The following is a 57,671-nucleotide window of genomic DNA, read 5'->3' on the forward strand; positions in this document are numbered from 1 at the left end:
GTCGACATGGTTTCAACAATCAGCTGTCACCGATAGAGTTTGAAAAGCGTCACGCAATGAGCTTGCAAGGTGTCTAGAGAACCCGGGGCGATTCACACCGCTTCGCCAGACGCTACTCCGCATCACAAAAAAGCGGCCAGAGAATACTCTAACTCTCCTATCATGACGTCCGTCTTAATCATCAGATTTAGTCGATTTTGAAGCCCTTGAGTTCAATTGTGATCGCTCCTGAGCATTGAAGCCTCAATCGATTTTCTCGTAAGGAAGCCCAACGTAGTTCTCTGCCATACTTTTTTTGCCGACCTCCGATGAAACGAAGTAGTCCAACTCTGTCTGCTGTATCCGCTGGCTAAAATCGTCCGTTCCCGGAAAATTATGGAGCATCGACGTCATCCACCAAGAAAAACGCTCTGCCTTCCAGACGCGCTTCAGGCAGATTTGAGAGTATCGCTCGACAAACTCTGTGCGCCCTTCCTTATAAACTTTTAGAAGAATTCGATAGAGCGTACTAACATCGCTAGCCGCCAGGTTTAACCCTTTCGCGCCAGTTGGGGGGACGATATGTGCAGCATCGCCTAACAGAAATAACCGACCATACTGCATAGGCTCTACGACAAAGCTTCGCAGGGGAGCAATACTTTTTTCAATCGAAGGGCCAGTTTGCAAACGTGCTGCCACCTCTTCTGGCAGACGGCTTTTAAGCTCTGTCCAGAATCTCTCATCCGACCAATCCTCAACCTTTTCTTCCGCATCCACCTGAACGTAATAACGTGTCCGGGTGGGCGAGCGCATACTGCATAGAGCGAATCCACGTTCGTGTCGTGCATAGATGAGCTCATCATCAACCGGCGGGGTATCCGCAAGTACACCTAGCCAGCCAAATGGATAAACGCGCTCATAAATTTTTAAATTTTCTGCCGGAATTGACTGTCGAGATATACCGTGGAATCCATCACAACCAGCGATATAGTCACAATCAATTCTTACGACCTCTCCGTTCTTTATACAAGTAACATAGGGGCTGTCGGTTTTCATGTCATGCGGCGTTACTTCATCCGCGTCGTAAATTGTTATTCCACCGGCTTGACTACGAGCATCGATAAGGTCACGCGTGACTTCAGTTTGTCCATAGACCATTACGGTTTTCCCGCCGGTCAGTGACTTGAGATTGATGTGCTCACTACGACCATCGAACGCGATTTTAAAACCATCGTGGACTAACCCCTCCTTCTCCATGCGATCGCTCACTCCCGCCTCGTGCAGTAAATCCACGGTGCCTTGTTCCAACACCCCAGCGCGTATGCGGGACAGGATATATTCGGGGTTCTTGCGTTCGATAATGATGTTATCAATGCCGGCACGCTGGAGCAGCTGACCGAGAAGAAGGCCGGATGGCCCAGAGCCGATAATTGCGACTTGAGTTTTCATCGTGGTTTTCCGTCGTAAGCTCCCTGAAACCGCGGAGGCCTGGGAGTGTGATTATTTTTGTCTCCTGTATTTTTAGTGACAAAGGAGTGGATAAGAAGGCAATATTCGTTTCATTTTTTGGATTTTTGAATGATCCACCGAGGCGATCCTGATGGTAAAGACACCTGATGTTGGGATACCAGCTTTCAAGCTTTACGGTGAGACAGCCTCCTGGCCCACCCCGGATTTGATGCATTGTGAATCCATACCAGAGCGGAGCAAACTTCATGATTGGGAAATCAAGGCTCATCGACATGTCGATTTGATGCAGTTGCTATATGTACAGCGAGGTAATGCAGTACTCAAGGTTGAGGATGCTGTCGTCCACGTAGATCGTCCTACGCTCCAGGTAGTCCCTGCGATGAGCATTCACTCCTTTAAGTTCTCCCAAGACATACAGGGGCATATCCTGACATTTGCACAACCGTTGTTGCAGGGATTGTCCTCGGCGCTTGAGGGAGCTGACATATATAAAAACGTGTGCCATGAAGTGGGTGAGGATGCTGCGCACCTCGACATGCTGTTCAACGCAATCAGTACCGAATACCGGCAAAAACGCCGGGGCCGGCAACTTGCATTGCATTCATTGATCAATTTGCTGATGGTTTGGATTCTCCGTAAAAACTCCGAAGAAGCTGAGAGCCACCTGCATACGACTGAACGAGGCCTAGAACATCTCCAAAGTTTTGTATCAATGCTTGAGCATCGGTACCGGGAGCATTGGCCAATCTCACGATATGCCTCGGCATTGGGAATTAGCGCTAACCACTTAAACTCCTTGTGTCGGCGCTTGGGCGGGCAATCGGCCTTACAGATGATCAACGAAAGGCTTTCGCTCGAAGCAAAACGATGCCTCATATACACCGAAATGACTATAAATCAAGTTTCTGACAGTCTTGGCTTTTCCGAGCCCGCCTATTTCTCTAGATTCTTCAAACGCTCTTGCGGTGTTTCACCCAAAGAATTTCGCTCCGCGCGATGAAATCATTCGTTGATATTTATGACACAGAAAGCAGACGTGATTGCGTCCGCTCGTGAACTGAATGCCTAGCGGGCGATTGGTTCATGTTAGGAAGAAGGAAGGTTTTCCGTTCGTACAATAAACATTGCCATGGCTTGTTTGGCAATGCTGTTTTTCAATCGAGCACTGAGTGTTGGCTTTCCACAAAATACAGCCGGCGCAACCATTGGCAAAGAAATCGCCGATATCAACATACCAAAAAATAGTTCGTCGTTATGCGCGATGATTATTCCTGCTTCTCGCGCTTTTGAAATCAGAGGACGGCTTGCTGCTTTAAACGGCTCGATAAGCTCTTCATTCAATTTTTTAAGTCTTGGCCCAGGGTTGCTTGCCTCCAGCAGAAGAAAAGCAGGAAACTCTGGCATGTGGAAAGAAATATCAGCGAAGAGCTGAATAAATCGTTGCATGGCTTTTTCGGGATTTTTCTCCGCTTCGTCATCAAGATTGCGTATCTGCGCCAAATGATCAACTTGTCGCACTGCAAAACTATCGACAATATAGTCCCAGAGATCGGCCTTCGATCCGAAGATCCTGGCAACCAGTGCCATATCGACACCAGCGTCCGCGGCGATCGATCGCAGAGAAACACCTTCATAGCCGAACTTCGAAAATGCTTGTAAAGCTGACTCAAGCAGAACCTCTCGACCGCTTACCTCTCCACTACGTCTGCGACCACGTTGAGCCTTTTGAGGAGGGACGGGGCTTTCAGATTTCAAGCAAAATACCTCTGTATGCGAGATTGCTATGCCCCTGCTGCGGTTACCGGCCTTGGCTTACAGCCAAGGCCGGTACTGATGAGTCAGAGGGTAATCACTGGGATTAACAAGTGGCTATCATACCTACCGCCGAGGTGGAACACATGAGTTCCCTTGTTACGGCTTGTGGGAGTTGGAACCTTCTGGTCGCGGATGGCGCTCGGTGATGTGTTAGCACCGCCCCCCATGCTCTTCAATGCCCCAGGATTGCTCCTGTCATGTGTGAAATCCTGCTCGGATATTTCGATTTTAGCTGCGCCAAAACCCATGTCGAAGTCGGTGCTCATCGGGTGGTGAGCTGCAATCGTCAGGTAAAGTTCTTCTCCTGCCTTATAGCGCATTGCCATAGGCCAAATACCAATCTCCACTGGCACAATTTCCCCGGGCTTCAGCAGCTCTTCTCGTTCATGCTTCAGATAAGGCTCGAAATCGGTTGAGAGCTGTTCATTCAATTCGCGCTGGGATACGCGCAGCATCCCGGTCGAGGCCACCGGCCCGACCATGCCCTCACCCAACTCGCGATTGTAGGGATTTCCCGCAGCATCGCGTTTTTCGACGCTTACGGCTAGTTCCATATCGTTCGAGCCTTTCGCTTCTACCCAGAGGCGAAGCTTCATGTAACCGATCAGTTCAACGTCCTTATCGAATTTGTAGGTCAGCGAGATCTTACCGTTTGGCCCGACTTCGTAAGATATCTTGGCCTCTTTAGGCGGTGCTGCAGTATCTAGGTTGCCCTTGTCCGCCAAGAACAATTTCGTCGATTTTACTCGAGCTGGTGGCCACTGTTTTTCAACTCGATCAACCTCGTCGGTGCCGCTCGGATCAAGCACACAAATCCTCACCTGAGGCGTTTCCTGCCAACCGTTCTTCTCCCCCTTGAGGTAGTGGTTGAAGAATTTCAACAACTCCTGCTCATACTGCGGGGTGTAGAAGTCGAGCCATTCGTTCGTGTTGTTCACTCGCAACCACTTCTCTTTCGAAGCAATTTTTCGGAAACCATCAAACGTGCCATGGGTATGCGCAGCGTTGGTGTAGCTCGCGACGACATAGGCGGGAACCTGGATGCGTTCCAACCGGGCTTTCTTGTCAGCCCAATAGGGACTCATCACCTGCTGTTTAACAATCATGCGAGGCTGATCTTCGATGTACCCTTTGCCTGCAAAGGTCTGGATGATTGCCTCGGGGAATGCCGGAGCTGGAATGCCGCCGCGGTTACCGGTGTCACGGAAATGGTCGCTGAAGCCTTCCCAGGGGGCGATCGCGGCTAGGTGTGGGGGTTGTTCCGCCGCTATGAACCATTGCGACACTGCTAGCCATGAGTTACCAGCCATCCCAATCTTGCCAGAGCTCCAAGGCTGCTCAGCCGCCCACTCGATGAAGTCGTAGCCGTCTTCGGCTAACTGACGGCCCCAATAGCTGATATTGCCCTCTGAGTTATATGCGCCTCGAGGGTCAGGATTCAGCACCACATAGCCTTGTTCGACCCAAAATGCTGGATCCGGCCCTTCGAATTTCTGCAGCTCGGACACCCACTCTAAGGGCACACCAGCGCGACCATGTATGTCATCCAGCCATTGCCCCCCAATCTCCTTGCCGTAGGGACTCCATGCGACCAGCGAAGGAAATTTACCGCTCTTGGCCGGACGGAAAACATCAACATAGATGGTGACCCCATCGCGCATCTTAACCGCAACATCTCGCTCGAGAATTATGTCAACAGGAAGGGGTTTCGCACCCGCACGGCGAATAGAACCTTTCGGCAAGGTTACCTGCTCGGGCTTAAATCCTGTGTAACGTGCTCGAGGAGCCTCAGGTGGCAGAGCTTTGCGGTAAGGAATTTCTGCCGCATCGTCACCATAGATACGGGTCGGAAAATCTCGGGTCATCACGTCATCTCCTAGAGTGGTGGCGCGCGCCACGCCACCGAAGGTAGACATCAGAGCAGCGCCTACCGCACCCGCAAGCACAGTTCGACGCGACATTACGAGCAGGCCGGGCATTTCTTTACGATCCAATTTAGACCTCAGAAAATCATCAAATGATGATTTATCATGGATGCAATGCTCTGTCCTGTCAAAGAAGAAATGCTTCGTTTAAACCGAATATTGGCGCTGAGGCTCAAGCACGGGCTTCTTGCTCGCATAGCTTTTAGAAGGGTGCAAATGGTGAGGTATAGCTACCGGGATAGGCTTCAACACGAAGACGAACGTTCCTGGATTACCTGCGTCGCGAGGTCGAACAGAATTCGCGAGATCTCTTCCAGTCCGAAGCCGGAACCTAGCAGGCAGCCAGGTACGGAATTCAACAATCGAACGATGTCACCAGCTTTTTTAGTCGCGCAGCTCTTGAATTGTCCGTCTATGAGGGGATCAATCAACGTCAGGGTATACGCCTCATACTTGTCCGCGTGCGCTCTCAGCGCATCACCATAGACGTCTGTTAAATTTACCTTTTCCCTTTGGAGTAACTGGAATTGCAAAGGCATCGAGCTATAGATTTGTACATGATATTCAATGAATTTCTGCAAGCGCTCTACAGGGCTGAGCGCATAGGATGTTTGAAAACCTGGGACATTTAAAAAGTCATAAATTTCTTCTATAAATTCGAAAAGTAGCTGTTCTTTACTCTCTATGTAGTAGTAAATCGATCCAGGTTTCAAGCCGATATGCAGAGCCAAATCTCGCATGCTTATCTGGCGAAACCCATGTTGCGCAAAGAGTTTGAGCGCAGTGTGCCGGTGCCCATCAAAGGCGCCACGGTCGTTTCCCTCCCTGGAGGTAGTCACCCTCAATGAGTTATTCATAACAGCAAAACCCAATTTATTAATGCGGTTAAAGCATTTTGGAGAGCAGAAGGTGCAAATGGGCCTTCTCGTCATCACTAAGAGCTGAACAAACTACGTCGTCACTTCGTAAAGCGACGACCTTTAGCTTCTTAACCAGCTCTTGACCTTCTTCGCTCAAATGGAGGAAGTTTGCTCGCCTGTCCTGAAGTCCTCGCTGTCGGATTACAAGTGCTCGTCTCTCGAGCTTCGTAATCAGCTGGACAACCTGAGAAGGCTCCATGGCTAAGCTCCGAGCCAAATCCACTTGGGTGATTCCAGGAAACTGCTCCAATATGAGCATCGCGGAAAACTGTCCCGGTCTGAGTCTGAAGTCGGAAAACTGCTCAGTAAGATGCTGGCTCATTCGAATTTGTATTCGACGGAACGTATAGCCAAGCAGATCATCGAGACGTACATCGACATCTTGATCGGCACCTGGCGGAGCATTCACCATATTCATACGGCCTCCGAACTCAGCCCTAGTACCCGCATCGCGTTTTCTTTGAGGATGAGAGAGTGCACCTCCTCCTTAAATCCAGCTTCCTTAAAGTCCTTCATCCAGCGATCGGGCGTGATCAATGGAAAATCTGAACCGAAGAGCATTTTCTCTTTAAGCAAAGTATTCGCGTATTGAACGAGTTGCGGGGGAAAGTACTTTGGCGACCACCCTGAAAGGTCTATGTAAACGTTGGGTTTGTGAAGGCAGACGGACAACGCCTCATCCTGCCAAGGCCATGATGGGTGCGCGACGATGATTTTCATATCAGGAAAATCCGCGGCAACGTCGTCCAGGTGAATGGGATTAGAGTACTTTAGACGTAATCCGCCGCCGCCCGGCATGCCTGAGCCTACACCGGAATGACCACTATGGAAGATTGCTGGCAGGCCATGCTCAGCAATAACCTCGTACAGCTGATAAGCCATGCGGTCGTTCGGGAAGAACCCTTGGCAGGTAGGGTGAAACTTGAACCCCTTGATACCAAAATCGTCAATCAGCCGACGCATTTCACGGACACCCATCTTCCCTTTATGAGGATCGATGCTTGCAAACGCCATCATCATGTCCGCGTTGTCTTGCGCCGCAAGCGCTACCTCTTCATTGGGGATGCGGCGCCGGCCGATCTCAAATTCCCAATCGACTGTAAACATCACCAGACCGATTTTTCTTTCTCTGTAGTAAGCGATGGTTTCCGCAATGGATGGCGGGGCTCCAGATTTGAAATACTTGCGCTTAGCCTCTTCAAACTCAATCCTGTAGTCATCGTCCGGCGCATGACAGGAGACTTCTGCATGAGTATGAATATCGATAGCAATCAGGTCGGCAGCTTTCATATCAACCTCTCCGCTTGAACGGCAGCGCGGCTGCCTTTCGGATAATTTTGATCCTTAGATCGGCTTCTGGCAGGACGTAGTCAAAGTAAAACTGAGCCGTTTCAACTTTCACTTGGTAGAAGGGCTCGGCTCGCTCGAATGAGATTCGCCACGTTCGCGCCCACGCGTAGCCAAGCAGGACTAGGCCCATCAAGCGCAAAAAATCGGTAGCTATTCGATAGGGTTGCTCGGGATCTTTACTATCGTGCAGCGAACTCACCACTTCTCGTAACTCAGCGCAGAGAACCTCGAGCACGGCGCCATAACCAGAGACGTTGTGAGCGTCCTGTTGAGCCTCATTCAGAATTAGCTCTACCAGATTGCCAAACGCATTATGTTTGTCGCCAAGCACTTTTCGTAGAAGCAGATCGTTAGCCTGAATTTCATTGGTGCCCTCGTAGAGCATGACTACCCTGCTGTCCCTTAGTGTCTGCTCGATGCTGTAATCCTGTACATAACCGTATCCACCATGTACCTGCAAAGCTTCGCTAGCCAGCCGGAAACCTTGCTCGCTGAAGAAGGCTTTGATTATTGGTGTCAATAAACTCGCTTGCTGCTCTAGGCGGTGCCGTTCAGACCCTGAAGCGTCCTCTGCCATATCAAGCAGATGAGCAGCCCAATAACCAATAGCACGCATGCCCTCTGTATATGCTCGAAGCTCAAGAAGCTTGCGTCGCATCGCCGGGTGATACTCAATAGGATCAACAGGTGCAGCAGGCACGCCTTGTGGTCGACGTGGAGCGCGCATCTGAGTGCGCTCTGCGGCATAGCCTGTTGCTTCCTGCAATGCCATCTGTGCGTGCCCGAGGCCCTGCAAACCGACATGGAGACGCGCTGAATTCATCATGACGAACATGGCGTTCAGTCCGGCATCTTCCTGACCGACCAGCCACCCCTTAGCACCCTCGAATGCAATACTGCATGTCGGGCTGCCATGGATCCCCATCTTGTGTTCGATTCCAACGCAGCGAATACCGTTCTGCTCATCGCCCTGGGCGCCGCTGTAGTATTTAGGAACCAGAAAAAGCGAAATACCTCGGTTTCCAGCCGGAGCTCCCGGTACACGAGCCAAGACCAAGTGCAGAATGTTCTGAGTGAAATCGTGTTCTGCACCAGAAATGAAAATCTTGTTGCCAGTCAGCGTGTAGGAACCGTCGCTTTGCCGATCAGCCCTGGTACGCACTAATCCGACATCGCTGCCTGCTTGGGGCTCGGTCAGGCACATGGTTGGAAGGCATTCACCGGAGACGATTTGTTCAAGATATCTCGCACGCAGCTCCTCAGATCCGTGCGCGCGTAGGCATTCGTAAGCACCGTGCGCAATGCCTGTGTACATCGCCCACGCGTGATTAGCGCTGAAGAGCATTTCATGTAGCGCTGCGTTCAATAATTGAGGCAGTCCTTGGCCCCCATCTTCAGCTGCACATGCCAACGCTGGCCAGCCACCTTCAACATATTGTGCGTACGCCGCGGCAAACCCAGTCGGTGTGCGAACCTCCCCGTCGATCCACCTGCACCCTTCACGATCACCTATCGCATTGAGAGGAGCCAATTCGCCAGTTGCAAATTTCGCGGCCTCTTCGAGCACCTGTGAGGCAAGCTCAATGTCTAGGTCAGTGAACAACTGAGACTGTTGCCAAGCATTGGGAGCCTGGAGCCATTCTTCAATCACGAAGTTCATATCGCGTAGGGGTGCAGAGTATTCAGACATCTCGAGCTCCAGATGTGAGAGCACACGATGGGAGCATCGACCGTCGACAATCCCATCCGTACTTTTTTATTTAGTCTTGACTGGCCAGTAACCGGCTAGGATCGGTACCGTCATAGAGACTTTCGATTTTCTCCGCCCGATGCGTCAGCACAGCGCGTTGATTTACCGATCCCTTGTCAGTGATCTCGCCTTTATCTAGCGCTGGGGGTTCTGTAAGCCAGGCGGCCCAATCGATGCGAGTGGCAACGCCTGTAGCTTTTTCATTCAGTCGATTGATTAGAGCTAACAACCACTCACGTGCTACTGGACTATCCAAAATATCCTGGGCGCGCGCTGTAGCGTCTGCGCCAACGAGGCTTCGCATCTCTTCAATGTGAGGGAACACCAGTAGTCCAATACTCTGGCGATTCGGCGCGGCTACGACCACATCCATGATGTACGGGCCACCAGTTGCAATCACTTGCGCGCGCAGGGGGCCAACGCTGACAAATCCGCCTGAAGACAACTTGAAGTCCTCTGCAATTCGGCCGTCGAACATCAACCCCAACTCTGGGCATGCCGGGTCAGCAAAACGCACGGCGTCCCCTGAGCAATAAAAACCTTCTTCGTCGAAAGCGCTTGCGGTTTGCTCCGGAGACCGCCAGTAGCCAGGCATGACGTTTGGCCCACGGAAGCGAGCTTCGTACTTACCATCGACTGGCATCATCTTCACTTCGCAGCCTGGCGCTGGCAGACCCACGTAGCCGGACACGGACAGAGGCCCGGTTGTAAAAGTACAGCTGGGAGCAGTCTCGGTCATGCCAAGCCCGGCCATGATCTGGATGCGCTCACCACAATGTTCAGTAGAGATTTTCTCCAGACGATCCCATACCGATTGTGAAAGGCCTGCACCGGCGAAGAAGAAGAGTTTCATACGCGAGAAAAATCTTTCCCTGAGAACTGCATCCTTCTCCAGCGCGCAGACTAGCTCCTCCCAACCCTTTGGTACTGTTAGGTATGCGGTAGGGGAGATTTCGATGAGATTACGCAGCGTCTCCGCGAAATGCTGAGGCGTCGGTTTTCCATCATCGATATACAGCGTCCCGCCGTTATACAAAACGATACCGACGTTATGGCTGCCGCCGAAGGTATGGTTCCAGGGCAACCAGTCCACCAAGACGGGTGGCTCCTCGATAAACTCCGGGAACGTCTGGCGCAGCATCTGCTGATTCGCGCACAACATCTGCTGCGTGGTAACCACCGCTTTGGGCAACTTGGTGGAACCGGACGTGAACAGGAATTTGGCTATGGTGGAGGGCTGAACCTGCTCGAACGCCGCAAGAGCGTCGCGCGTATCGATGGGCTGGCATAGATCTTCAAACGAAATATGACGTCGTTTCTGAAGCTCTCCGCAAGTCAACACCACAGGCGTATCAATCGACACTACTGAATCTATCGCGCGCTCGTACATTGCCCCATTGGCCGCGAAAATTAGGCCAGGGTTTAGCGTGTCGATAATGTGTTTGAGCTTGCCGAAATCCTGCGCGACCGTTGAGTAGGCCGTAGAGACCGGACAGTAAGGTATGCCGACATAAAGGGCCGCAGTGGCTAACTGCAAATGCTCCAAATCGTTGCCCGACAAGATGACCAGTGGGCGCTCTTCACTTAAATTGAACGACAGCAGATACTGACCAATGATCTGAGCTCGCTGCAGAATTTGCGAATAGCTAATTCGCACCCACTCCCCATCCGAATCTCGGCGTGCAACAAACGTATGGTCAGGTTTAGCTTGCGCCCAGTGCACGAGACGATCCATCAAGCGTTTTGGATAGGCTTCCAAATACTCGTTCGATCGAAGGTAGATAGCCCCACCACGCTGCTCGATCGTCACTCCAGGCCTACCAATGACAACCGGGCGTATGGGAGGCAGTGCATGCCCCCCTACCTCGGGCGACTCTTTCCACGTAGTTTCGCTATTCACGTATTGAACCTCTGCAGATTGCAACGCAAGGCGATCTCTAAGAGATCAAGCCTTCAGCGTGTTGAAGCACTGAAGAGTCAGCGCCTCGTGTTGTTTTTATTCGAAGCAGTAGAGAACCAATAAAGCGTGGGTACGCAGTTAAATTGGGTAGGCTCGATTACCATGCTGGATGGTCACCCATCGCAACTGGGTGAACTGGTCGATGGAAGCTTTGCCTCCAAAGCTACCGTAACCGCTGGCCTTGACGCCGCCGAAAGGCATCTGTGGTTCGTCGTGGACGGTTGGGCCATTGATGTGGCAAATACCCGACTCAATTTGTTGAGCCAACGCCAGGGCGCGCGAAGTGTCTCGACTGAAAATGGCTGCGGAAAGTCCGAACGCTGAATCATTTGCCAGACGAATCAACTCCTCGTCCCCGCTTCCGCGGATGACTACCGCGACAGGCCCGAACGACTCTTCGCGATATAGCTGCATGGCCGAAGTGACGCCATCGAGTAGCACAGGCTGCATGATGCTGCCCTCCACTTTGCCGCCACAAATGAGGTTTGCCCCCAACTCGATTGCCTGACCTACCATCCCTTGAATTCGTCGTGCGGCAGCACTATCCACGAGAGATCCCAATACAGAATTTTCATCTTCCGGATCACCTGCATGGAGCGTCTGAACTTTAACGGTCAGCATCTCAACAAAGCGGTCGGCGACGCTCTCGTCCACGATTAGCTTCTCGGTGGACATGCATATCTGGCCTTGATTGAAGTAAGCGCCAAATGCAGCGGCTTCTACTGCGGCTTCGAGGTCAGCATCGGCTAACACGACCAGAGGAGCCTTACCGCCTAGCTCAAGCAAGGCTGGCTTCAGATGACGCGCTGACAGCTCTCCGATAATCCGCCCGACATGTGTTGACCCTGTGAAGTTAACGCGTCGTACCGCAGGATTTGCGATCAATCGTTCAACAATCTTAGAGGCATCTTCCGGGGCATTACTGATGACGTTGACCACGCCATCCCCAAGACCTGAATCCTGGAGCACCTGTCCGATAAGATGATGAACGGCAGGACTAATTTCTGAAGATTTTAATACCACCGTGTTGCCACACGCTAACGGCATAGCGATCGCTCGAGTCGCGAGAATGACCGGCGCATTCCACGGTGCGATGCCCAGAATCACTCCGCAAGGTTGACGTATTGCCATGGCAAAAGAACCTGGTACGTCCGATGGAATCACGTCCCCCTGAATCTGGGTAACCATCGATGCAGCCTCACGCAATACGTTCGCCGCCAAGAACACGTTGTGGGCGTACCAGTTCGCCATGGCGCCGGTCTCACCCTTAGTAGCGACGAACTCCGCAGCTCTTTCAGTCATGAGCTCAGCCGCCCGCAGCAGTCGCGCACGACGCTCACTTGGCGGTAAAGCAGCCCATGCAGGGAATGCATCCTTTGCTGCCGCGACAGCTGCATCTGCATCTTCCACAGTGGCAGCTGCTACCTGAGAAACGACAACACCGCTCACAGGATTGCATCGCTCGAAGGTTTTCCCATTTGAGGCGGGCCTGGCTTGACCGCCTATCAACAGAGGAACGTTGAACATTGATCTCTCCTAGTTACGCAAAGGCTGATTGACGATCGGGCGTGACGTAGCGACGCGAATCTGCAGCGCTACGTGGTTGACGACCTCAGCGCTTGTAGGCCTGCAAACCCGGCTTGATAGATTTATCATCCAAGAATTGCTTCATGCCCTGCTCACGGCCGCCCTCGGTGTCGAGCAGGCGTGACTGATCAAGCTTGGCGTACAGGTAATCTTCGTTCTGCTCCCAGGTGAGTTCACGGCAGCGCTTGAAACCAATTTTCGCTGCCCGCAGCACGACAGGGTTCTTGTCCAAGAGATCTTGAGCCAGCAATACAACTTCATCGCGAAGCTGGGCCAGCGGGACACTTTTGTTGACCAGACCCATTTCGGCAGCTTTCTGCCCATCGAAAGTCTTGCCAGTCATGATGTAGTAAAGCGATTGACGATGCCCGACGGTATCGGCCATTGCCTTGCTTACCAGGTTGCCTGGCGGAATACCCCAGTTGATCTCCGAGAGGCCGAAGGTGGCTTCATCTGCCGCGATTGCCAGATCACAAGCAACCAGAGGACTGAAACCGCCACCGAAGCACCACCCGTTCACCATCGCGATCGTTGGCTTGGTGTACATCCGCAGCAGTTTCCACTGCCACTCAGAAGCATCACGACGGATACGCTCTTGAAGAATTTCCGGGCCTGCATCGACTTCTCGGAAGTATTCCTTCAAATCCATGCCGGCAGTCCAGGCTGAACCAGCGCCAGTCAATACCAGCACGCGAGCTTCGGCGTCCTGCTCAAGGACTTCCAGCACATCGCGCATTTCGCGATTCAGGGTAGGACTCATCGCATTGCGTTTCTCGGGGCGATTCAGGATCACCCAAGCGATGCCCTCCTCCAGTTCGACTTTTACGGTGCTCCAACGGTTTTCGTACTTGCTCATATCTCACCCCGGGTTTGGCTCGATGGCCGTTCATGGTGAAACGACAATAATCCTCAGAATATAGTTATGTCAATTAATCATTTTGTTCGTGATCAAATTTAGGTAGACGTTGCCTGGCGCATTCCGCAGCCCTACAAAAGCTTAGGCGGCTAGCCGTTGGAGCCTTTGAATACGGTGCTTATACGATAATATTCGTTACAGTTACCGATTTCCGCTCCAAAAGGAATAAATCATCGTTCGTTGACTATCCTTGAAATTTGCATCTATGATCGCGAAAACTCGTTAATAAACCTAACGAATCACAATAACAATACCAACGAGAGCGCAATCATGGCCTTTGAATCATGCAAGCCACTCCACCATCGGGCGAAACCACCTGTCGTCCGCATCGATCTCACCACCACAGAATCAAGGTATTTCGGGGGTGACTTATGAAGCCTGCTCGTAACCACGGCGTAATCACCGTGGCGTTGTGTTTCATCGTCGCACTGCTCGAAGGCGTGGATATTCAATCGGCGGGAATCGCAGGGCCAGGAATTGCCGCTCACTTCCAACTGGATAAGGCGGAGATGGGCTGGGTATTCAGTTCGAGTATTTTGGGCCTGCTGCCTGGCGCATTTATTGGTGGGCTACTAGCTGACAGGATCGGACGAAAGACAGTGCTCATTGGCTCCGTCCTGCTGTTTGGTGCCTTTTCTATCGTCACCAGCATGGCTTGGGATTTGCCAAGTTTGCTGTCGGCAAGGTTCATGACTGGGCTGGGGCTTGGAGCTGCCCTACCCAACTTGATCGCGCTGTCATCCGAATCGGCTCGAGAGACTGGGCGCGCAACTGCAGTAAGCCTGATGTATTGCGGAGTACCTTTAGGAGGAGCGACCGCTTCGTTGGTAGCGATGCTTGGTGGGGCTGAGCAATGGCAGTTGGTTTTCCATGTCGGTGGGTGGGCTCCAATAATCGTCGCGCCGGTGCTCTACTTTTTCTTGCCTGAATCTTCTTCGTACCAAGCAACGACCAGATCACAGAACGCTCAACCCCGTACTGGTATTGCAGATGGTTTGTTTGGAAGGGGCCAGGCAATGCCGACCCTGCTTTTGTGGATCAGTTGTTTCTTCACTCTGACCGTTGTCTACATGTTGCTGAACTGGCTTCCCACATTGCTGGCGGGCCAAGGGTTCAGTCGATCAGAAGTTGGGACAGTTCAAACGCTACTGAATCTGGGAATGGCTTCCGGCTCCATTCTCGCCGGCGTACTCCTCGATCGCTGGAACGCCATCAAGCTCGTTGCCTTGATCTATGGCGGCATGCTGCTGGCACTGCTCGGCTTAGGAATATCAGCCAGCTTCGTAAATATGTTGATGGCCGGATTTATCGCTGGCTTTTTCGTACTCGCCGCGCAGTTGATCCTGTATGCCTTGGCTCCACAGTTCTATCCCTCCGCGATTCGGGCGACAGGAGTCGGCTCGGCAGTAGCAATAGGTCGTTTTGGCTCCATGAGCGGCCCTTTGATTGCCGGTCAAATGCTTGCGTCAGGTACCGGAGTGGCAGGACTGATGCTGGCGGCATCTCCAGGAATTTTGGCCGCGGCTGCAAGCGTCATTGTTCTACTTCGTAGAGAAGAACGGAAAATGGCGCTGAGAATTGCGTAACGCTTGAACGCTTCATAGGCGACTGAGTAGTCGCCATGCTCTTTCGACTCATTTAAAAATAATAATAGAGAATTCAATCATGAAAGCGGCTCAGTACGTAACTGCGCTGCTGCTTTCGCACGCGACCTGCTCTATAGCGAGCGGCTTCGTCGAGGACAGCAGCGCCACACTCGCTCTTCGAAATTTCTACATGGATCGTGACTTTCGCGACGGTAGCGGACAATCGCAAGCTCAGGAATGGGCTCAAGGCTTCCAATTTAATTTCAGCTCGGGATTTACCCCAGGGACGCTTGGTTTCGGGGTAAATACTTTAGCTATGGCAGGGTTCAAGCTTGACTCTAGTCCTGACCGCACAGGCACAGGCTTACTCCCTTATGACACCAGCGACCGAGAGCCACGCCCCAATTACAGCAAGGCAGGCGTAGCAGGGAAGGCACGAATCTCGAAGACCGAACTTCAAATAGGGAGCGTCACGACCCTGGTGCCGGTCGCATTCCCTGTGACTGCTAGATTGTTTGCCCCTTACTATGAGGGCGCAACCCTCCAGTCAAAAGAGATCGACAATCTGACAATCAATGCAGCCTCATTTGATCGGCAGATTTATCGCGACTCAACCAACGGTGACAAGCTAAGGGTAAGTAGTCCTAATAACCGGTTTATCGGCAGTGCTGAGTCCGATTCGTTTTACTATGGTGGGGCCGAGTACCGGTGGAATCCTTCTTTGAAGACTAGCTACTACTTCGCGCAGCTTCAGGACATCTATACGCAGCATTTTGTAGGCGCTACCCACAAAGCGGCCATCGGCAGCGATTCGCTCATTACAGAAGCTTATTTGTTTCGGAGCTTGGGCGATGGTGCAGAACGTGCAGGCAACGTCGACAATTACAACTTCAACATTAACCTAAGCTATCGCCATAAGGCTCACACCTTCAGCTTGGGTCATATGCGCCTCTCGGGCGAAAGCGCGATGCCTTATCTTGCTGGCACCGATCCGTACCTTATCGTTGGTGGGAGCCTCGTTTCAGAGTACATAAATCCGGACGAGCGCGTTTGGCAAGCCAAGTATCAATACGACTTTGCTGCGATGGCGATTCCTGGATTAACCGGCATGATCCGAGTTGTTCGAGGTGATAACGTTCACCTCCCACAATATGACTGGTCAGGCTCCGAATGGGAACGAGACATCGAACTTGCCTACGTTATTCAGCAAGGCACTTTCTCAGGCGTCGCCTTCCGTGTTCGACAAGGCCACTACCAGAGCGATTTTGCTCGTAACGTTGACGAGACAAGGCTCAACATTGATTACACGTTTAAGCTATGGTGAGCTAGCAATGAACTGTCGACCCTAAGCAGCCATCCCTGCAGGCTGCTTAGGATTTCCAATGTTACCAGGGCGTTCCAACAGACAGCTTGTCGCGGTTCTCACCAACGTACAACGAAGGGAGGAAGCGAGATAAAAACGTGAACTCGTTGTAACAATGCATAAGCAGCGCCTGACCAAATTCTTCGGGCACCATTTCGGTAATAGTTTCCGCTCCCAGTCCCTGGGACACCAGGTCTTGCCCTAGGTAAAAATGGCTTCTGAGCACAAGTCCCCAGCTTGTGTCCCTTCCTATGTGTAACAACCGCCCCCCTAGTAGGCGACCCTCGTTGTCTCGTTTGGAAAGCCCTTCCTCAGGCGAAATACGAGCGCAGATCGCCGCGGAAACCCGCTTATCACGCTTCGCTCGTTCGTATCCGTCCGGTTCAAAAAACTCATGAGGATGGCGAAATTGAATCGCCAGCTTCTGAGAAGGCAGGCCTGAGAAATATTCTTCAGCTAAATGGATTGAGCCAATATGGGTATCAGCCGTGCCCTCAATCCAATGACTCGCAACATGATCGACAGGGTGCCACCAAATGTAGCGTTGAGTATCGGGTCTCGACCGGAACCACCATTCAAACATTTCACCTGAGCAACCGTGCATGTCAGTCCGGCAAGCGACATGCAGCACTCCGCTTTCCAGGCGCTCGAATCCTGTTTCGAGTTTCATTGGAATACTTTCAAGCAACGCGGAAACCTGGTTCAGCTCCATGAGCCGCTCCTTAAAATTATTTAAAGTCAGACACGTGCAGCATTCAGGGTTTCTTGAATCGCAGACTTACATTTATCCAACGCGAGGGTCAGCTCTTTAAAGTCGCGAGAGAAACGTGACGCCGGGACGGTGATGCTCAATGCATACTGAAGACCCGCCGAATCGTCGACCATGGTGCCTACTGCACTGACGTCCTCGGAGTGCTCTTCAAAATCGTATCCGTAGCCAGTAGCCCTCACCTCTTCCAACTGCCGGATCAGCTGATCGATATCGGTGATGGTATTAGCGGTATGCCGACGCATCTTGCCGAAAAGCAGATTTTTTACCTGTTCATCAGGCAACTGAGCGAGGTAAGCCTTGCCGTGGGCTGTGCAATACAGAGGGAACATCGCCCCTACTGATGACACGATCCGAAGCTTCCGATCTGACACAACTTGATCAATGAACAGAAATTGATCTTCAACGAGCATCGATAGATCGACGGTTTCGTTGACCTCCCTGGCCAGCGCCTGGAGATGAGGACGAGCAACGTTTTTCACGTCCATTCGGGCCAAGCTTCCTAAGCGTGCAATGGTAGGCCCAAGCTTCACACCCTGTTGAGTTGCAGACACCAAGCCCTCGCCCTCTAACGCATAAACTATGCGCTGTACCGTGGAGCGTGGAAGATTCACTCGCGCCGCGATCTGCCCCAGGCTCAAGCCATCGAGCTCCGCCCCTAAAGCATTGAGCACCGCAGCAGCACGAGCGATAACCTGAATCCCATTTTCTCGAGAAACTTTGCTACCAAGTGGGGTAGGTTCATCTCCATAAATCGTGCTGGAGGCATGCACCAGATTTTTCAGGCTCTCGGTCATGCTATTGCTTCTCCGATATATAGCGATTTCAATCTGGGGTCGTGCTTCACGCTCCGCGCGTCCCCGGTCAACGCGATTTTTCCATGCTCAAGCACGTGAACCTCGTCCGCCAATTCCAGCGCCCTAGCGACATCCTGCTCTACGATCACCAAGGTGAGTCCGCTTTTCTTAAGCTCCATTAAGGCCATGTACAACCTATCCATCATTACCGGTGCGAGCCCGAGACTAATTTCGTCAAATACAATCAGTCGCGGACGTGCCATGAGGGCCCGACCAATTGCCAACATCTGCTGTTGACCACCGGACATCGCAGTCCCCCCATCATGACGTCGCTTATGGAGATCAGGGAACAAAGTGTAGATACCATCGAGGCGATCCAGGCGCTGATTCCTAGTGAGACCACGGGTACTGATTAGCAGATTTTCCTCCACTGTTAGGTTAGGAAAAATCTTCCGCCCTTCTTGGCATTGTGCGATGCCCAAGCGAGACCGTTCATAGGGCAGACTCAAGCCCGCATCTTTTCCATCGATTCTGAACTGTCCAGCGGTTGGTCTCAGTACACCGCTGATGACGTTGGCCAGGGTACTTTTGCCCGCACCATTGGTGCCCAATATGGCTACAGTGCTGCCCGGGAAGACTTTAAGACTCACCCCTTGCAGTACCTTCGCCTGACCGTAACCAGCGTGAACCTGGAGGAGCTCCAGCAAAGGCTCACTAGGCTTCAGACATTCTGCATCGTCCAAGACGGCTTGTGGCAGCACGCCGACAGGGGACGTAGTTTTCTGTTCCTGGGGGCTTTCAGTATCTGATTGAGAATGTCGATTGGCGGCATTCCCCAGGTAAATTTCGACGACCTCCTTACTCGCTAGCACATCGCTGGTTGGGCCCTCGGCAATCTTTTTGCCAAAGTTTATAACCAGCGTCCGATTGCAACACTCTCGAACCACTCTTAGCACGTGCTCGATGATGATGATCGAATCGACCTTGTCTTTTAGAGAAAGAATTAGCTCAATTAGCTCACTGACTTCACTGTCGATCAGGCCTGCCCCCACTTCATCCAGAAGTAGGAGTCGCGGTCGGATAGCCAGCGCTCTGGCAATTTCCAATCGCTTGCGCCGTAGCAGCGGAAGGTCTTTTGCCAGCCAATCTTTTTGTTCAAGCAAACCGGTACGCTCGAGAATCTCCTCACAGAACGCTTTAGCCTCTCCAGCGCCAATAAGGGGGTGAAGAGCGAATTGGGCCGTTAGCAGATTCTCCATAACCGACATATTTAAGAAAGGCCGAGGTACCTGATAGGTACGGCCAATACCAAGACTAGCCCGGTAAGGCGCCTGTAGCCGGGTTACATCATTGCCTTCGAAGTAGATCCGCCCGCCGCTCGGCGACAATGCTCCTCCCAGCAACCCGATGAACGTAGATTTGCCCGCTCCATTCGGGCCGATAACACCGCAGACATCCCCCTTGTGAAGCTCGAAGGAAATGCCTTGGATGGCATGTACGCCACCATATGATTTCTTAAGGTCTTCGGTACGAAGCAAAGAAGTAGATGCTGGGACGGTAGTATCCACCTCGCATTGATGTTTGATCACTTCACACCTCCCTGCGCCCGACGGTTGAAAGTTCGCTCAAGTAAACCGGCAAGCCCTTGGGGAGCGAAGCGGATGATCACAATCAAAGCGAAGCCCATCAGTAGAAGATGCACTGCGGGATAGTCGGCAAGCGCCTCGCTGAGTGCAACAACCAGTACGGCGCCAACGAGCGAGCCAAATCGCTTACCTTGACCACCAATGATCACGACCGTCAGCACATTTACCGTCCACTGAAGACCAAACATTCCATAGGGTTCGATGACACCCAGTTTTAGTGCCTGTAACCCTCCCGCAAGCCCTATCAGAAAGCTAGAGAGAGCAAAGACACCCAGTTTCACGCGAAACGCCCGGACACCTGCCTGTGCAGCAGCATCTTCATCATCTCGCACAGCACGAAGCAGCACTGAAAAGCGTCCCTGGGTACCAATCTGCATCAGCATCGTAGTTAAGACCAAGACGCCGAATGCCATCCAAAACAGTGCTTTAAGAGATGGCGAATCCTTGGCAAGAAAAATCCCAGTTGCGCCGCCAAAGTAGTCGGAATTCACCATGAACATCCTGAGCGCCTCGGCTAGAGCCAACGTGCCTACGGTGAAATAAAGCCCTCGCATCCGGAAGACTGCTCTGGAAACCAAAAGAGCTAACACCATTGCCGCAATACCTGCGGCAAATACCGCTACTGACAGCGACGCGTCAAATCGATTCATCAAACCGACAAGTGTGTAGCCGCCAATTCCTACAAAGGATGCAGTACCCAGCGATACCAGTCCCGTATAGCCAGCCATTAGATTCCAGGCCTCGGCCATGATGAGCAGAAGCAAGAACTGGAACCCGACTTCTAACACATAATTCCCAGCGGAAAGGCCAGACGCACCAATGACGATAAGCGCCATCAGCATCAAACCGCCGCTTTGGATTTTCAGCGTCTCAACCGACGGAACTTTCGTGGTTTTTGCGATGATCTGCCCCATTACGCAGCTCCTCGATTGAACATGCCAGCAGGACGAAAAGTCAGAACGACCAAGAAGAGAGTCAGGCCTACCAGGTCGCGATAACCGTCTCCCAGCGCCAAAGCACCAAAGCTCTGGAGAACTCCAAGGACAACCCCGCCAATCAACGTGCCGGGTATGCTCCCTAAACCACCTAAAACAACAATCGTGAAAGCAGTCAGGAGATATCCCGCACCAGTGGTTGGAGTGAACGCGAAGGCCGTACCGACCAACACTCCTCCCATTGCTGCGCAGCCAGCACCCAGGGCGAAAGCTAGCGAGTGAACCCGTTTCACGTTCACCCCATTGATAGAAGCGGCTATGGGGTCACTGGCGCTCGCCCGCAGCTCACGACCAAAGTGAGTTCGGGACGTTAGCCAGTACACGGCACCGATTGCGACAATCGACACAGCAAATCCTATTAAATAACTGGTCGAGATGGTCAAACCGCCAACATGTATTGCTGTAGATGCGTAAGGAAGGTCAATAGCACGCGTGTCTGCACTGAACACGAGCAAATACAGGTTTTGCAGGATGATGGAGACGGCAAACATGGTCATCATCGATGCTTCCATGCCCTTCCCCGCCAATGGCGTTATTAATATTCGCTGCAAAGGGTAGGAAAGACACCCTATGGCACCTCCAATCAAAGGCAATGCCCATAGGGGATCAATTCCGAACCGGGTGAGGAGGAAGTATCCCAAGTACGCTCCGCCGACCAACAGTTCGCCATGAGCGAGATTTACTAACCTCATCACACCGAGCGCGATAGAGAGCCCGAGAGCGGTCAGTGCGAGGGTTCCACCCAGCAAAACACCTGAGGTAATGCTGTTTGCAATAACTTCAAAGGTTGGCATGTCAGCCTCCTACTGCGTGACAGCGAAAATTACGCCGGTGGTTCGCTCTTGGGGCCACACGACGATTGGTTTACCCGCTTGCCACTGCACGATCGCAGTCGAAATCTTGGAAGTATGATCAGCTGCGAACTTTACAGGCCCCACTACATAGCTTTTATCGGTGGCGGCTATCGCGGTGTTGATCGCATCCCGATCAACACTGCCGGCGGCCTCAATGGCGTCCAACAGCACCTGTGCCGCAGCATATGAATCTGCAATATGCTGGCTGAAGCTGGAGCCTGACTCGCGTTCAAAACGATCGCCCAGCGCTTTCGATCCTGGATACGGAAAGCTCGGATCCCAATAGCTACCGACCATCACCCCATCTGCTAATTTGCCGAGGGCTGTTGCGAATTGCTCTGGCTCTGCGCCTTTTTCCATGAAGAGCACTGTTGGACGCAACCCTGCGGTTTCCATCTGCTTGCGAATGGCAACTGCCTGCGGCGTAATTGCGTTGACCAATACGATGTCGGCTCCAGAGTCTTTCGCCTTCATGAGCATTGAGCCGAATTGGGTGTTGTCGATCGGGAAAGATTCCTTCACCACAATCTCGTAACCTGCTTCGGCCGCAGCTTTTGGCCAGTACTCACCGCCAACAGCAGTGCCATCGGGCCCGTTGTCATGAAGAATTGCGATCTTCCGATTAGTCGGTATCGCGAGTTCTTGCAGCATCTTAAAAGGAGCTTGAGCGACGTCTGGTTCATCGAAGAAAATCGACCAAACATATTTCCATTGCCGAACGGAGCGAAAGCTCGCAAGCGGACTACAACCCGTGACCATTGGTATTTGACTGCGTTCGGCCATTAGACCTCCGGCATTAACCAGCGCGGGTGTACACGAACCTAGTAATGCCACCGCGTTATCTCGATTGATAAGCGTCTGAACATTTCGGGATGTGGTGACCGGATCGGTTTTGTCGTCCCGAACAACCAATTGCACCAGGCGCTTCTCACCCTTGATCGACACCCCGCCTTTCTCGTTGACGTCCGCAACAGCAGCTTCATAACCCCAACGCTGATAACCCCCAAAACCTGCGAGCGGCCCGGACAATGGTAACGATGCGCCAATCACGATTTTGTCCGACGCAAAAGCAGCGTGATGACACACCAGAACCAACGCCATCACTAAAAAAAGCTTGAAACGAAAGCTGTCAATCGAGTTAATTTCACGAGCCATTTCGATCACCTAACCTGTGTGGTAGTCAATGCAGTGCGATTGAGGGGGTTAGAAGTAAATCAACGCGTCTATCGAGAAAGTGGTTTGGTGTTCAGCGCGGCCGGCACCGTAAGCGCGCACACCATCGTTGTCTGACTGCCAGTCATATCGAACTTCCGGACGCACCACTAAATGGGGATGGAGATTCAGGTTGGCGCCAACGGTCACGGCGTTATATGACCCCGCGACTGTTGTCGTAGGCAGCAGTGCAAATCCGTCTGGATCTTCGAATCGTTCGACTCGTACGCCGTACTCAACCAACTTGCTGCTTTTGTATCGCAGCGTGGCATTTGCGCCGCGGTAATGTGCACCCGAGAAGGGCTGGCCAGTGATCAAGTCGATCGAATGATCGGCGTTACCTCGCTGCTTGCCACTAAGGCCCTCCACCGCCAACATCCAACGCTCATCGAAGTGGTGACGAACCAGCAACGAATGGTGATCTCGCCGCAGCCCTGTGTCAGATAGGATCCTTGAGACCGGCATTTGAATGTCGTGATCCAAATCGTTTTGTTCGTCCCCGCTCATGAAGCTGTAATCAACCCAGGTTCGCATGTCAGGACTTCTCCAGCGGAGAGCTCCCAAAGCGCTTTTCTGAGCATTGTTGTCTTGCCAGTTCTGACGTCCATTCACGACGCCCAACTCTGCTGCGAGCAAACCGTAGTTGTTACGGAACACATTCGTGGAGACCAGTACGCCAGCAACTTGATCGGGCTGCGACACAAGCGCGTAAGTGTGGGTGTAAAAGAAGTTAGGACTAGGACGCGTTGCCGGAGGAATCTCGTACCCAACCCCAGAGCCGAATCGGCCGACAGTCACTGCAAGCCCATCCAATACAGGCATATAAAACTGCAGATATGCCTGAGGCGCCGCCAGATAGTTCTGATGGCTAGTAGCAGCCTTTACTGAGTCCTCATTGCCAGGTCGGTTGATCGCCCATTGCTGATCAAAACCATACATTCCCGCCATCAAGCCATTGCGGCCGTAAATTAATTCGGCTGTGAAACCCCAAGAGAACTCTTCGGGCTTAGGCCCAGGGAGCGGAGTGATTCGAGGAAGGATGTTGGATTTTAGGGATTTCTCAGCAGTCAGCTGGATTCCATTGAGCTGAAACCCCTCATCATTTGCACCAACCACCGGATAGTTGGTATGGCCATCATTTGGCGACCACCCGGCATCGGAAGCGTCATTGTGAGACCAGCCAATCTGAGCCACGCCTTTGATTCGAACACCCGAAGACTGTTCGAAGTCATCTCCAAACATGGATCGAGCTAAAGCGCCGTCTCCCCATGCTTCTTCTTCGGCTCCTTGCGCCCACACACCGACCGAGCTTCCTAAAAAGCTCGCCGCGACACACGACATGAAGACACATCGATACTTAGACATTTCAACACCTTTCTTATTTTTATCGTGGAATTACACGCAATTCAAAGCCACGGCTTAGAGTATTCCTCTAGCGTGAGCCTAATTATTTCGCGGATGTAAACATAGGAACTGGCTACTAATAACCAGATTAAGAGACAGCCTGCCCCCAAGAGAAGGACAGTCGATTTAAAGCGTTTAGTTTTGAACATGTGAGGCCTCTTATTTTTATGTTGACCGCATTGCGGTACACACCATCCACATGAATAAAAGACTATTTCTCACCCCTTTGGTTGTCAACACGAATCGATGACAGGTCATCGCCACAACACTCAACGAGCATGAAAATAATCGTCGTGATGATGATTTATTACCATTATTTTCAATAGTTTAGGTGAATTTAATGACAAAGAAATTAATCTAGTTCAGTTACATTCTTATGTACCTGCAGGACTTAGTACCGGCGTACACAAACATAAAACGATTAGGTTACTATCTAAACTTACATTATAAAAATATGACGAAAACCCACAATGCGGTACAGCAACAAAACCGAAGCCAATTTTCTTAAAAAAATCTTCTACGTAAAAATTCTTTTAAATCAAGAAGTAGAACGCAAAACAAGAAGTCTTAGTCCGTAATTCCGTCAGATGGACATTGCACTTGTATTGACAGCAAACAAAGTTGCGATCAAAACTTTAACCACATTGCGGCGTTAATAACCGTAATGCGGTACACACCAAAAACAACATAAAAGGTGATACGAGATGAGTTCTTACCCTAAAGCCGCTCCAAGCAGCACAGACTCCGTCGAATTTTTCGAACTCAGCCATCCTTGGGGTCTCGGCGTTCCGAACTGGCCGTATTTCGAAGACGTCAAAATCGAACGTATTCACTACCACGCCAAATCTGGTGTCCTCACTCAGCGCATCACCACGGTGATGCATAGCGGTACCCATATCGATGCTCCTGCCCACGTGGTAGAGGGGACTCCCTTCCTCGATGAGATCCCTCTGGAGCGTTTCTTCGGCACCGGCGTAGTTGTGTCGATTCCGAAGAAGAAGTGGGAGGTAATCACTGCCCAGGACTTGGAGAATGCACGCCCTCGCATCCGTCCTGGCGACATCGTGATCATCAACACTGGCTGGCACCATCACTATGGTGACAACAGCATGTACTACGCATACTCGCCTGGCCTCTACAAAGACGCTGGGGAGTGGCTGGCCGCAAAAGGCGTGAAGATGGTAGGCGTTGATCAGCAGGCGTTAGATCACCCTCTCGCAACGGCCATTGGCCCACACGGTGTTGGCCCATTACTGCCGCGCGTTATGGAGGAATACAAAGAAGAAACTGGCCGAGAGGTCATCGAGGATTTCCCTCTGTGGGAGCCTGCGCACCGCGCCCTGCTTACTGCCGGTATTCCAGGCATTGAGAACGTGGGTGGTGATCTCGATAAGGTTACCGGCAAGCGCGTTACGTTTGCCGCCTTTCCATGGCGCTGGACGAAGGGCGACGGCTGCATCGTCCGCCTGGTTGCCATGGTCGATCCCGAGCAGAAATTCCGCATCGAAGCTGGCGCTGAGGAGTAAGGGCTATGTTCGTCACTCGCATTGAGGACGCACATCCCTATCAGCCTCCTGGGCATCACGACATCTACTGCTTGCGGCTGCAGGGGGCTGATGCAACCCCTGCTCGTGAGACAGTAGTGGGCCTTTCCCATCTGCTCCCCCAAGGTGGAGCGGTATGGGACGCATCTGGCCAAGAGAAGGTGTACTTCGTCTGCAGTGGCGAAGTCACCGTCTGCACTGATGACGAGGAAGTAGTCCTCAAACCATTTGATTCTTGTTGCATCCAGGCCGGTGAACGCCGTGCCGTGGTCAATCGAAGCAATCTTCCCGCAAGCATGCTGGTTGTGATGCTGCCCATTCCAGCGAAGGAGGTCTGAATGTCAAACAATACATCTGGACGATTTTCCGTGGCCGGTAAGGTCATCGTCATCACTGGTGCGACCGGAGCATTGGGAGCTGCCGCAGCGAAAGCTCTGGCGTCGGAGGGGGCCAAGCTCGTCTTGGTCGCAGGCACAAAAGACAAGCTCTCCACTCTCAGTGAAGAGCTTTCCGGCCAAGGCGCTCATATCCTCGCTATCTCAGCTCGTCCTGAATCAGACGAGATCACTCGCTCAATCATTGAGCAGACCATCCAACATTTTGGGCGTTTGGATGGAGTCTTAATTGCTTCCGGTGTTAACGACGTTCGACTGGCCTCTGATTTTCCTGTCGACGCATGGCAGGCAGTCATGGATGCGAACGTGAAGAGCTCATGGTTGATGGCTCGAGCAGCTGCCGATCAATTCATGCAGCAAGAGGGCGGTGGAAAAATCGTCTTCGTCTCGTCTACTCGAGGAAAGCTGGGGCACTCTGCTGGCTATAGCGCGTACTGCCCTTCGAAACATGCCGTGGATGGGCTTACCCGCTCCTTGGCGTGTGAATGGGGACGCCAAGGTATCCAGGTAAACGCCATCGCTCCCACAGTGTTTCGATCTCCTCTTACGGCATGGATGTTCGAAGACACAGAAAGGGGAATCAATGCCCGTACGGGTATGTTGGCCCGTATCCCGCTCGGTCGACTCGGCGAACCCGAAGATTTGGTTGGTGCTACGCAGTTCCTGCTCTCAGGAGCATCGGATTTCTGCACCGGTCAGATTTTCTATATCGATGGCGGCTATACCGCCGGCTAGGGATTAAACATATGACTACCCAAATCGCTGTTATAGGCTCCGGCCTAATGGGGGCCGGCATCGCTCAGGTTTTTGCCGCCAATGGATATACCGTACGGGTATATGACTCGTCTGAGGCCAGCCTTCAATCGCTTACGACTAAGGTTCGCAACGGGCTGCAAAACCTTGGACTTGATGATGGCCTGGCCGTGAACGTTAAGCCTTGCACTGAACTCAGCGAGGCAGTTGCGCAAGCTGATGTAGTGTTCGAGGCTGGCCCGGAAAAACTGGAAATAAAAAAGGAGATCTTTTCTGAGCTGGCAAGGTTGGCACCGCGAGAGGCAATCTTTGCAAGTAACACTTCTGTAATCCCGATCAGGTACATCGGCGAGCATCTTGATTCACAGGTTCGCGCCCGAATCGTAGGCGCGCATTGGTGGAACCCAGCACCGTTGATTCCTTTGGTCGAGGTCATTCGTACGGAAGATTCAGCTGACTGGGCGATCGACCGTGTTTATGACCTATTGCTTTCATGCGGAAAGCTGCCTGTTCGCGTAAACAAAGATGTGCCCGGTTTCGTTGGCAATCGCCTTCAACATGCACTCTGGCGCGAAGCCCACGCGATCATCAGCAATGGTGTCTGTGACGCTAATACCGTCGACCTTGTCGTCAAAAACAGCTTCGGCTTACGGCTGCCAGTATTCGGGCCTATAGAGAACGCGGACATGGTAGGGCTTGATTTAACCCTGGACATTCATTCGGTGATTCTTTCCGACCTGGACAAGTCCAGCCAACCTTTGCCAAGCCTCACTGAGCGGGTCAATCGCGGCGAGTTGGGAGCGAAGACAGGGCGCGGCTTTCTTGAGTGGCCTGCAGGGCGTCAAGCCGAAGTGACTGAACGGCTGAATAAGCACCTGACCCGGATGCTCAAGCCACAGACGGAGCGTCAGAAATGAGCAATCAAAAAATCATCGTGACATGCGCGATTACTGGCGGGATACACACCCCAACGCTGTCACCTCACCTGCCCTACACTCCTGATCAAATCGCAGAGCAAGCGATCGATGCCGCTAACGCCGGCGCCGCTATCCTTCATTTGCATGCACGCGATCCGGAAAACGGACGGCCGACAGGTGATCCGCAAGTATTTGGAAAATTCTTACCACGCATCAAGGAAGCGACTGACGCGGTGATAAACCTCACCACAGGCGGCAGTCCGGAAATGACGCCTGAAGACCGACTCGCCGCCGCGTTGAAATTCAGTCCTGAAATGTGCTCGCTCAACATGGGGTCGATCAACTTCAGCTTTCATCCGCTCGCGGGCAAAATCAAGGAGTGGAAGTTCGACTGGGAAAAAGATTACATCGCCACCAGCGACGCATTCATTTTCCGTAATACATTCCGCGATATTGAGCGCACGCTTGAGTTGATGCGTGACCATGGCACCCGTTACGAGCACGAGTGCTATGACGTTGGGCATCTCTACAACCTCGCGTTCCTCGTAGACAAAGGCTTACTGAAGCCGCCGTTCTTCATCCAGGGGGTCTTCGGCATTCTGGGAGGCATTGGATCGGATCCGGAAAACTTGGTCTTCATGAAGCGCACCGCGGACAAGCTGTTCGGTAAGGACTACGTGTGGTCAACACTCGCCGCCGGTAGAGCACAAATGGGGATGGTCACGCAGTCTGCGATGCTAGGAGGACACGTACGGGTCGGCTTGGAAGACAGCCTGTTCATCAGTAAGGGCCAGCTTGCTGTAAGTAACGCCGAGCAGGTTACCAAGATAAAGGCGATTCTCACTGAGCTAGGTTTGGAGATTGCAACGCCCGCCGAGGCTCGAGCGATCCTCGGGTTGAAAGGGAAAGATAACGTCAATTTCTGAGTTGCCTTTCAGCGCTCCCACTAAGCCCCTGCCCCGCCAGGGGCTTTTCAATGAGTGCCAAAATTCACCAGGTGCCGCATGCAACATCACATCATTCGTAGCCCTGGAGATCTAGCAAGCCCAACACTTGATCAGCTACGTCAGGGAACACCTATCACCGATTCAATCTCTGCTTTGCATTGCAACAGAGCCGCTTTCAGTTCGTCGAAGTTTTCTTCAAAACGCAGCATCGGAACCGCAAGCGCGAGCGCATATTGGTCGACAAATCCCGTGTGCAGGTGGATACCAATTCCGCAAACCCCGCGAGCGTGCTCCTCTCGATCCACGGCGTAACCGGCGCGTGAGATATTCACTAATTCTTTCCGGAGTGCCTTCACGTCTTTCAAGGTGTTCGCCGTGCGCGTGTCGAACGAATCAATTGTGGAAAACATCGTCTCCAAAACCTGTTCCTTGAGCACAGCCAGCAACGCCTTGCCGTGGGCGGTGCAATGGATTGGGAAGGCGGTGCCGATTGGAGAAACAACACGCAACTCTTGATTAGATACGTATTGATCTACCAAGACGGAATGGGTGCCCCGATAAATACAGAGATCGACGGTTTCTCCTGTTCTACGCCCCAACGCCTCGATGTATGGGCGAGAAATGCCAATGACATCTTTATGCGCTGAAGCCGCCAGTCGAACCAAAGCCGGCCCAAGACGCACGCCGTTTGTATCAGTGATTACCAACTGCTGAGCTTCGAGGGATCCCACCATGCGATGCACCGTCGTACGCGGCAGTCCGCAGGCTTCACTAAGTTGACTGAGGCTTGCACCAAATGGGAATTTTTCGAGTGCCGATAGCATAGCCGCCGCACGAGCGATCACCTGTTTACTGGAAGCTTCCTTGTCTTGGCTCATTTGGGATCTCTAGGCGTTACCAGAAAGCGAGAATCATACCCTATCAACCCAATCATCTTTCTCTCCTGGTGACAGTACTTAAGAGAGGACAGCGCTCCATTTTCTTAAATCCATCGCCTGCCCTGCTGTCTCCAATCACTTAAATCCGTCCCTATCCTCAACCTGTGTCACCCCCTCGCAATCAGCCATTAGGCGGACACGCCTTGACACCCGAGGGGAAAAAACCGAGCATCTGTTCCGCAGAACGGATTGTAATCCCATAGAACGGACAGTGTTTTCTCGGAGTGAGTATGCCCACATCACCATCCCCCCCTTCAGGCTTTGCGGCGTTTACGCTTCTCGCAGTCGCTTGTCTCACCATCATGGTGGGATGTGTCATCGTCCCAGGATTGCCACGCATCGCAGCGGAGTTAGGCATTGATCATGGCGTTGGGTTACTGGTTACCTTGCCGGCATTAGGAGTCGTGCTATTCGGGCCGCTTGCTGCCAGGCTGGTGCAACGTTACGGCTTGTATAACTCACTGCTTATTGGACTGGTGGTCTATGGCGCCCTAGGCATCGTTGGCGCAGTACTGCACGGCCCTTGGGCAGTCTTCGCTGATCGACTCTTGCTTGGAGCTGCGACTGCATTGGTGATGTCCAGCGGCACGGGAATGATCTCTGCGCTGTACGATGGCTCAGCCCGCCTGACGATGATTGCCAGACAAGGCATGGCCATCGAACTCGGTGGCGTGATTTTCCTGTTCATCGGTGGACTGCTGGCCACGATCGGATGGGCTTGGCCATTCACGCTGTATCTCGTTGCATGGGTGTTTGCTGGAATGTTGTTGTTATTCGTACCCCGCACGCAGTCGAGCGTTCAGCCGGTTAGCAACGCCATGACCCACACCGCGATACCAAAGGCCCTGAAGATTGTCTACGTTGCAGCAGTGCTATCAATGCTCAGCTTTTTTACCGGCATAATTGTGCTGCCGATCTCGCTGAATGAAATGGGGATGAATGAGGCAAAGACAGGCTATTTCCTCTCCTTTGTGTCGCTGATCGCAGTAGCCGCCGCGGCCATTATGCCTCGCGTCGTGAAGCGCGTTGGCGAGCATGCAACGCTCGCGATCTCCTTCATCTGTTACGCCATTGCCCACATGTTCTTTGCGGTAGGCGAAGGCGTCTCGACCTACCTGATCGGCGCTGTTGCATTGGGCTCAGGTTTTGGACTATCCGTGCCGCTGGTGAACCATATGACAATTGAGCAAAGTCACAACCAACTTCTAGGGCGCAACTTAGCCTACCTTTCCATGGCTATTTTCTTCGGGCAATTTGTCTCTGCGGGAATGGAGCTGATCCCTGGAAGACCCAGTGCAATATTTGCCTGCGCGGCGGGCTTGGCAGTCATTAGCGCAGTGGGTTTACGCACCAGCCATCAGCGACTCCGCACCTCCACTTCTTGAAGACGCGTAGCAACTAAGGATTCGAGGAAGGCTGACCCGACTGGCAACCTTCCTCGTATCATTTTCAGGACAAGCGTAAAGGCGACCGGCGGGCCTGCCTATCGATGATCGATCGCGATTTTCCCGAAATGCTTACCGCTCTCCATTTGACGCAGTGCATCACGCAAGTTTGAGAGCGAATACGTCGCATCGATTATCGGCCGGATTTTATTGACCTCCATTGCCGAAATCATCTCCTGCAAATCACTGCGCGAAGCCACCGTCAAACCTTGCAAGCGGATTTGTTTGCCCATCATGGCTGCTAAAGGCACATAACCTCCAATACCTGTAAGCACGCCGATCAACGCTATTCGCCCTCCCACTCGGCAGGCCTCAATGGATTGAGGGAGCGTACCTTGTCCCCCTATTTCAATGACATGGTCAACACCCTGTCCATCGGTTAACTCCCTGACGCGCTGCCCCCACTCAGGCACCTCGATGTAATTGACGAGATCATCTGCTCCAAGCGAACTGATTCGCTGCAGTTTCTCATTACTAGAGGACGTAGCGATGACCCGCGCGCCGAGCATTTTGCTGAACTGCAAAGCAAAAATCGACACGCCCCCGGTACCAAGAATCAAAACTGAATCACCAGGTTTAACATTATTCTCAACCACCAATGCCCTCCACGCGGTAAGGGCAGCGGTTGGCAGGGTTGAAGACTCGAGCACATTAAGATGGCAAGGAGCCCTGACAAACCAGCTCGCTGGCCGGATGATGTGTTCGCGAGCGTATCCATCCACACCATCCCCCGGAACAGTGGAGAACCCTGGAATGCCTTGCCGCCCGTCAATCCATTGCGGGAAGAAACAGGATATGACTTGGTCGCCTTCGCAAAACTCAGTTACTCCAGCGCCTACAGCTTCGACGGTTCCTGCGGCATCTGACAAAAGGATACGACCGGGTTCGGCAGGAAGGCGTCCTAAAATGACATTGTAATCATGCTGATTCAGCGAGCTCGCTTGTACCCTCACGGATATTTCACCGGGCCCCGGATCTCGTTGGGATAAGTCGTTTTCTGCCTGGATCGAAATATTTTCAATACCTGGCGTTGAGCCTAATCGTGCTACTAGCATCTGACCTTTCCTTGTTATGAAAATGGCGGATGTGCATTCCATTGACTCAGTGCAGCCATGGCAAATAATCATCAATGGATGATTTATAATGAGCGCTAGGGAGTTTGTCGTCAAACGGTGTTCAACGCCGGCTTCTCAGGGTGCAAGCTTGAAAGACAAGAGGCTGATCACGGTTAAGAAATGGAGGGGATTGGAGCGTTAATACATGGGAAGGCTGCACATGTCGACCATCGCTTGGTAGGAGGACGAATGTGCAGCAGGTTTCGCAGCTTGCTAGATATCGAGCACCAGCCGTTCGGACAGTGAGCTTGAACAACATATGGCCAGATGAGTGTTGAGCGCTTTCTCCGCACTGTTCTGGAAACTATCGCGGTGATCACCCATCCCTTCAATGATCCGCGTCAAGCAGGTGCCACAGACGCCTTGCTCGCAGGACAGTTGCACATCCACGCCCGCCGCTTCGAGCACATCCGCAATCTTCTCTCCAGGACTAACCTTGAATGTTGCACCGCTACGAGCGGCGACGACGGTGAAAGTTTTTTCTACGCCGTCAAACGGTAGCGCCTGAAAGTGCTCCTTGTGAACTCGACCCTGATCCCACCGGCACAGATCTGCCGCTCGGATCACCGCCTCCATGAATCCTTCTGGCCCGCACAGATAGAGATGCCCGCGATCGTAAGAATTGAGAAGACTCTCCAAGTCTATCCGGACGTCATCATCCGCGTGCATATGAACGCTTTGCGAGAACGGCCCCTCAAGAATTTCTTTGGCGAATGCGGCGCGCGCTCTAGAACGGACGAAATAATGCAAAACGAACGGACGGTCATGCACATGGAGGTGCCAGGCCATCGCTAGTAAAGGAGTGATCCCAATACCACCTGCAAGCAGAAGACTCGGTTCACCGTCTTTCAATAACGGAAACAGATTTCTCGGAGCACCAATCTGCAAGCGATCACCCTCCCTAATCGTACTGTGCATGCTCGCCGATCCACCCCTAGAGTTTGGATTCAGGAGAATGCCCAGTCGATAACCGGGGGTTTCCGGGTTATTGCATAAAGAATATTGGCGGATAACCCCACCCGGTGTCAGGACGTCGATATGAGCTCCCGGCTCGAAGGAAGGCAGCTTGCCACCTTCGATCGGAACAAGATCAAGCACCATTACGCCCACTGCACTATCTGTTCGCTTTAGCACGGTGACTTCATAGGGCAGGCGCTCGCTTTTCATGACGGCGCCCTCCCCACCTCAGTAGCAGCAAGCTCGCGTTCGCGAAGTTGCTTTAAGACTCGGCGCGCCCTCAGAGCTCCCGTATCGACACCCAAAAGAACTGGACGCAACGCATCGAAATCCTGCCCGTCCATCATTACCTGGACTCGCTCGATGATGGGCACATCCTCCATGACAAACGCGACCTTCACCGTGGAGTCGATAGCCTGATCGACTTCAGTATCAAGCAGTTTGAATGGACGGCTAACAGACCAAAAGTAATGCGTAGAGTTTTCTGTTTCGGGTGTCAGGAAGTGGTTGAAGTATGCCCAAACCCCCTGTTCTCGCCCAAGCCCTGCTGGCGACACTCCAACATCCAGCCGCATGATACCCGGTGGATCCCATCGCATATTCAACCAGTGATCGACGGGTTTGCCGTAGTTGTCGAATAACGCATCCCACACCGGAGGAGCAAGGTCATTTGGGCACCAGCGGTTGGAAAACACAGTGTCACCCTCTTGGATAACCTCGTGTTTACCATGCTTGATTGCGTCACTACCTAATCCACCCGCATGCAGATACTCGACATGAGAGAGATCCATCAGGTTGTCGGCGATCAATTGATAGTTTGCGTTGACTGGAATCAGCCCTGCCAATGTTCGCATCCCTTCATCACTGACAAACGAGAAATCAGGGATACGATTAGTGTCGGCCGCGGTGTGTTCACCCATCCAAATCCACAATGCGCCGTGTCGGATGGATACAGGGTACGTCAACAAGCGAGCCGCCCTGGGAATCAGTCCGTCACCATGAGGATTGTGTACGCAAGCCCCCGTCTTAACATCAAAATGAAGGCCATGATAAGGACACTGGATAACACCGTCCCCCACGATTCTCCCTTGATCCAAGGGCGCAAATCTATGAGGGCACCGGTTGCTAGATGCACTGGGAGTGCCATCACCCAACCTTGTCAAAAGGATGGGTTCACCGCAAATCTTGCGGGCCAGCGGGCCCGCATCCAGCTCGTGTTCTAGGGCCGCGACATACCACACGTTCTTCAAGAAGCTCATAGGGCCTCCTCGCTGCACTAGCGGAAAAGAGTATCGACAAGGTCAGCGCCGAGCCCAACCTTTTCGTAGTGCTCACGACACATTGCGATGTAGTCATGCACATCGAAATGCCCAATGGAGTTGCCTGCTTCATCAAGCCATATCAACGGCCCTTGAACGATAAAGAAAACACGCATTGGCTCCTCATGCTCAAAGGCAACCAATGTGTGTCCTTCTCCGGGAGTCTCATAGACGAAGTCACCGCGCGTGGCAGTCCAATCATGCTCGAGATAACCCCACTTGCCGGAGATCGTATAGGCGAAAACTTCATGAGGGTGGTAGTGGCGATTGACCAAGCCGGCTTCACGAGCGAGCAGGATGTCGCACCAACGATTTTGCTGTGGGGAAATCCATAACGGGCGGGATGCAACTGTTTCAGTAAAAGGCACGTAATACCGCTCATCCTCAGTGGCGGCATTGGGTATGTAGGCTTCGGGCAAGGCATCAGGCTTGAACGGGGACTCGATTGGGCGGATGTCGCGCCAGAACTCTGAGATTGCGTTGGCTACCATGGTTGTTGTCTCCAGTGCGTTGTTGTTATGTTCTGGTGACGACTGTAACCACTCACTGTCTAGGGCATTTGCCTCGCCGGGACGCGGTGCTTGACTCGCTGGGACATTGGGATAATCACAACAACAAGAAGGCGGTTGCTCAATGGCCTCTCAAATTCGTACCTATGCCGATACTCTGAGCGTTCCGCCTCTTCAAAGGGTGGACTACTGGAACGCTTATAACCGCACTGCACTCGTGGGATTGCGATCGTCCTCCTTATCCCACCAAGGACTGATGGCTCGCCAAGCGAATCACAGGGTTGGAGAGATAGGGTTAGCTGACATCTCGGGCAATGATCATTTTGTGGAGCGCGATGCGCTGCTGGTCGAGCAGAGCCCCAAAAACTCGGTTTTCGTCTGCCAGATCCAGCAAGGTTCTGGTTTCTTCGTACAGGATGGACGTCATTTGCTGCTAACGCAGGGTGACCTGGTTATATACGACACTCGCACACCGTTCCTCTTGGGCTTTCTCACTGAGATGCATGAAAGCTTGGTGGATGTACCAGAAGCCGCCTTTACTCGATGCACCGGTATAGCTGCGGATCAGCTCCCAATTAAGATCACCCCGGATAGCCAAGCCTCGAGAATGTCGGCCAGTCTTCTCGGGCGCACCGTCAGCGAATGTATGACTCAGGAGCACTCGGGTGAACAAGATCATCTCGCGGGTGTTATCTATGACACCTTGAGCATGCTGCTAAGGACTCAGCTTGATGACCAACGAACGAGTGCTACCAGTGAGCTATCCAAGTTATTGGCCAAGCGCTACATTCTCCAGCACCTGGTAAATCCTGAGTTATCGCCCGCCGAGGTTGCTCAGGCAATCCGCCTTTCGCTGCGCCAATTGAACCGACTTTTTCACCAGGAAGGTACAAGTCCGGCCCGCTATATCTGGGAACAGAGAGCGTTGCGCGCTTTCGAGGACTTGCACAATCCAATGAAGCGAGTTTTAACGGTTGGGGAGATTGGTTTCGCTTGTGGTTATTCCACCCAGGCCCATTTCAGTCGAGCGATGAAGGAACGGTTTGGTATGACTCCCTCCGAAATCCGCAACCAAACCGAGAAGGATTAAACGCTTTCGTTATCAATTAATCTTTTGAGCTGATGAGACTGGTGAGTCACAGTCTTTGGATGTGACGGGATCCCCCTTGACCAGACGTGCATAGACCAACGCACTGTTCTTGGGAGTTCGCTTTTGCGTATCGAAATCCACGTAGATCAGACCAAACCGGCTACCGTAGCCGCTCAACCATTCGAGATTGTCGTGGCTTGACCAGACATGGTAACCGCGTACATCCGCACCGGCTTTCATCGCCTCCACCATAGCGGCGACGTGATCCACAATATATCTGCATCTGTTTTCATCTCGGACTTCGCCGTTAACGAGCACGTCCTCTCCGGGAAAGCCCGCCCCATTTTCAGTGATAAAGACAGGAGGATTACCGTATTCGACGCGGATACGATCAAGCAATGCCTTGAACTGGTCAGGTCGAACTGCGCCGTTGAACGCGGCTAAGGCCCCTTCTGGCAACCACATTTTTGGCGCGTAACCCTCTGCACCAGTTTTATGGCTAATGAACAGCGGTGAGTAGTAGTTGACACCCAAGTAATCGAATTCAGCTGCACCTACCCTCTTTGCATCACCGGCTTGAACATCAATATCAAGGTGCATGGTATCGGCAAGCTTCAGAACATCAGCTGGATAGGTTCCTTTGTAAATGGCATCAAGAAACCAACGATTCAACACGCCATCAGCAGACTTGGCGTCCTGCTCGTCGGACGACGAGGCATTTTCTGCAGTCAAAATCGGGAACAAGGGCAAAGCGAGGCCCAACCGACCTTTGTAGCCATGGGAAGTAAAGCTTTCTTTGGCGGCAGCAGACGCCAAGAGGATGTGATTGAAGACCTTCAACGCCTCCCCTAAATGAGCAGCGCTCGGAACGATAGCTAAATCACCAGGTTGACCATTGAGTCGCTCTTCGGCCATGACCTGAGTGGCCCTCTCCACAGAAGGCTCGTTAACCAGGACGAACAGGTCTACCTGATCTGCAAAGTTGGCAAATACTACTTCAGCGTAGCGTTGGAACCAGGCAACAGACTTTCGGTTAGCCCAGCCACCATCGCGCGCTAGGCTCGCTGGCATGTCCCAATGGTAGAGAGTCAGCATCGGTTGGATACCGGCAGCTTTCAAATCATTAATGAATTGTCGGTAATGGTTAACAGCAAGAGGATTCACTGGGCCCAGACCGTCTGGCAGCAAACGCGTCCAAGAAATGGAAAAACGATAGCTCGTGAATCCGAGGCTCTTCATCAACGCGATGTCTTTCAGATATTGCCTGCGATCATAGAAATTTATCGCAGTTGCCCCTGAGACACCTGGCCCCGCTAGGCTGTGGTCGTCTAGGTAGACATCCCATACAGATGGGCCTCGGTTGTCCACTCGAGTCGCACCTTCAATTTGATAAGCAGCGGAAGCGGCTCCCCAGCGAAATGGTTCCGAGGCCTTGGTGGGCACGGTAGCTTGGGCACTGAGGGATATGGCTAACGATATGCAGGCAATGAGACCTGTTTTCATGACAGTTTCCTTTGATCGGGCGACGCGAAATATGTACAGCACAGCTCGTTGATGAACCGCGAACGATGACCGTGAGGGATTTAATCATCAGATGATGACTAAATACAGTTGATCGCCGTCTTGTGCTGCGTCGCCTGCCCAATGCTCTGCACCAGAAGGTCTCTGGTTGTGCCCCTTCGTACGGCTTAGCCTCAGATAAAAGGCGAATCCCCTATGCTGCCCGCTCAAAGTCACCATCGAAAGCCGTCCATTCAGTTATACTAATTAACTGATTTTTCCAAGGCGCCTCCAAATATGAGAACCTCTACAGTCAAATCCGGCGCTCATGCGGACAGCGACGCACTGGACGCCGAAGCCAATTCTACAGGCCTCGAGAACCTCATCGGTTATGCTCTGCGCAGAGCACAGATCAAGGTATTTCAGCATTTCGTAGAGCAATTGGCGGAATACGATCTACGCCCCGCGCAGTTTTCAGCCCTGTCCATCATAGCCCAGAACCCTGGCCCCACTCAGACTGAACTGGCGAAGGCGCTCGCAATCGAACCACCCCAAGTAGTTCAGATGGTTAACAAATTAGAGAAAGCTGGTTTAGCGTTACGGATCCGTAGCAAGGCAGACAAGCGATCCTACGGTCTGTATCTCAGTAAGGCGGGTGAGAAGCTTCTAGCGCGTTTACAAGAAGTCGCTGCTAGTAGTGACGAGGCGTCTACCGCCAGCTTGGACAATGCCGAGAGGGCTGAGTTGTTGAGATTACTGCAGAAGGTTTACCGGTAGTTGGCTGGTAGCAGACTGCCGGAAAGGACATCGCTCCTTGATAAAGATGAATAAGTCGCGAAGAAGAATTTCTCGAATCCTGCACGATTGAAAAAGGCCCTTTAAGGGCCCTTTTGTACTCAAAGCAAACTCACTTGGTCAGCCACGACTCCACGGTGTCAGAACCGTATTTCGCTTTCCATTCCTTCAGCGTCCGGTGGTTGCCGCCTTTGGTTTCTACGACTTCGCCGGTGTGCGGATTTTTGTAGACCTTAACCTGTCGTGGCTTACGGCTGCCGGCTTTGGACTCGGTGGCTGGAGCGCGACGGCCAGACTTCGGATCAAGCAGGTTAATCACGTTCGGCAGGCTGTAGCCGTACTCGGCAAGCAGAGCACGAAGCTTGGTTTCAAATTCGATTTCTTGCTTCAGGCCAGCATCACCCTTTAGAGCTTCGAGAGCCTGGAGTTGCTCTGCCAGGTGTTTTTCGAGCTGACGGAATTCTGCGAGTTTGGACATGGTCGTTCTCTAGGTAGTTAGTCGCCTAACAATACACCAAATACTAATTTGAATTTAGGGCCAGGGAGCTCTGGGTATGCGAGTCGAGGGTTCGCTGCCCTGATTTATTCGTCCTCCGCCAAGAGCGGCGTATTCAGGTCAACATCAGCCTGACCGACTAACGAAATGATGCGGGTGACCAGACGCGTATCTACCGGTTGAATGCGCTCCGGGTACACATACATGTCAGCCGCCAACAGTTCGAGAGTTTTGGATGCGGAGGGATGAGCCTTCATCGCTTCAGCAAGCGCCGGCGAGACGTTGCTTTGAACGCGGTTCGCAGAGGTGATGATAGGGATAAGAGGTTCGTTCATGTTCCAACCTTATCTACTGTTCGACGTCGCAGCAACAGCAGGAATTTCCACCTGCTTGATGACGACGCGTTGCTCCGATTCAAAACAGGAGCTTTTTGAAGAGAAAATTATGGCTCAGCAATAATTATGGCTGAGCCATAATTTGGAATAATCCAGTTTTTCCACTTCCTCACCATTGGTGAAACTCGAATCATCTGCAGCACACCGTCCAAATTGACCGGCCTACGTCGTAAGCGGCGCAGGCAGCAGCGCTATCGGTTGGCCAGTTCACTTTGACGGTGCCGCGCGGGTGCAGAATCTCAACGCTGATATTCGAAGATACGTGCGCCGTTGTATGTATAGGCAACGGGACGAATGCCGGTTGAAGCGCCGTACTTTTCTGCGCTTGCACCCGAATCCATTTGTGGACGAGGTTTGCGTTGAGGCTGTGGCTGAGGGCCACGCTGGCGATTGATGCGCCGTGTTGGACACACTCTTCAATGACCTGGGCTTTGAAGGATTTGGAATACGAACGGCGTGTTGGCTGCATGAAATACCCACTTAAAAGGCTAGAACTGGTGCCCACCTAAATTTAAGTGCACACCATGTCCTGGCTTGTCGGGCTTGGGTAGATGACTTGGCCGGACGCATACGGCCAGGGCGCCGCAGGGATCTACCGATAGGGAATTCCTACTGCATGGCTTTGTGCGAGCTGACCATGCTGCGCCTGATCAGGCTTAAGAGCGCCGATGAAATGCAAAAGCTGTAAATCCATTTTTTTTACTGTAAACCGACCTAGTTAACAGTGCAAAAAAGTGGTTTACAGCCCAAAGCTTTTTACTGTTCGGGAGGTTGGCCGGGGTCTACGCGCCTGCCGCCCACTGCCGCATCCGCTCTCGACTGGTTCAATACATTGGGGGGCGAAGCTGCACGGTTCAACGCCTGATAGATCGAATTCTTTCATCATGGCCGCGAACTCCTTATCACTCAGAGCCAGGGCTATGCGGTCTTGCGTCATGGTAACTCCTCAGCAGCCAGGGTAAGTCGTGCCTGGTTGTCTCACTGCCCCGCTCACCAGCCTACGTCTGCCCCGAAGAGCGCATCACGCATCACCGGCGGCGCTGCATGCTCAAAGACCAGCCGGCGTAAGAGATACTGGTTCAAGTGTGAACGAAGTCGAGAGCGCAGTTCGACGCACAGTTCCGACTGCCCAAAGTCAACGTTAGGCCAGCGCACCAACAACGCCTTCCGCAAAATCGGCAGCACCTGATGCCCAGCAGTGTTGGGATATAGGCGAGTCAAATCGTCCAGCCCAGAACTGCGCTTGTAGCCCGCCAACGCCAGGCTCAGAATCTCGCCCAGAGCATCCCCGTAGACCTGCGAGGCCATCTCCCACATCCGCTTCTCGACATCACTGTTCAAATCAAAACCCCACAACTACTTCGTCACCGCACCATGCGGTCTTCAACCGCAGCCTGACGATTACTCCCGCCCAAGGACGATCAATCATGCACGTGGAACTCGATCTCAATCAAAACGACCTAGAAGCCCTTCTACGACACTGTGAAGCGTTCAGGCCTGATAGCGGCGACCCTCGGGAGGATCAGCGCTTGGCAGACGCACTAGAGGCTCTGGAAGAAGCTCTGCGGGAGGCTAACGCATCACGATGAGGCTCGGGGCTGGCACAGCAGAACAATTTATCAATAACCAGGGCTAACGTTGCCAACCCCTCTTCTCAGCCAACATAGCCGCCGTTGGATGAGACGGGTGCAATTCCAGGCGGAGCGATTCACTCAAAAAAAATATGGAAATCGCGGTCGTTTGTTTTCAAAGCGTAAGCAGGGCCTACGGCCCTAAAAACCGATCTCCCTGAACACCCCGCCTCGCCATGCGGCAAGGCAACCTACAGGCGAAAAAGCGAGAAGCAAAAGCCGGCAAGACACGCCATCACATAGCGCGTTGATCGTGCATCAGCGGTGGTGCAAACACCGTTAAAATTCTTTTGCTCTCAAATATAAGAGCTCCGTCTCGTTTAAAAATTTTCAAGAGGGAGGGGTCAACAAGTTGTCGCAAAACTGAATCTTTTGTCGCCTCAAGGACAGTTTGTCTGACGCTGTCCAAAGCTTCTCCCCGAAACCGCCTTGTGCGCCACACCGTCAGGGAGAGATGAGACTTGGCCACCCGCAGCTTCAGTACCCCAGATCGATTGAAAAATAATCGTCTCGCACGACGCCAGGAGCATGCCCATCCCGCACCAGCCGATGCTGAAGACAACGCTTTAGATGCAATCGAGCCTCCCAGCGAAGCTCGATATGATCGCCATGGTGTACATGCCAGATGTGCCTAGGGCTCTGCTCCAACATCGTACCAAGATACTTGAAGCCAAGGCTGCTCAACGCGACGTGGTCTACTCGTGTTGGGTCGTCATAACCAGGCCTGCGCCTAAAGGACGAAAGCGCCTCTCGAAGCATCTGAGGAACCTCCTCGGGAAAATGCGAACAGGAGAGACGCCACACTTGTGCTTCCACATCGGAGTTCAAAAATAGTACCAGCCATCATGAGCAAGCTCGGCCAGGGTATCGGTTACCTTGGCCAGAGACCTCGGATTATTCTGCGATCAGCCCCTGCTTCCTCCACCGTCTGCGGACGAAGGTTTCGAACACATAATCGCCCTGCAGCGGCAAATTATCGGCATGGTCGCACACGATAATCTGCGGCATTACCCCAGTGTTTTTAAAGGTGATATCGCAGAATCTTGCGAGGTTGCTGAACATCTTCGAAACTGCGCTCACGTCCTCGTCGACCGTTCTGGTGGTCTTCCGGTCACCGCGCAACTCATCTGCAACGAATGAGTCAGCATCATCGGTCGAAGGGAAGTAAACCTGCGTCGGTTGGTCGAGAAATAGGATCGGTGGCACCTTGCATGTTGGATGTGCGGCGAACTGGTAATGCAGAGCCATGAAAAGGGTCAGGTGGGAATACAGCCAGTTGGCACCACTCCCCATAGACCGCAGAAACACCTTTTTGACCCGCCCACCTTCGATAGGTTTTTCATGCCAGAGGTCGAAGGTCTCTACGTCAAATTTCAAAGAGCCGGATTTATACGAGTCCTCGAAATCAAAGTTTTTACCCAGAGCCCTCATGGTTTTGTTGATGTCGTTCTGCAGGGCCCAGAGTTTAGACTCAACGTCATACTGGGCCATCAGCTCATCAAATCTTTCGACCTCGTTCTGCCAAAATTCCACCATTCCTTCTACTTCTGAGGGAGGATTGGCGATACGCCGCTCGATTGCCAACTCAAGCTTGAGCTTTGCCTTCTGGGCTGCAGCATCGACAGACTTGGATTTCTCCAATCGATCCGCTTCATCATCAAGAGGTTTCAGAGCGGCTTCAATCGCTGCCAGCTCTTTACGATATTGTTTGAGGTCATTATCAATCTTGCGGCGCTCTTCACCGAAGCCTTCTCGCGCGTAACTCGATACCTTGAGCTCCCCATTCAACCAGTGAATGGCTGCCGACAATTTGTTGGCTTCGTCCTCAGCGACATCAGATTGGGATGCGCAAACAGGGCACGCTGCATGTTCCAGATTAGTCGCCGAAGGAATGGGCAGTGCGGTTAGAGATTCGGCGAAGCCTGATGCTTGTTCAGTCGAAACCTTCAGCAGGTAGCGGGTATTGAGCGCCTTCTGGATCGTGGACATCAGCCCGGCTTTTTGGTCACGTAATTCATCCCGTCTCGCCTCAAAAGCGTTGGACAGACCATCGACCCTGACCGAAATACCGGTGATGCGCTCAAGGGCCGGCTTGGGCTTCGCCCAGATTTGCCCAGGAGTAAGCTCTGTCAGTGGCTGACCAGCCAGTGCCTCATACTCCTTCAGCAAGGTTTTGAATTCGTCGAGATACTCCTCCTTGATTTTTTCCTGCTTGGGTATCTGCGCTATGGCGCGCTTGAGCTCATACAGAGCCTCGGTACGCAGCTTCGCCAGATCGAAGTAGTCTTCCCCAACGATGTTCATGAAGATTTTGAACTGATCTATGGCTTGATCACGTTTACGCTTTTCTTCGAACCGGTAGAAGATCGCATGCCGATTCGCTACCAGATTTTGATGCTGCAACATGAACGATGCGAAGCTGCGCACTGAGGGCGTAGCGCTCCACTTTCCGGTCATTTCTTTGTGCAGAGGATCGGTGTCGATGTTTTGCAACGTGACGCCGAAATAGCGCCCAAGGCTCTTGAGAAAGGCATCCTTGTGTTGGAAGAAATTCTGAGTGAAGAAGGTGTCGACGTCCTCGATGAGCTCAAGCGCGTCGTCCACGGCTGGCCCGGAAAGCTCACGCAGGAAGCAGCTATTGCCTGCTGCCATTCGTCCCGTCACGACTGAGACACCTGGAAAGCGTAGGACTGTGAAAAAATACTTTGCACGATCCGTGATGATGCCTTCAGGAATCGTGTCCTCGGAGCTGCCAAGGCAATAATCAAATATGTCGAGGATCGCACTCTTACCCTTCGACGATCTGCCCGTCACGATGTTGAGACCAGGCTTGAAGGGAACGTGATGGACACCGTGTTCTTTGTCCACCACCCCGATGTACTCTACATAACACTTCATAGCGATTTAAGTCCCAACATCCTGTAAATGGAAACGACGTTCTCACCGGACAGCACCATGGCCAGCTTCTGGCTGTACCGCACCAGCGACTTGTCAGCATTGATTGATTGCGGTTTCTGAAGTGATTGAACCGACAACTCGGCAGTGACTTCCAGGCTTTTCTCAGCGGCGAGGATGAGCAATGCGGCGTTCGTAATCGGCTTGAACTCCTCTACTCGCATCGCGAGCCCGACGAGCCTGGAAGGATCTGCGGCCATGGTTCGGACATTGCTATCCCTGCGAGCCCACTTCAGAAACCCATGCATCGGCTTGTAGGTGACCAGCGGAAGAATGAGATAACTGAGCAGAATATCCTTCTCGATCGGCTCCCAGTGCTCGTAGAAGCTCTGGATGACTGGAGCCAGTGCAAAGGGGGTTCGGTGCAGGGTGTACAGGTGGTCAGAGACTTGAGTGGTCATTTCCAAAGCCTCCAATGGAACTCATCATCTTCATCCTCTGGCTCCTCGCTGGCGAGGATGTGATAGATGCCATTGCGAAACTCGGGCATCGTGTTTTCCAAGCCACAGAAAGGCTCAACAGCCAGAGCGTTACGCTCCAGATAGAACATCATCGAGCGGGTACCCAGCGCGGCTGGACACGTCACTCCCGCACAGCCGAGCATCGCAAGCGCACGTCCGTATCGATGCTGTGTGAGATGATTGCCGAGGTAGAGATCCACCATCGACTTGAAGAGCACGCCATCAGTGTAAAGATCCGAGATCGTGGTCTGCGCAACGACCCGATGCAAGGCGGCTTCCTTCAGATGGGTCTCACCACCGATCTCCACAATCTTCTGAGCAAACAGCATGGGGCGAATTTCTTCGGCGTTGATGGTTTTCTTCAGCGCCTTTACGTCCACTGCCGGGAATGTTCGCGGATGCTTCATGTATCGATGGGTGAGTTCTGACAATTTGTCAGTAAAGGCTTTGTGGGTTATTACCCACCTGCCGATCACAAGCTGCGGACTGCTTATGAAACCCAGCAGCTCTTCGATGAATTGCTTGCACTTGGAAGGCCGAATGGGCTTGAGATGCCGGGTCTCGTAGTTCTGGAGACGTTGCTCCAACGAGTCGGCACCAGTCGTGATGTGCATACGCTCCAGCACTTCCATCAGTGCGTCCCGGCGCTCGGGCGCCATCACATATTGCTGAAGCGATTTGGACTTCGAGGCCTTTGCAGCACTCGCTTCGGCGTCAGGCTCGTCTTTTGAGTTCGTGTTGGCATCGGCTTGGGACGGCGCAACGATGCTCTCCATGATGGCGAACCGCTCTGCGGGAGTGGCGGTGTTCCAGCCCTTTAGGAGTGTCAGCGCTCCGAATTTCTGAGTCGTCAGCAACACCAAGGTTTTGAAAGAGGTGCGCTCAAAATTTTCATGGAGCCAGTTTTTTATAGTGTTCCAGAAATTGGCATGACTGTCAGTGAGGCTATCGGTGTAGAGCTTTACCTCAGCCTGAGTTTTCCCGGGAACAGTGACATCCCCCATGGCTTCCAGCCACATACATTCACCTGGTGCCAGGTCGTAGCAGTACTCCACTGCCACCAGCAATTGATACTGGAGCGCCTTGAAGAGCAATGTCGCATCGAACGGCAAGGGCGCGGCGCCGGGCAGCGTCGCATTCTCTGGTTGCGTCGTATCCATAGACATTCCAATGTTTGGCCATGCTTCCCTGACCAGCGACTCACCTAGCACATCGAGCACACGCTTCAATTCTGAATACGCGTCAGCAAATCAATGCCAAGCCTCAGCCGAAGGCATCGGTGAAGGGAACACTACCGTTATTCAAATACTGTATATAAATACAGCTCAAACTCAATGTTTGAGTATATGCTACCAACATTTTCATCTGGTGATTTCGAAAAGCCATCACGATTTCCATCGCACCTCAGAAACATCGGGTTTGCTTCATAGAGGGCTGCAGGCATGGTTGATAATGATCGCCTAGACGATCGTGCTTCCAGGACTGGGGCGACGATGCCGCCAAGCTGATTAGGACGTCATTGAGCATGACGTGCAATGTCACCGCATCTTTGAACGGGTGTCACGGTGCAGGGAGCACTCTAGGAATTCAGGCATAAGCTCACGGTCACCAAGGTATTTGCCTGGCTGCAGCGATTGACATAAATTTCGCCCGCATAGAGCTCCGCTCATCATTGATGTCCGGAGGAGCCCTCTTGGGCGAACCCCATCAAATGCCCGAAAACCAATCGAAGGAATTCGCCATCAATACCCAGGCATTTAGCGTCCAAGCTGACAGCTACGGCTTCACCAGTTGTAGCTACGCCGACATCGTAACCCTGGTGGATGAGGCGGTAATCATCCTTCAGGAACGCGGTATACGCTTCACTCCTGGGAGTGTGCTTCACAAGCTTTTTGCAGACGCCCGTAAGCTCGACAAGCAATGGACGCAGAGCAAAACATCACCCAATTTGGTAACGGGTATCAACGCCGCTTACGCAGAGAAGATTGCTCGGATCATCTCCACGCTCAATGATGAGCCGGGTATTGATGAAGCCCTTCAGCGAATCTCTGGGGCAGACGTGAACCTGTCGAACCGATCCAAATCCCAAGGCAAGGACGCATTATGGGAGCTCTCGCTTCTGACCGCCCTCAAGCGCAGGATGCCGGCCCAGTTGATCGACCCTCCCGACATTGTTGTCGACTTCGGATTTGGTAACTACTCAATCGCCTGCAAGAAAATCTATGAGCGCAAAAGCCTTGTCTCTAGGTTACGGGACGGTGCCAAGCAAATCCGCGAATCAGAGAACCCTGGCTTCATCGCCCTGAACATCGACGACCTCCTCCCGGGTGAACAGATTCTGACGTCGCAGACCCCGGCATCAGCCCTTCAAATGCTTTCCAAAGAGATTCGGGAGTTTGTCGAAGACGAGTCGGGTGCATTTGGACGGATCAAAAATAAGACCTACCTCGACGGCGTTTTGATTTCAGCATCGACCATTTCTGACATCAAGGAAACGAGCACCCGTCTCAACCTCACAACCACTTTCGACTTTTACCCGTTCCAAACTGATGGACTGGGCATGGAACGCTTTATTGCGCTGAGAAAAAGACTATCCCCTCGCACAACCATGGGAAAAGGGCCCTTGGCTGTAAACATCACCTGGCCAAAGTAAATCTTCTGGCAAAGGCAATAGTGCGGAGATTGGTTTGACTACCATAAGATGCGGGCTGTGTGATTCAAGAAGCATCAGCGTCCCCGCCAATCTCCAGGTTCAGGCATCCTGGCCATAAGCTAGGCCGACTGCCACCTCAGCTTCAAAAAACGCGAAGCACTGCCGACAAAGGCATCGTTTTTCGACGACCATGGCTGAGCAGCACGTAAAGTTTGTTCTGCGTCTGAAAAAACATGCCGTCGCTGAAATCAATCAACGGTGACGAGCGCAGCCAGAGGGCGCTGCTGGTTTTGGTACAGCTATCGAAGACCACATTGAGCATCAGCAGCATCACCGGCTTCTTGCCCTCCATAGCCAACTCCTGGACGACCAAATCAGGCGCATCGAGATCAAGCCAAACCCACTCATCGACGATGCAAAAGCTCCTATCCGGGAATCTCGTCTCTGTCATCCGGATCGCTTCCTCAAGATCCATTTCCACCCCTGGCATGACCGCGCTTGGGCCAACGATCTCCTCGATGTCTATGTATGACATGGTAACTCCTGCCCATCCATTGCTTCGCCAAATGGCCTTGTTTCGAAGGCTTACGAGCGCGCGGAAGCTTCTCGGGTCATCGACATCACCACTGTCTGCTGCCCCCCGTCGACCTCCTCAATCATGAACATAAGAAAGCTCACGATGACATATCGATCACCCGCTGTGGTGACAGCGATCGAATAGCCGTGCTGCTCTTCCATCGCCGCCAAATCCTCGGTGACGACCGTATCCCCGTTTTCGGCGCGCTGGTGGATGTCAAAAAACATCGCCGCTTTGAAGCCCAGTCCGACCGGACGAGCATCGAGCAAATAACCGCTGATCTGTCCCTGGAAAGTGACCCTCGTGGCCTTCAGCAACGATTCTGGAAAATACACTGCAAACATCCTCTTCTCGCACGCTTCAAGCCATTCAAAGCGTGATCACACACTGGTTGTTGAAATCGACGTCTTCCCCTGGATAACCCCTTGGATTGGACAGAAATCTGATTCCATTGATCGTTTCATCGACAGCCACGTGAGTGTGTCCAAAGATCCAGAGATCGACCTTCATATCCAGGAATTCCTCCCAGTTGTTGCCGTAAGCGGCCCGCAAATGCGGATGCGTTCCATAGTCCGGAACAAAATGCATCAAAGGCGGGAAGTGAGTCACCACGATCGTTTTTCCCTGAAAGGGTTGTTCCAGCTCGCGATGAAGCCACTCACGAGACTCTTGCGCGACTTTGCGAGTCTGTTGGGGTACCAGGGTTCGATATTGCGGCTCGACCCGAATGACTTTGTAGTCATTCATGAGCGCCCGTGCGTCCAGCATCGCCAATGGCGCATTCCCGGTACCTTCAAAATCAGACCACCCGGTGCATCCCACGAATCGAACGCCATCGAGGACAAGCGTGCGCTGCTCCAAAAAGTGAACGTGGGCAGCTTGGGGGTTGCTGAGCTGATCGAGCGTCTTGTACCAGCTCGATTTGTAAAACTCGTGGTTGCCAGCTACGAGCACGGTCTCCTTCGAAAAATGTTCGCAGGCCCAATTGGAGCTCCGACCTTTGATGTTGATGTCACCAGCGAGAATGGCAACGTCATACAGAGATGGGTCGGGCAGCTCGACGGGCTGGAACTCGACATGGAGATCCGACATTACGAGAAGTCGCATGAGCCACCCCTCGCCATCATGGCGTGTCTCAAAATCTCCTGGCCTGCCATCAGGTTTGCTCGTAAGACTGCAATGCGCATGAGCCTCGTTAAAAAGGAACCAGACATCTAGCCTCCCCGATTTTCAGTAGAGATTAACAATTGCCATGACGGTCTCCAGGCTGGCTTTTTTTCTCTGACCAGGGCCTGTCAAAATATATAGAGTGTTACGCGTTTCAAACACGTAGCCGTCGGTGAGCGATCTTTGGAAGGTTGACCGAACCCAGTCGCCGACCTGCCGCTTGTTCGCACTGTGGGCCAAGACATTGGATGCATACAGCACACAAGGTTGTAACCCGTCGGCAGCAAGAGATTCGCGGTACTCATCAGTCACCTCAATCTCAATCAGCATCCACTCTCTTACGATGCAGTACGGCTTCCATGAGCGATGACTGATGGCTTCAGCATCAGCCTGGCCGGCATCACCCTCGAAGCCCACCAACTGCTCTCCATCGTTGCTGAACAGCTCCACGATGTCTCGTAACCCGTCACTCATGTAACACCCTGTTCTGCAGCTTTAAATGATCCTAGGCATTGGATTTTTTCGTCATTAGCACCCGGGCTGGTAGATGGCTAGCTGCCCAACACACCTGGCCAACCATCACCCACAGCACATCATCACAAGGGCCTGGCGCACCATCTGGAGATCACGCACAGCAGGCATTCGAACCTCTGAGTCCCACCTCTGCAATCTCAATGGCCCTCGATTAAACGCTGAATTGAAAAGCATCTCTCTAGCCCAAGCTCCCATTTCTTACCTCTCAACCGGCCACATACATCGAGCGATTGTTCGGTTTAGGTGTAAATTGATTCAGGCGGGGCATATGCACCACCGTCTCTATGCTTCAGTCCTCACAGGCCCGTACGCAATACAAGCCAGCGTCTGAAACGCTCAATGCCACTATGAATCAGCCGAGACCTATAAGTCCGGCGATGACAACTATATACAGTAGAACCGGACTATGCAACGTGGCCTCATCCTCCCCTTTTGAGGATCGCCCATGCCCCTGAAACGTGCGTTCGCAGCCGTTCTGCGAGTTCTTCGCAGTCGCAAAGGGCTTTCGCAGGAAGGGTTGTCCGAAGCAGGTACTCGGACGTACCTCGCACAACTCGAAAAAGGCGAATCCGGTATTACCCTCGATAAGCTTGACCTCCTGAGCAAGGCTCTCGATACGAGCCCCCTGACCTTGCTTGCGCTCACGCTGGCCATCCGTCAAAACGAACCGATAGAGTCCGTCTTGGGCCGGCTCACCGCTGAGCTTTCGGAGCACCTGCAAACTGGCTTGATGGAGGAGCTCAAAGCGCAACTGCAAGATGACGCATTGGTGGTGCGTAAGCCCGGCAAGCCAGTTGACGAGAACAGGTTGAGACAGGTACATCAGCATAAGGCCGAAGGTTTGACTCAAAAGCAGATTGCCGAAAAATTGGGGCTGTCCAAGCAGACCGTTCACGACCTGTGGCATCGAAAATCCGATACATAGGGTCTTGGTAAGCAAGAGCAAGAGGATAGTTTTACAACATGGATAGCACAGCATGAACTGGAGCAGGCTTCGACTCGGTTGGTCGGCAGGCATCATCGCATCGATCGTTTACCTACTGCCGCATCTAAGAGATTTCTCAACCATCGTCGGCCCTTGGGCAGCCTATATCAGTCCCCCCAGCTCATCCGATGGACTGAATCCCAAATTGCTGGGACTGTGGCATGAGAAATTTCAATATCCACAGCCCAATGGTGTTGTCGGCTTCGAAGGTACTATTGAGTACTTTCGCAACAAGACATACCGAATCAATGGTCTGCTGAAGAGCACGACGTTTGCACCCTCCACTCCAGCAACCACAAGCTACAGATTCGAAGGCAATGGAGAATGGCTGGCCTCTGATGAGGAGCTGGAAACCAGCTTGATGGATGTGAGAGTTCGAGTCGTCGCCAAATCCTTAGGCGATATAAGCATCCCCACTGCCCCCTCACCCAATACTGAAGAATCCGAGATTGAACGAGGTCTGTTGCTGGCCAAGTCTCAGCGATATGACATCCGCAGCGCTGGGAAGGACGAAATCGTGCTGGAATCGAACGGTCTTTACGCTGATAGCTACGTCATCAAATTGAATCGAACCAAGCAGATGTATATGAGATAGCTGCATCTCATTCCAGCCCATCTGGCCTTCTGGAAACAGGCTACCAGAGAGTGCTCGATAGAGCTGCTACCACCAGGGCTCCACCTGATTTGATCCTCCGCGCGCTTATGAGCCCTCCTCGTCGTGCATCGCGAGTCCGCGCCGCTTACGAGGAGAGCCTATGCGTATAGGTTGGTTTTTGAGTCCGCAGCGAAGAAAGATCAAGGTGGTAAATTCCTACAATTTCAAATGCCGACGCGGGTAGCCATCACCACTCCCGCCCATGGGCAAGCTTTTCCTTGATCTCAGGGATCAGAAACGCAATCACATGGTTGTAACTCCGATCTTGCCGGTAGGCTTCGTCCATTCGCTCAAGGCCCTCGCGGATCAACTTCTTCCTCCGCTGCCAGGTCTGCTTGGCGTCTTGGTCAGCCAACAGTTGCTCGTTCGCGAACGCTCGCAGCGTCCATCCGAAGGCGAGTAAATAGCCCTTGTAGTGATCGAAGGCGGTGTTGGCCACGTTAAGGAGGCGAGGCAGGTTGTAGCCCACTGGATGCCCAAAACGGGCACTCAACATAATCGACACAGCCCCATGGAATTTCCCCATTCGGTAGTCCGAAGGCAGCGGAAGGTCAGGACTTGCCGTTTTCATTTGTTCCCGCAAAGTTCGCCACGCCTCATCCGACTCTTTGCTGTCCGTTGCTGCATGCTGCATCCAGAAATCGAGAAAGGCCTGCCGGGCTCGGTCGCTGCTCACGCTACTCAATAGCTCGGCCCTTAGCGTGTCGTAGTCCTTGAAAAAAACCTTTTGCTCTTGGGCGTTCACGATCAGTTGATCAAGAAACACCTCCTCCATTACCCATTCGTCAATGATCGTCTTGCCCCTGAGATGGGGTATGGCGTACCAGCAGTCTAGGGCCATGCGCCTCGCCACCCGAGATCGAGCAAGCGTCGCTTCATTTACGATGAAGACGTTGTTGTTATTCAGGAAGAAAATGTCCTCTTCAGAGGTGCGGGTCGAACTCGGGTCGAAGCTATGGAATATCCAGACCATAGCCCCGTTGTTCGCTCGGTAGAACTCACGTCGACCCGCGATTTCTGTCAGGTACGTGGTCGAAAGCTGCACCTCAAATGCCAGGCGTTGGCCATTGAGCTCAGCTTGGACATCGGGCTTTCGCCATTGCGCGCGATCGGCGAGGCGCACGCCCTTCCACACCTTCTCCACCAACGGCTCGGAGCACTGCTCATCGACTATAAGGCTGTCTCGAATAATGCCTTTGAGCCTCAGGTGTGCTGCGCTCTCCTTCGCAGCGTTGTACTTGATGCAGTTGATCTGCTCGGCACTCAATTGCCCACGCGTTGAAATTGAGCATTTTTGCTCTGCCTCCGCACGTGGGTGATGACGGAAATGGAAGCGCCGTTCCATGGTGCGCACGAGTATCACCGGGGCCATGCACAACGCGCACACAAGCCAAGGATTGCCGGGATCACGAGCATAACGACTCGCCAACTCCCCCCTGTCTTTCATGACCAAACCCAGATCGCGGGTCAAGAAGCTCTGCAGTTCGACATCCAATCCCGTTTCTTGATCGAGGATCTCCGTCAGGAGCATGGTGGCAGTGGGTTGAGCGACCTCATACGTGAACATACAGTTTCCTTTGGCTGGAACTCGCAGCCCCAACCTTTAACCTAAAGCCGTAGGTGATTCCACCCAACACCGTGCGTTTGCCTACCCCTGCCCCAGGTCTCTATCTCGCCTAGCCTGAAGGGGTCGTTGCCACGTTGCATTTCAGTCAGAGGTATTTCAGGGCCTTCTCCAATGCCGGGAGAGTACCTGGATGAAACACCGTGTCCCCCTTGGCGTTCAGCACATCCCCCCTCTTCCCCCGCTCAAACCTCCACTGCAGCAGGAAGCTCTCCGACAATAAGAATGTTAGGGCGTCGCGCTCGAACTCGTTCAGCTTAAAGCTTGGAACGACCTCAGATGACTGCCCACGACGATCGTCGACTCTAAACTCAATACCCGGAGGTATCAGCTCCTTGAGCTCACTCCTTGCTTCAGCCAGTTCAGCGAGCGTCCGGTCAACAAGAATTCGAAGCTTCGGATCCTTGATGCCGTCAACCCAGTCAGTGGAGGACGATGATTTTTTTGCCCGCTTACGAGTACCAGGGGCGTCCTTGAAGCACTTGATCAGAGCTTTGAAATTGTCGCCAGTTTTATTCCGAATCGTCTGTGCACGGGGCCCTCCTCGGGTAGCCCCCACCCGGCCAATATGCTCCGAAGTAAAATTCGTCCCCCCGGCGTCCACAATCTCTTTGCAGATGGCATAAACCACCTCCAATGAGCTTTTTTGGCGTGGCGATTTTGCGCAAAGCAAGGCCAGCATTTCTTCAGGCGTCATTCTATTGAACCTCCAGATTTGAAAAACAGTAAGCGGTCGGTGATCCGACCTGTCTAGGGGTCAATGACAGGGCTCTACTTCAATCAATTGGGGCTGCCGAGCATAGCCAGTGGGAATACCATCGAGGCCGGGCAATGACTCGCTGGACATGAGGGTGGTGATCTCCTTCACACTGATGATGTGCTCTCCTTGCAAGTCCTCCAGACGCAACTGCCCGCTGATCAACTCGTCGACCTTCTTTCTGCTTTTCAACCTACTGAACAGGAATGACGAGACCTGGTTGCCGAGACGAAGCTGCTCACGCTCATCGAGCTGGAGCATCACTGGACGAATGCCATTGTTGAGGGCGAGTCGATCCAGCAACTGCGCCCTACGAGGAGTCGCCATCACCGCTGAAGCTGATTGATAAAGCGTGGCGTTCTGGCAAACCTCGTTCAGCTGATGGAAAAGCGACGTCTCCTCATACACGATTTCAAGTTCGTGCCGGTCGCTCACCAGCAGTTGCATACCATCAGTCTTGGGGGACTCTGCCTGGCTATTGGTATTAAGCAAGACCTTGCATTCCGAGATCAGCTTAGTCAGTGCCTGCAAATCACCGATGTACATGTCCATTTTCGTGACGACACCTTCCTGGTCTGCTTCAAGCTTGCGGATCGCGACGTTGATCCGCTTCAGCTCCCGATCATTGAAAGGCTTACCTACTTGAGCGCAGTCGAACTTCTCGTTCCGGAGATCTTGAAGGCGCGACCGATAGTCAGAAAGCTTTTGATCAATGTCGGCATAGCTTTGCCAGTTGAGGTTTACAGTTAGAGAAATTTCATTCCACAAAGCAGCCAGTCCACCCAAGAACACAGGGCCAGTAACGAAGTGCCGGCACCGTGGGCAATTTTGCAGTCCCAGATGCCCGGCCTGGACAGGCAACCACTGCTTGCCTGTCGATTCACCACCATCGCCACAACGAGCGCCGGCATAAGGACACATGCCGTAGTCCCTTACCAACTGAGTACCGCTGTTACCGGCAAGTAGAGCTTCAAGTGCTTCCTTGGTGCTGCCAACCATCTGATGCTGGAGCTCATCCAACCGCTTCTGTTCCACCATGATCTGCATATCGGTTGCATCGTCTTGCAACGCCCGCTTCTCTCCTTCCGTCATAGCCTGACGGACTGACGCAGATCCGACTTTCACGTAATAAATCGTCATCACGATCGAAGCATGGCCAACGATCTTCATGATGATCTCTACGGGCATGCCGAACTTCATTACATAGGCGGTGATCAAACTGACTCGCATCGAGTGAGTCGTAAACTCCGAGGAGTACCGAGTCAGAGTCGACTTAGCGACGCGATCCGACCTTTCATAGGTGTCATCGAATGACGCCAGGACAAGGTCATCAGGCTGGATATTATAGAGCGTTGCAGCCAATCGGCTGGCAACACCACCCGCATAAACTGGGGGCTTATCTTCACCAAACGCCCTAAATAGAAAACACGCATCCGGTTTCTTCTTAAGTTTGATTTTGCTGAAGTTACAACGACTGGCGCAATCTACCCAACGTGTCCGCTTAAGAACAGGATTGTACTTCTTCTGCCACTCACGCAGTACCGTTAACCAGTACACAAGCGGCTGAGGAATCCAAGGTACGTCATAGCCTCCCCCATCGTAGCTGGTCTTGTTGGACGTGAAATGCATCCCCCAATTCCCTTTTTCATCATGAGAAACAAAGGCCTGCTGAAGCTCTTTTTCAGCCATCGGGCTGGTATTTAGCACCCATTGAGGCTCACCATTACTAATATCAACGATAAATTCATCAGCTTCTCCCGAATCGTTGTACATTACTTGACGCGCCCGGGCCGGAACGGACAACAGGGTGTACACCGCAATCCAATACATGGGAATCCAGAGATAATACTGATCTCCGCTTTTGCGGTAGACGCAGTTAGGATCATCAAAATCAATCATCGACTCGTCGACAGCTAAGTAATCTGAATCGAAACCATGGATATTGACAAGATCACGGAGTGTTTTGGCATGCGGCTGCACGATCCAATCTTTGGCTGCTTTGACGAACTGGTACGCTAGAGGTGGCTTTGTGGACTCAGATGGCCTATGGAACTCACCATTGTACTTAATTGCTGCCAATGGATTTGCGGCATCTGCAGTTCTATAGATTTTCCCACTCTCATCTTCATCAAAGAAATGACGTTTCAAGGCATCATTTAGGTACTCTTGGATTTCGTACCAAGTGCGCCTACAACTCGCAGGCTTTCCCTGAGAAGCGATAAATTTCTCAAATTGTACGGTATCGACACGCTTTAGCTGGAGGAAATCCTGTACGGTAGCGCCATACCCATTAGGCTCAATGTAATAACGAATGAATTTACATACGGAATACTCCCGGGTACCTACAGCCGGCAACCGTTCAAGCCAATAGGCCACGTCAGCAATCCAACCTGCGCTTTGCTTAGAGACGAACGTGAGCAAGTTAGGTAGATCTCTGCTCAGAAAATCATAGACACTCACCCACTCTTTGTAATGAAGCTCAGGCCTGTTAACCATTCTAGAATCACCGAGCTTTCTCGCTAACTTCCTATAGTCTTTCAACGTTTTACAATCATGGCTCTGCGCAATTGATTGAAGCTCCTGATATGAATAAGGCGTAATGAATCCACAGGCATCGTACCAATCCACCCACTCATCTGAGAAAAGCACTTCCGGATTCTCAGGCAACACTGGAAATCTACTTCTGGCCTCAAGATAAGCGTCTTGGGTCTTCACTCCCAAGAGTTTGATAGCGAGCTTGAGATCGGCCAGCGTTTCATAAATCTCTGGCAGCAAAAAAGCAGGCCAGCCAGGAAAGTCAGGATATTTCTTGATCGGATCGGCGGGAAGGCGAGTGTCCACTTTATAGCCAACCCTATAGGCTGAGTACCCATCAAAACGATGCGGCAACACCACAGCCTTTGCTTCTTGCCAGGTCTTGCACGCGAAGCGCGCACGACCAACCATCGCCTTTCCCCAGCCCGGCCAGTCCTCTAGATAAACTCGCTCCGGCCAAACTGGCAGGCGAGCGTCTTCGACACGCCGCTCCATGTACTCACTCTGGGTTTTAATACCCAAGTACGAAACAGCCGCCGAGAACTCTTCCCAAGTTGCATAAACATTACTTTCCTCTGCTAACTTAACCCCATTCAACTTATCTGCCATCTGAAGAAAGTGCGGCCAACCTCTCCACTCATTGCGATAACGCTTTAGAGGACTAGCAATCAGCTTAGGATCCTTCTTTCGGTTCCTACGGTAAGCGTCAGGACTGATAATTCCCAAGCGCTTTGCTGCATCCGATGCTTCTTGATAAGTTTCGTAGGGTGCATCTCCAATACCCAGAAACACTTCATAGCCTGGAAACTCTTTATAGTGGTTTTCAGGGGTGTAGGGTAATCGCGGATCGATCTTGGTAGCCTTAATATAACTCGCCCGACTTTTTACACTCAAGGAGCGTGCAGCCTCTTGAGCCTGTTCTAAGGTCGCATAGAACTCAGGTCTGCCCGTAAAATGGTTCCAACTCAAAAACTCGGTACCGTAATGAACATCTGGATCCCAAGGCAACATGGGATGATCTTTGCGAAACCGATTATATTCAGACTTAAGTAAAATTTTATTATCAATGATCAACTCTCTTGCTTCTTCGTAGCTATAGAACACCTGTGAAACTCTGCGAGGGCGTTGGGGATAGCTCTTACTTGATGCCTGCTCGACGTTGGCATCTCCAACAATCTCACCGTCGGGCATAATAGTATCAACAGCAACAATGGCGCCGCCCCGTTTATATCGTACTTTTACTGATTTCCCGTTTTCGCCAAGAACCCTGGGAGATGCAACCCTTTTAGCCATGAAGTAGTACCTAAGGTGTGGTTTTCCTAAAAAAGTACTAAGTCGCCGAGAAGATGTCACTTGAAACAGGCAAAAGTTGGCCGGCCAGATCCCATTAAAAACTGATCAATAGTTGATCAACTTCCGACTCAATTCAAAATTGAGCTGGCGAGATTTGAATCTGATGGTAATAACACTGAATTTCGTCCGCAGATTTTCATGTAGCAGCGCTCAATTCTGAATTGAAGGCCGAGAATGGAGGTTTTGGAGGCTGTTTTTAAATTGAAGATAATTGATGGTTTTGTGACGGCCATCACATTTTTGACATGCATCCCTGAGGCGATCCAGCTGCACCCAGCACCGCCGGAAGGTGGGCTGAGAGCTGATGGATTACTGGGGTGTCTCGCGGAAAGGTCAGTTTCTGCTCGGCTCGAATGTGCCAAGCGGCGCCT

At 52.4% G+C, this 57,671-nt stretch carries 51 protein-coding genes and 1 pseudogene; 14 read left to right on the forward strand and 38 right to left on the reverse strand.

Annotation, left to right across the window (positions count from 1 at the left end):
- Positions 1–243 precede the first annotated feature (243 nt).
- Positions 244–1,428 carry a 4-hydroxybenzoate 3-monooxygenase gene (gene pobA, locus M2400_RS21510; protein WP_259197905.1) on the reverse strand — a complete coding sequence of 395 codons (1,185 nt, stop codon included), beginning with the start codon at positions 1,426–1,428 and terminating at the stop codon, positions 244–246.
- A 151-nt stretch (positions 1,429–1,579) separates the two neighbouring features.
- Here pobA and M2400_RS21515 point away from each other — a divergent pair, with 151 nt between their 5' ends.
- Positions 1,580–2,449 carry a helix-turn-helix domain-containing protein gene (locus M2400_RS21515; RefSeq protein ID WP_259197907.1) on the forward strand — a complete coding sequence of 290 codons (870 nt, stop codon included), beginning with the start codon at positions 1,580–1,582 and terminating at the stop codon, positions 2,447–2,449.
- A gap of 86 nt (positions 2,450–2,535) precedes the next feature.
- On the opposite strand, the gene M2400_RS21520 is transcribed toward M2400_RS21515, so the two are convergent.
- The 9 genes from M2400_RS21520 to M2400_RS21560 form a co-directional block, all read right to left on the reverse strand.
- Positions 2,536–3,204, reverse strand: coding sequence for a TetR/AcrR family transcriptional regulator (locus tag M2400_RS21520; RefSeq protein ID WP_259197909.1), 669 nt, complete (start codon positions 3,202–3,204; stop codon positions 2,536–2,538).
- Between the two features lie 83 nt (positions 3,205–3,287).
- Positions 3,288–5,180 (reverse strand): CocE/NonD family hydrolase, encoded by a 1,893-nt coding sequence (locus M2400_RS21525; protein WP_259197911.1) that lies wholly within the window; start codon positions 5,178–5,180, stop codon positions 3,288–3,290.
- A gap of 254 nt (positions 5,181–5,434) precedes the next feature.
- Positions 5,435–6,046 carry a TetR/AcrR family transcriptional regulator gene (locus M2400_RS21530; RefSeq protein WP_259197913.1) on the reverse strand — a complete coding sequence of 204 codons (612 nt, stop codon included), beginning with the start codon at positions 6,044–6,046 and terminating at the stop codon, positions 5,435–5,437.
- Between the two features lie 28 nt (positions 6,047–6,074).
- Complete coding sequence (locus M2400_RS21535) at positions 6,075–6,527, reverse strand: MarR family winged helix-turn-helix transcriptional regulator (RefSeq protein WP_259197915.1); 453 nt, start codon at positions 6,525–6,527, stop codon at positions 6,075–6,077.
- Positions 6,524–7,399, reverse strand: a complete 876-nt coding sequence (locus tag M2400_RS21540; protein ID WP_259197917.1) for an amidohydrolase family protein — start codon at positions 7,397–7,399, stop codon at positions 6,524–6,526. The genes M2400_RS21535 and M2400_RS21540 overlap by 4 nt, the downstream gene beginning before the upstream one ends.
- Before the next feature lies 1 nt (position 7,400).
- A complete protein-coding gene (locus tag M2400_RS21545) occupies positions 7,401–9,149 on the reverse strand; it encodes an acyl-CoA dehydrogenase family protein (RefSeq protein WP_259197919.1) in 1,749 nt (582 codons plus the stop codon).
- A 70-nt stretch (positions 9,150–9,219) separates the two neighbouring features.
- Complete coding sequence (locus tag M2400_RS21550; protein WP_405046199.1) at positions 9,220–11,109, reverse strand: feruloyl-CoA synthase; 1,890 nt, start codon at positions 11,107–11,109, stop codon at positions 9,220–9,222.
- Positions 11,110–11,247: 138 nt separating this feature from the next.
- Complete coding sequence (locus M2400_RS21555) at positions 11,248–12,696, reverse strand: aldehyde dehydrogenase (protein WP_259197921.1); 1,449 nt, start codon at positions 12,694–12,696, stop codon at positions 11,248–11,250.
- Between the two features lie 85 nt (positions 12,697–12,781).
- Positions 12,782–13,612, reverse strand: a complete 831-nt coding sequence (locus tag M2400_RS21560; protein WP_259197924.1) for a p-hydroxycinnamoyl CoA hydratase/lyase — start codon at positions 13,610–13,612, stop codon at positions 12,782–12,784.
- Positions 13,613–14,043: 431 nt separating this feature from the next.
- Here M2400_RS21560 and mhpT point away from each other — a divergent pair, with 431 nt between their 5' ends.
- Together mhpT and M2400_RS21570 are read left to right on the forward strand one after the other, a co-directional pair.
- Positions 14,044–15,258, forward strand: coding sequence for a 3-(3-hydroxy-phenyl)propionate transporter MhpT (mhpT, locus tag M2400_RS21565; protein WP_259197926.1), 1,215 nt, complete (start codon positions 14,044–14,046; stop codon positions 15,256–15,258).
- Positions 15,259–15,337: 79 nt separating this feature from the next.
- On the forward strand, positions 15,338–16,582 hold the full coding sequence (locus tag M2400_RS21570; RefSeq protein ID WP_259197928.1) for an OprD family porin: 1,245 nt from the start codon (positions 15,338–15,340) through the stop codon (positions 16,580–16,582).
- A gap of 61 nt (positions 16,583–16,643) precedes the next feature.
- On the opposite strand, the gene M2400_RS21575 is transcribed toward M2400_RS21570, so the two are convergent.
- Genes M2400_RS21575 through M2400_RS21605 form a run of 7 tightly spaced genes read right to left on the reverse strand, consistent with a single transcriptional unit; the run spans position 16,644 to position 24,259 of the window.
- A complete protein-coding gene (locus tag M2400_RS21575) occupies positions 16,644–17,333 on the reverse strand; it encodes a DAPG hydrolase family protein (protein ID WP_259197930.1) in 690 nt (229 codons plus the stop codon).
- 26 nt (positions 17,334–17,359) lie between these two features.
- On the reverse strand, positions 17,360–18,187 hold the full coding sequence (locus M2400_RS21580) for an IclR family transcriptional regulator (RefSeq protein WP_259197932.1): 828 nt from the start codon (positions 18,185–18,187) through the stop codon (positions 17,360–17,362).
- Complete coding sequence (locus M2400_RS21585; protein ID WP_259197934.1) at positions 18,184–19,776, reverse strand: ATP-binding cassette domain-containing protein; 1,593 nt, start codon at positions 19,774–19,776, stop codon at positions 18,184–18,186. The genes M2400_RS21580 and M2400_RS21585 overlap by 4 nt, the downstream gene beginning before the upstream one ends.
- Positions 19,773–20,747 (reverse strand): branched-chain amino acid ABC transporter permease, encoded by a 975-nt coding sequence (locus M2400_RS21590; protein WP_259197937.1) that lies wholly within the window; start codon positions 20,745–20,747, stop codon positions 19,773–19,775. Before M2400_RS21590 ends, M2400_RS21585 begins: the two co-directional genes overlap by 4 nt.
- Positions 20,747–21,622, reverse strand: a complete 876-nt coding sequence (locus tag M2400_RS21595; RefSeq protein ID WP_259197938.1) for a branched-chain amino acid ABC transporter permease — start codon at positions 21,620–21,622, stop codon at positions 20,747–20,749. The genes M2400_RS21590 and M2400_RS21595 overlap by 1 nt, the downstream gene beginning before the upstream one ends.
- Positions 21,623–21,631: 9 nt before the next feature.
- Positions 21,632–22,837 (reverse strand): amino acid ABC transporter substrate-binding protein, encoded by a 1,206-nt coding sequence (locus M2400_RS21600; protein WP_259197940.1) that lies wholly within the window; start codon positions 22,835–22,837, stop codon positions 21,632–21,634.
- 48 nt (positions 22,838–22,885) lie between these two features.
- Positions 22,886–24,259 (reverse strand): porin, encoded by a 1,374-nt coding sequence (locus M2400_RS21605; RefSeq protein WP_259197943.1) that lies wholly within the window; start codon positions 24,257–24,259, stop codon positions 22,886–22,888.
- Between the two features lie 743 nt (positions 24,260–25,002).
- On the opposite strand from M2400_RS21605, the gene M2400_RS21610 reads away from it, so the two are divergent.
- Genes M2400_RS21610 through M2400_RS21630 form a run of 5 tightly spaced genes read left to right on the forward strand, consistent with a single transcriptional unit; the run spans position 25,003 to position 28,833 of the window.
- On the forward strand, positions 25,003–25,824 hold the full coding sequence (locus M2400_RS21610) for a cyclase family protein (RefSeq protein ID WP_259197944.1): 822 nt from the start codon (positions 25,003–25,005) through the stop codon (positions 25,822–25,824).
- Between the two features lie 5 nt (positions 25,825–25,829).
- The gene (locus tag M2400_RS21615; RefSeq protein ID WP_259197947.1) at positions 25,830–26,180 is read left to right on the forward strand and encodes a cupin domain-containing protein; all 351 of its coding nucleotides are present in this window, start codon (positions 25,830–25,832) and stop codon (positions 26,178–26,180) included.
- On the forward strand, positions 26,181–26,972 hold the full coding sequence (locus tag M2400_RS21620; protein ID WP_259197949.1) for an SDR family NAD(P)-dependent oxidoreductase: 792 nt from the start codon (positions 26,181–26,183) through the stop codon (positions 26,970–26,972).
- 11 nt (positions 26,973–26,983) lie between these two features.
- Positions 26,984–27,907 (forward strand): 3-hydroxyacyl-CoA dehydrogenase family protein, encoded by a 924-nt coding sequence (locus M2400_RS21625; RefSeq protein WP_259197950.1) that lies wholly within the window; start codon positions 26,984–26,986, stop codon positions 27,905–27,907.
- Entirely contained in the window at positions 27,904–28,833 is a 930-nt protein-coding gene (locus M2400_RS21630; RefSeq protein ID WP_259197952.1) for a 3-keto-5-aminohexanoate cleavage protein, read from the forward strand. The genes M2400_RS21625 and M2400_RS21630 overlap by 4 nt, the downstream gene beginning before the upstream one ends.
- A 140-nt stretch (positions 28,834–28,973) precedes the next feature.
- On the opposite strand, the gene M2400_RS21635 is transcribed toward M2400_RS21630, so the two are convergent.
- On the reverse strand, positions 28,974–29,732 hold the full coding sequence (locus tag M2400_RS21635; RefSeq protein WP_259197954.1) for an IclR family transcriptional regulator: 759 nt from the start codon (positions 29,730–29,732) through the stop codon (positions 28,974–28,976).
- Between the two features lie 290 nt (positions 29,733–30,022).
- Here M2400_RS21635 and M2400_RS21640 point away from each other — a divergent pair, with 290 nt between their 5' ends.
- Positions 30,023–31,177 (forward strand): MFS transporter, encoded by a 1,155-nt coding sequence (locus M2400_RS21640; RefSeq protein ID WP_259197956.1) that lies wholly within the window; start codon positions 30,023–30,025, stop codon positions 31,175–31,177.
- Between the two features lie 98 nt (positions 31,178–31,275).
- Here the strand turns inward: M2400_RS21640 and M2400_RS21645 are convergent, their stop codons facing one another.
- The 5 genes and pseudogenes from M2400_RS21645 to M2400_RS21660 all read right to left on the reverse strand — a co-directional run bounded on the left by M2400_RS21645 (position 31,276) and on the right by M2400_RS21660 (position 35,119).
- A complete protein-coding gene (locus M2400_RS21645) occupies positions 31,276–32,292 on the reverse strand; it encodes an NAD(P)-dependent alcohol dehydrogenase (protein ID WP_259197958.1) in 1,017 nt (338 codons plus the stop codon).
- A gap of 273 nt (positions 32,293–32,565) precedes the next feature.
- On the reverse strand, positions 32,566–33,519 hold the full coding sequence (locus tag M2400_RS21650; protein ID WP_259197960.1) for a PDR/VanB family oxidoreductase: 954 nt from the start codon (positions 33,517–33,519) through the stop codon (positions 32,566–32,568).
- Positions 33,516–34,229: a hypothetical protein gene (locus M2400_RS21655; protein ID WP_259197962.1), complete on the reverse strand. Its 714-nt coding sequence runs from the start codon at positions 34,227–34,229 to the stop codon at positions 33,516–33,518. Before M2400_RS21655 ends, M2400_RS21650 begins: the two co-directional genes overlap by 4 nt.
- Before the next feature lie 15 nt (positions 34,230–34,244).
- A pseudogene (locus M2400_RS33635) lies at positions 34,245–34,568 on the reverse strand (Rieske 2Fe-2S domain-containing protein); the annotation flags it as partial.
- A gap of 17 nt (positions 34,569–34,585) precedes the next feature.
- Positions 34,586–35,119, reverse strand: coding sequence for a 2,4'-dihydroxyacetophenone dioxygenase family protein (locus M2400_RS21660; protein ID WP_259197963.1), 534 nt, complete (start codon positions 35,117–35,119; stop codon positions 34,586–34,588).
- Between the two features lie 142 nt (positions 35,120–35,261).
- Between M2400_RS21660 and M2400_RS21665 the strand changes: the two genes are divergently transcribed.
- Positions 35,262–36,227 carry a helix-turn-helix domain-containing protein gene (locus M2400_RS21665; protein WP_259197965.1) on the forward strand — a complete coding sequence of 322 codons (966 nt, stop codon included), beginning with the start codon at positions 35,262–35,264 and terminating at the stop codon, positions 36,225–36,227.
- Positions 36,228–36,239: 12 nt separating this feature from the next.
- On the opposite strand, the gene M2400_RS21670 is transcribed toward M2400_RS21665, so the two are convergent.
- The gene (locus tag M2400_RS21670) at positions 36,240–37,730 is read right to left on the reverse strand and encodes a glycoside hydrolase family 1 protein (RefSeq protein ID WP_259197967.1); all 1,491 of its coding nucleotides are present in this window, start codon (positions 37,728–37,730) and stop codon (positions 36,240–36,242) included.
- A 294-nt stretch (positions 37,731–38,024) separates the two neighbouring features.
- Here M2400_RS21670 and M2400_RS21675 point away from each other — a divergent pair, with 294 nt between their 5' ends.
- Complete coding sequence (locus M2400_RS21675) at positions 38,025–38,504, forward strand: MarR family winged helix-turn-helix transcriptional regulator (protein WP_259197969.1); 480 nt, start codon at positions 38,025–38,027, stop codon at positions 38,502–38,504.
- 130 nt (positions 38,505–38,634) lie between these two features.
- Here the strand turns inward: M2400_RS21675 and M2400_RS21680 are convergent, their stop codons facing one another.
- The 7 genes from M2400_RS21680 to M2400_RS21710 all read right to left on the reverse strand — a co-directional run bounded on the left by M2400_RS21680 (position 38,635) and on the right by M2400_RS21710 (position 45,620).
- Positions 38,635–39,000 (reverse strand): histone-like nucleoid-structuring protein, MvaT/MvaU family, encoded by a 366-nt coding sequence (locus M2400_RS21680; RefSeq protein ID WP_259197971.1) that lies wholly within the window; start codon positions 38,998–39,000, stop codon positions 38,635–38,637.
- Positions 39,001–39,104: 104 nt separating this feature from the next.
- Positions 39,105–39,353 (reverse strand): type II toxin-antitoxin system PrlF family antitoxin, encoded by a 249-nt coding sequence (locus M2400_RS21685; RefSeq protein WP_259197975.1) that lies wholly within the window; start codon positions 39,351–39,353, stop codon positions 39,105–39,107.
- Positions 39,354–39,543: 190 nt separating this feature from the next.
- Complete coding sequence (gene tnpA / locus M2400_RS21690; protein WP_259197977.1) at positions 39,544–39,882, reverse strand: IS66-like element accessory protein TnpA; 339 nt, start codon at positions 39,880–39,882, stop codon at positions 39,544–39,546.
- 521 nt (positions 39,883–40,403) lie between these two features.
- The gene (locus M2400_RS21695; RefSeq protein ID WP_259197978.1) at positions 40,404–40,754 is read right to left on the reverse strand and encodes a hypothetical protein; all 351 of its coding nucleotides are present in this window, start codon (positions 40,752–40,754) and stop codon (positions 40,404–40,406) included.
- Positions 40,755–41,938: 1,184 nt separating this feature from the next.
- Positions 41,939–43,942 (reverse strand): DUF3732 domain-containing protein, encoded by a 2,004-nt coding sequence (locus M2400_RS21700; protein ID WP_016771179.1) that lies wholly within the window; start codon positions 43,940–43,942, stop codon positions 41,939–41,941.
- The gene (locus tag M2400_RS21705; protein ID WP_016771180.1) at positions 43,939–44,400 is read right to left on the reverse strand and encodes a three component ABC system middle component; all 462 of its coding nucleotides are present in this window, start codon (positions 44,398–44,400) and stop codon (positions 43,939–43,941) included. The genes M2400_RS21700 and M2400_RS21705 overlap by 4 nt, the downstream gene beginning before the upstream one ends.
- Positions 44,397–45,620, reverse strand: a complete 1,224-nt coding sequence (locus M2400_RS21710; protein ID WP_016771181.1) for a hypothetical protein — start codon at positions 45,618–45,620, stop codon at positions 44,397–44,399. Before M2400_RS21710 ends, M2400_RS21705 begins: the two co-directional genes overlap by 4 nt.
- A 533-nt stretch (positions 45,621–46,153) precedes the next feature.
- On the opposite strand from M2400_RS21710, the gene M2400_RS21715 reads away from it, so the two are divergent.
- Positions 46,154–47,113 (forward strand): hypothetical protein, encoded by a 960-nt coding sequence (locus M2400_RS21715; protein ID WP_157221863.1) that lies wholly within the window; start codon positions 46,154–46,156, stop codon positions 47,111–47,113.
- Between the two features lie 142 nt (positions 47,114–47,255).
- Here M2400_RS21715 and M2400_RS21720 read toward each other — a convergent pair whose 3' ends face one another.
- The 4 genes from M2400_RS21720 to M2400_RS21735 all read right to left on the reverse strand — a co-directional run bounded on the left by M2400_RS21720 (position 47,256) and on the right by M2400_RS21735 (position 49,331).
- On the reverse strand, positions 47,256–47,648 hold the full coding sequence (locus tag M2400_RS21720) for a DUF6957 family protein (RefSeq protein ID WP_016771183.1): 393 nt from the start codon (positions 47,646–47,648) through the stop codon (positions 47,256–47,258).
- A gap of 50 nt (positions 47,649–47,698) precedes the next feature.
- The gene (locus tag M2400_RS21725) at positions 47,699–48,034 is read right to left on the reverse strand and encodes a hypothetical protein (protein WP_016771184.1); all 336 of its coding nucleotides are present in this window, start codon (positions 48,032–48,034) and stop codon (positions 47,699–47,701) included.
- 25 nt (positions 48,035–48,059) lie between these two features.
- Positions 48,060–48,797, reverse strand: a complete 738-nt coding sequence (locus tag M2400_RS21730; protein ID WP_038860516.1) for a metallophosphoesterase — start codon at positions 48,795–48,797, stop codon at positions 48,060–48,062.
- Positions 48,798–48,920: 123 nt separating this feature from the next.
- A complete protein-coding gene (locus tag M2400_RS21735; protein ID WP_016771187.1) occupies positions 48,921–49,331 on the reverse strand; it encodes a DUF6957 family protein in 411 nt (136 codons plus the stop codon).
- Positions 49,332–49,836: 505 nt separating this feature from the next.
- On the opposite strand from M2400_RS21735, the gene M2400_RS21740 reads away from it, so the two are divergent.
- Together M2400_RS21740 and M2400_RS21745 are read left to right on the forward strand one after the other, a co-directional pair.
- A complete protein-coding gene (locus M2400_RS21740) occupies positions 49,837–50,316 on the forward strand; it encodes a helix-turn-helix domain-containing protein (protein WP_016771188.1) in 480 nt (159 codons plus the stop codon).
- A gap of 52 nt (positions 50,317–50,368) precedes the next feature.
- Positions 50,369–50,971 carry a hypothetical protein gene (locus tag M2400_RS21745; protein ID WP_016771189.1) on the forward strand — a complete coding sequence of 201 codons (603 nt, stop codon included), beginning with the start codon at positions 50,369–50,371 and terminating at the stop codon, positions 50,969–50,971.
- 247 nt (positions 50,972–51,218) lie between these two features.
- Here the strand turns inward: M2400_RS21745 and M2400_RS21750 are convergent, their stop codons facing one another.
- From M2400_RS21750 to M2400_RS21760, 3 genes are all read right to left on the reverse strand, one after another.
- A complete protein-coding gene (locus M2400_RS21750; RefSeq protein ID WP_259197995.1) occupies positions 51,219–52,598 on the reverse strand; it encodes a DUF6035 family protein in 1,380 nt (459 codons plus the stop codon).
- A 145-nt stretch (positions 52,599–52,743) separates the two neighbouring features.
- Positions 52,744–53,352, reverse strand: a complete 609-nt coding sequence (gene gmtX / locus M2400_RS21755; RefSeq protein WP_122554438.1) for a gamma-mobile-trio protein GmtX — start codon at positions 53,350–53,352, stop codon at positions 52,744–52,746.
- 60 nt (positions 53,353–53,412) lie between these two features.
- Positions 53,413–57,240 (reverse strand): VPA1269 family protein, encoded by a 3,828-nt coding sequence (locus M2400_RS21760; protein ID WP_259197999.1) that lies wholly within the window; start codon positions 57,238–57,240, stop codon positions 53,413–53,415.
- Positions 57,241–57,671 lie beyond the last annotated feature (431 nt).

The organism is Pseudomonas sp. BIGb0558, from assembly GCF_024807515.1.
GTDB lineage: Bacteria > Pseudomonadota > Gammaproteobacteria > Pseudomonadales > Pseudomonadaceae > Aquipseudomonas > Aquipseudomonas yamanorum_A.

What these genes read in the sequence shown, in the direction of transcription:
- M2400_RS21620 (WP_259197949.1), top strand. Translation starts at nt 26,181, where the DNA reads ATGTCAAACAATACATCTGGACGATTTTCCGTGGCCGGTAAGGTCATC.
- M2400_RS21750 (WP_259197995.1), bottom strand. Translation starts at nt 52,598, where the DNA reads ATGTTCACGTATGAGGTCGCTCAACCCACTGCCACCATGCTCCTGACG.
- M2400_RS21665 (WP_259197965.1), top strand. Translation starts at nt 35,262, where the DNA reads ATGGCCTCTCAAATTCGTACCTATGCCGATACTCTGAGCGTTCCGCCT.
- M2400_RS21570 (WP_259197928.1), top strand. Translation starts at nt 15,338, where the DNA reads ATGAAAGCGGCTCAGTACGTAACTGCGCTGCTGCTTTCGCACGCGACC.
- M2400_RS21730 (WP_038860516.1), bottom strand. Translation starts at nt 48,797, where the DNA reads ATGCGACTTCTCGTAATGTCGGATCTCCATGTCGAGTTCCAGCCCGTC.
- M2400_RS21675 (WP_259197969.1), top strand. Translation starts at nt 38,025, where the DNA reads ATGAGAACCTCTACAGTCAAATCCGGCGCTCATGCGGACAGCGACGCA.
- M2400_RS21625 (WP_259197950.1), top strand. Translation starts at nt 26,984, where the DNA reads ATGACTACCCAAATCGCTGTTATAGGCTCCGGCCTAATGGGGGCCGGC.
- M2400_RS21725 (WP_016771184.1), bottom strand. Translation starts at nt 48,034, where the DNA reads ATGTTTGCAGTGTATTTTCCAGAATCGTTGCTGAAGGCCACGAGGGTC.
- M2400_RS21535 (WP_259197915.1), bottom strand. Translation starts at nt 6,527, where the DNA reads ATGAATATGGTGAATGCTCCGCCAGGTGCCGATCAAGATGTCGATGTA.
- M2400_RS21735 (WP_016771187.1), bottom strand. Translation starts at nt 49,331, where the DNA reads ATGAGTGACGGGTTACGAGACATCGTGGAGCTGTTCAGCAACGATGGA.
- M2400_RS21670 (WP_259197967.1), bottom strand. Translation starts at nt 37,730, where the DNA reads ATGAAAACAGGTCTCATTGCCTGCATATCGTTAGCCATATCCCTCAGT.
- M2400_RS21545 (WP_259197919.1), bottom strand. Translation starts at nt 9,149, where the DNA reads ATGTCTGAATACTCTGCACCCCTACGCGATATGAACTTCGTGATTGAA.
- mhpT (WP_259197926.1), top strand. Translation starts at nt 14,044, where the DNA reads ATGAAGCCTGCTCGTAACCACGGCGTAATCACCGTGGCGTTGTGTTTC.
- M2400_RS21595 (WP_259197938.1), bottom strand. Translation starts at nt 21,622, where the DNA reads ATGCCAACCTTTGAAGTTATTGCAAACAGCATTACCTCAGGTGTTTTG.
- M2400_RS21515 (WP_259197907.1), top strand. Translation starts at nt 1,580, where the DNA reads ATGGTAAAGACACCTGATGTTGGGATACCAGCTTTCAAGCTTTACGGT.
- tnpA (WP_259197977.1), bottom strand. Translation starts at nt 39,882, where the DNA reads ATGCAGCCAACACGCCGTTCGTATTCCAAATCCTTCAAAGCCCAGGTC.
- M2400_RS21530 (WP_259197913.1), bottom strand. Translation starts at nt 6,046, where the DNA reads ATGAATAACTCATTGAGGGTGACTACCTCCAGGGAGGGAAACGACCGT.
- M2400_RS21615 (WP_259197947.1), top strand. Translation starts at nt 25,830, where the DNA reads ATGTTCGTCACTCGCATTGAGGACGCACATCCCTATCAGCCTCCTGGG.
- M2400_RS21745 (WP_016771189.1), top strand. Translation starts at nt 50,369, where the DNA reads ATGAACTGGAGCAGGCTTCGACTCGGTTGGTCGGCAGGCATCATCGCA.
- M2400_RS21705 (WP_016771180.1), bottom strand. Translation starts at nt 44,400, where the DNA reads ATGACCACTCAAGTCTCTGACCACCTGTACACCCTGCACCGAACCCCC.
- M2400_RS21710 (WP_016771181.1), bottom strand. Translation starts at nt 45,620, where the DNA reads ATGGATACGACGCAACCAGAGAATGCGACGCTGCCCGGCGCCGCGCCC.
- M2400_RS21720 (WP_016771183.1), bottom strand. Translation starts at nt 47,648, where the DNA reads ATGTCATACATAGACATCGAGGAGATCGTTGGCCCAAGCGCGGTCATG.
- M2400_RS21600 (WP_259197940.1), bottom strand. Translation starts at nt 22,837, where the DNA reads ATGGCTCGTGAAATTAACTCGATTGACAGCTTTCGTTTCAAGCTTTTT.
- gmtX (WP_122554438.1), bottom strand. Translation starts at nt 53,352, where the DNA reads ATGACGCCTGAAGAAATGCTGGCCTTGCTTTGCGCAAAATCGCCACGC.
- M2400_RS21760 (WP_259197999.1), bottom strand. Translation starts at nt 57,240, where the DNA reads ATGGCTAAAAGGGTTGCATCTCCCAGGGTTCTTGGCGAAAACGGGAAA.
- M2400_RS21580 (WP_259197932.1), bottom strand. Translation starts at nt 18,187, where the DNA reads ATGACCGAGAGCCTGAAAAATCTGGTGCATGCCTCCAGCACGATTTAT.
- M2400_RS21680 (WP_259197971.1), bottom strand. Translation starts at nt 39,000, where the DNA reads ATGTCCAAACTCGCAGAATTCCGTCAGCTCGAAAAACACCTGGCAGAG.
- M2400_RS21575 (WP_259197930.1), bottom strand. Translation starts at nt 17,333, where the DNA reads ATGGAGCTGAACCAGGTTTCCGCGTTGCTTGAAAGTATTCCAATGAAA.
- M2400_RS21605 (WP_259197943.1), bottom strand. Translation starts at nt 24,259, where the DNA reads ATGTCTAAGTATCGATGTGTCTTCATGTCGTGTGTCGCGGCGAGCTTT.
- M2400_RS21685 (WP_259197975.1), bottom strand. Translation starts at nt 39,353, where the DNA reads ATGAACGAACCTCTTATCCCTATCATCACCTCTGCGAACCGCGTTCAA.
- M2400_RS21650 (WP_259197960.1), bottom strand. Translation starts at nt 33,519, where the DNA reads ATGAAAAGCGAGCGCCTGCCCTATGAAGTCACCGTGCTAAAGCGAACA.
- pobA (WP_259197905.1), bottom strand. Translation starts at nt 1,428, where the DNA reads ATGAAAACTCAAGTCGCAATTATCGGCTCTGGGCCATCCGGCCTTCTT.
- M2400_RS21610 (WP_259197944.1), top strand. Translation starts at nt 25,003, where the DNA reads ATGAGTTCTTACCCTAAAGCCGCTCCAAGCAGCACAGACTCCGTCGAA.
- M2400_RS21700 (WP_016771179.1), bottom strand. Translation starts at nt 43,942, where the DNA reads ATGAAGTGTTATGTAGAGTACATCGGGGTGGTGGACAAAGAACACGGT.
- M2400_RS21645 (WP_259197958.1), bottom strand. Translation starts at nt 32,292, where the DNA reads ATGCTAGTAGCACGATTAGGCTCAACGCCAGGTATTGAAAATATTTCG.
- M2400_RS21630 (WP_259197952.1), top strand. Translation starts at nt 27,904, where the DNA reads ATGAGCAATCAAAAAATCATCGTGACATGCGCGATTACTGGCGGGATA.
- M2400_RS21525 (WP_259197911.1), bottom strand. Translation starts at nt 5,180, where the DNA reads ATGTCTACCTTCGGTGGCGTGGCGCGCGCCACCACTCTAGGAGATGAC.
- M2400_RS21740 (WP_016771188.1), top strand. Translation starts at nt 49,837, where the DNA reads ATGCCCCTGAAACGTGCGTTCGCAGCCGTTCTGCGAGTTCTTCGCAGT.
- M2400_RS21640 (WP_259197956.1), top strand. Translation starts at nt 30,023, where the DNA reads ATGCCCACATCACCATCCCCCCCTTCAGGCTTTGCGGCGTTTACGCTT.
- M2400_RS21560 (WP_259197924.1), bottom strand. Translation starts at nt 13,612, where the DNA reads ATGAGCAAGTACGAAAACCGTTGGAGCACCGTAAAAGTCGAACTGGAG.
- M2400_RS21555 (WP_259197921.1), bottom strand. Translation starts at nt 12,696, where the DNA reads ATGTTCAACGTTCCTCTGTTGATAGGCGGTCAAGCCAGGCCCGCCTCA.
- M2400_RS21590 (WP_259197937.1), bottom strand. Translation starts at nt 20,747, where the DNA reads ATGGGGCAGATCATCGCAAAAACCACGAAAGTTCCGTCGGTTGAGACG.
- M2400_RS21635 (WP_259197954.1), bottom strand. Translation starts at nt 29,732, where the DNA reads ATGAGCCAAGACAAGGAAGCTTCCAGTAAACAGGTGATCGCTCGTGCG.
- M2400_RS21660 (WP_259197963.1), bottom strand. Translation starts at nt 35,119, where the DNA reads ATGGTAGCCAACGCAATCTCAGAGTTCTGGCGCGACATCCGCCCAATC.
- M2400_RS21540 (WP_259197917.1), bottom strand. Translation starts at nt 7,399, where the DNA reads ATGAAAGCTGCCGACCTGATTGCTATCGATATTCATACTCATGCAGAA.
- M2400_RS21655 (WP_259197962.1), bottom strand. Translation starts at nt 34,229, where the DNA reads ATGGGTGAACACACCGCGGCCGACACTAATCGTATCCCTGATTTCTCG.